Source organism: Gemmatimonadaceae bacterium, from assembly GCA_020852815.1.
Taxonomy (GTDB): Bacteria; Gemmatimonadota; Gemmatimonadetes; order Gemmatimonadales; family Gemmatimonadaceae; genus SCN-70-22.
In genome coordinates this window covers 230685-288355 of the sequence record JADZAN010000002.1, presented here as the reverse complement: position 1 = coordinate 288355, position 57671 = coordinate 230685, and the positions used below count along the sequence as shown (strand labels likewise).

Genomic DNA, 57671 nt, shown 5'->3' with positions numbered 1-57671 from the left:
GAACGTCGCCCTGTGTCGCCATGAGAACCTCCCCTCGCGAGATGGTGCGGCTCGGTGAGAGATGCGCCGCGACACCCGTCGCCGCAACTACGACGGCACGGGTACGTGCTCGTTGATCCACCGGGCCGACGCGTCGAGCACGACGTCGCGCGCGTCGCGATGCGGCGTATGGCCAACGGTTGGGATCATCAGCGCGCGAACGGGCCCCGAGACTCCCTCGACAATTGCTCGGACCTGTGCTGGGGTGCCGTACTCGTCGCCTTCGCCCTGCACGGCGAGTAGGGACGCGACGACCTGCGGGAGCTCGCGGAGCATGTTCCAGTCGCGAAAGCCGGGATCGAGCCAGGTGTCGATCCACGCCGACGTGACACCATCGACCTTGTCGCCATGGTAGCGGACCAGACGCTCGCGGAGGTCGGTCGTGCGCAGCGCCTCGCGCGCCGCGCGAATACCGTCGAGCGAGAGTTCCTCCACGATGACGTGCGCTGCTTCGCTCACGATCGCCCGGATGCGCCCAGGGGCCTGCGCCGCCGCGTACAGCGCGATCGTCCCTCCGTCGCTGTGCCCGAAGAGGACGGCCGATTGAACGTCGAGCGCGTCGAGCAGGCGCAACAAGACGGTCCCTTCCTGCGCCAGGTAGTGCGGCGTGCGCGCTTCGCTGGGGAACGGTGCCGACTTGCCGTAGCCGCGCCGGTCATAGACGATGGCGTCGAGCCCGGTGCGGCGCGCCAATTCGGCGGGAAAGTCGCGCCATGTCTCCACGCACCCTAACGAGTCGTGCAGGAAGACCAGCACCGGTGCCCTCAGGTTCCCGGCCCCCCCGGGCGCCACGATCCCGTGCACGCGCAACGCCACGCCCTCGACGTCCACCGAGCGATCCCACCGCAGCCATTCGCCCGCGCCCTCCCGTTCCGCCGACTCCATCCGCTCGTCACTCACTCGTCCCCAGCCTTCGCTGGGGCAGGCTTCTCGTCCCCAGCCTTCGCTGGGGCAGGCCTCTCGTCCTCTCGTCCTCTCGTCCTCTTCCATCACGAGGTGCCCGCCCCACTCCGCCGGATCGACGTCCGCCACAGTCTGCGACAGCGTCCACGAATGGCCGAAGGGGTCCTTGAGCACTGCCTGGCGCTCGCCATACGGGTGTGTGGCGGGGGGCGTCACCCCGGCGGCGCCGAGTGCGATGGCGCGCGCGTAGGTGGCGTCGACATCGGCGACGCGCACCATCAGGGTGGCCGGCGGCCGTCCCGCGGACGGGTTCGACGACGCGTCCCAGGCGACGGCCACCACGGCCCCGTTCCCGATCGTCAGCTGCACACGGTGGCCGGGAATGCGCAAGCGCTCGCGACAGCCCAGGGCATCTCGCATCCAGGTCACCGCCCCGTCGACGTCGGGGTAGCTGCGCACGGGGATAAGCGTTGCCTCGGGAATGGAACGATTGGACGGGAGCGTCGGTGACGGCGCGCGAGAGTTTGCACCTGCCGACTCCAGCGTCCGCGCGAGATGGTCGAGGACCATTGGCCAGGCCTGCGCGTGCCGGTCGCGCGACTCGGCGCTGGCGAATCGATCGTGCGTGAGCGTGACGGTCGTCGATGGCGCTCCCGGCGCGGTCGACACGTCCCCAGGGTGGAGCCGGATCGTCACGACCGTCTCGGCACCTCCAGTACCGGCGCTCCCGGTGACCCAGGTGAGCGAGACCAGTGCATCCGGGATGAGTTGGAGGAAACGGCCGTAGTGCGGATGGCGCTGTCGCACGGTGCCGTCCTCGGCGCGTTGCGCGACCTCGAAGAAGAACGGGGCCCCAACGATGGCATGTATGCGCGCCGTGTCGGCCTCGCCGAACCAGTCGCTCCAACCGGTGGTGAAGGCGCGATAGAGCGTGGGGGCGTCGACTGTGAAGTCGCGCGTCACGGTCAGCGAGGGGTACTCGGCCATGCGTGGTGGGGTGAGCGGGACGGGGGAACGACACCGCCGGCGTCGAGGTCACGCGTGCGGATCGCGGCGATGAGCTGGCGCCTCGTCACGCGTCTCATGTCGACAAGCGGCGGCGGCGCGAGCGCCTTGCGTGGAGCGGCCATGGGTCAGAGTTCGCGGGTCATGATGGCATACGGCGCGCGCAGGAAGCCGTTGCGCGCATAGGCCTGCAGGGCGCGGGCATTCCCTTCGTGCGCGTACAGGCGCAGGTCGCGCGTCCCTGCGGCGCGCGCGGCGTCGGCCAGCGTGTCGAGCAGAAGCCCGACCAATCCGGTCCCGCGATGCGCCGGCTCGATGTAGAGGCTCTGCACCCACCAGTAGTCTGCCCCGTGAAAGTCGCTCCATTCGGTGACGATCGAGCTGTGCGCGACGACCGCCCCGTCGAGCGACTCGGCGACCCAGTACAGGGCACGCGCTGGTTCGGCGAAAGCCGCGGCGACGCCGCGCGCGATCGTCGAGCGATCGGGTGCGATCCCTTCCGATTCGCGCGCCTCGTCGGCCGTGAAGGCAACGATCGTCTCGACGTCGTCCGCGACCGCACGACGCACGCGATAGGGAACGCTCATGGAGGTCGCTAGTTCCGCGTCCCGCGCTTGACGTCGAAGATCACCGAGCGGTGGCACGACGGGCAGATGAACCACTCCCGCTTGCGGGCGTAGCCCAGCCCGAACGACCCGCCGCCGATGGAGCGCTGCGTCATCGTCACGGCACAGCGCGGGCACGTCGCCGTCCCGCCAGCCGCAACCGCAGCCCGCAGCGCCTTTTCCTCCTCGAGCGAAAACTTCGCTGCCTCAGTCACCGTTCGCCCGTCCCTTCTCGTCCCCAGCTTTCGCCGGGGCAGGCTTCTCGTCCCCAGCCTTCGCTGGGGCATGCTTCTCGTCCCCAGCTTTCGCTGGGCAGGCTTCTCGTCCCCAGCCTTCGCTGGGGCATGCTTCTCGTCTTCTCGAAGCAAGCAACGCGCATCAGATCTCGAGCACGACCTTCCCGAACTGCGCCCCCGACCCCAGGCGCTCGTACGCCGCCCGGCCATCGGCCAGCGCGTGCACCGAGTCGACGACGGCGCGGATCTTCCCCTCGGCGAACCATGCCGTCGCCGCGGCGAACTCCTCCTCGTTCCCCATGGTCGAACCCATGATCGTCCACTGGTTCCAGAAGAGGCGGCGCACGTCCATCTCCAGCCTGGGCCCCGAGGTGCCGCCGCAGGTCACGAGGCGCCCACGCTTGCCTAACGCGCCCAGCGACTGCGCCCACGTCTTCTCCCCCACGCTGTCGACCACCACGTCGACGCCGCGCTTGCCCGTGCGTGCGCGGATCTCCTTGCCCACGTCGCCCCGGGCATGGTTGATCACCTCGTCCGCGCCTAACGCCTTGGCACGCGCCAGCTTCTCGTCGCTCCCCGACGTGACCCAGGTGATGGCGCCGATCGACTTGGCTATCTGCAGCGCCTGCAGCGCCACGCCGCCACCGATGCCCCAGATGAGCACATGCTCGCCGGGTTCGAGGCGAGCACGGCTCACCAGCATGCGCCACGCGGTGAGCGTTGCCAGCGGAAAGGCGGCCGCCTCCGCGAACGGGATCCGGGGCGGGATAGGGGCCACGTACCACTCGGGGACGACGAGCTGTTCGCACAACGTCCCGGGGAAGTGTTCCCCCGCGATCCCGTAGTGAAGGCAGAGCGGCGAGTCGCCCGAGGTGCAGTACTCGCAGTGGCGGCAACTGCGCCCGGGATTGAGGACGACGTGATCGCCGACGCGGACCGAGGTGACCCCCGCCCCCACCGCCTCGACCACGCCTGCGCCGTCGGACCCGACCACCCAGGGCGGGGTGATCGTGATCCCGGGGAGCCCGCCCAGCATGAACATGTCCAGCCGATTGAGCGCCGCGGCCTTCATTCGCACCAGGACGTCGGTGGGTGAGGCGATGGTTGGCGCCGGCAGGTCGTCCCGGTACTGGAGCTGCTCGAGCCCCCCGTGGGCGGAGATGGTCAGGGCGCGCACTGGCTGCTCGTGGCTAGGCGTGAGGAGTGATGGATGATGGGTGTCGCGCGCACGGGATCACGCGGGAGAGCCGAACGCATCTGGGCGCAACCTGTGGTCGCTGGAATGGCTGTGGATATAGATTCCGGAACATCGTCGGCAGGGTATTGCCCGAGCGCGGAGCACGGCGTCCGCAGCCCGAACCAACCCGCCATCGTCGTCGCACCTCGTCCCAGTCCGGAAACTCTGTCCATGCTCTCGATCAAAGTCCCGGTCCTCGGTGAATCCATCGTCGAAGCCACCATTTCACGGTGGCTCAAGAAGGAGGGAGACCGGGTGAACGCGGGCGAGACCCTGGTCGAACTGGAGACGGACAAGGTAACGGTCGAGGTTCCGGCGCTGAAAGCCGGGGTCGTGACGCGAGTGCTCAAGCGGGAAGGGGATGTGGTGAAGGTGGACGAGATCCTGTGCGAGATCGACGAGGGGGGCGGTGCGGGTGCGGCCGCTGCGGCAAGCACGGCAGCGACCGCGCCGGTGAGTGCGCCGGCGGCCGCGCCGGTTGCCGCGCCGGTTGCCGCGCCGGCTACGTCGGCGGCGCCGGTTCCTGCCGCGCCGGCGGCTGAGTCGACGTCGGAGCGGGCCTCGCCCGCGGCGCGCCGTGTGGCCGCAGAGGAGGGCGTCGACCTGTCACAGGTGAGTGGCACCGGACGGGGCGGCGTCGTGAGCAAGCCGGACGTGATCGAGCACCTGGCTGCGTCGAGCGCGGCACCGGCGCCCTCGTCAGCCGCAACGCAGCGCGCGGCGGCAAACACGGCGCCGGCAACGGCGCCGGTAGCGGCCCCTGCTGCCGCACCCGCTCCCGCCGACGCACCGCAGCCCGTCGCCGCGCCGATGCGCCCCCCCGTGCTCGGCGCCCCGCGCGAATCGCGCGAAAAGATGACCACGCGCCGCAAGCGCATGGCCGAGCACTTGCTGGAGTCGCACCAGTCGACAGCGCCGCTCACGACGTTCAACGAGATCGACATGACCACCGTCGAGGCGTTGCGCGCCAGGATCAAGGACAAGATCGAGAAAGAGCACGGCGTCCGCCTCTCGTTCATGCCCTTCTTCGTGAAGGCGGTGTGCATGGCGCTCAAGCAGCACCCGGTGGTGAACGCCAAGGTGGATGGCGATCACATCCAGTATCACCACTACGTGAACATGGGGATCGCGGTGGCGGCCGATGCCGGGCTCGTCGTCCCGAACCTGAAGGATGCCGACCGCATGTCGATCCTCGACATCGCGCGCGCTATCGTCGCCGTGGCCAAGAAGGCGCGCGATGGAAAGCTCACGATGGATGACCTCACGGGCGGGACATTCACCATCACCAACGGTGGCGTCTTCGGTTCGCTCATCTCGACCCCCATCATCAACTTCCCGCAGGTGGGGATCCTGGGGCTGCACAAGGTGCAGGAGCGCGCGATGGTGGTGAACGGCGCGATCGCGATTCGCCCCATGATGTACGTCGCCCTCTCCTACGACCATCGCATCATCGACGGGCAGCAGGCGGTGCTGTTCCTCGTGCGGGTGAAGGAGTTGATGGAGGATCCGGCGCTGATGGTGGTGGAGTAGGGGGGACGGGGGACGGGAGACGGGAGTGCAACGCGGCGCCGCTTGGCGCCGCGTTGCGTTTCAGGGGGGGATGCATTGGCTGAGCGTGGCGCCGTCGCAGCGGGTCGTTTGGCGTCTCGGGGGATGCCTCGCGGGATGCCTCGCGGGATGACTCGCGGTAAACCTTTGGGCCCTTCGCGGCATCCAATCCGTTGGATGGATCGGACGTGAGGCAGCGCTGAAACTCCTGCGGACGCGCCCCGTACGACAGCACAACACGAGGAACCGACCATGAGCTACGCCTTCACGCCACTCCCCCCTTCGCGACGCGATGCGCGCACGGGTGCTCCGCTCGGAGCCCTCGTCGGGAACTGGCGCGGGGAGCTGACGCTCGATGGCACCGAGGAACGCGTACCGTTCACGCTTCTCAGGGACCATTCGCACAACGCGTCGGTGGCCGGGCGCTTCCTCTTCTTCGCGACGAAGGACGTGGCGCCCACCGGGATGAAGTTGCTCGAGGCTGCCAACGCCACCTTTGTCGCACTCGTGGGGCCGTACTACTGCCCTCGCGAGAACGCCGACGTCCTCACGGTCTTCGAGGGGACGCGACGCGGTGAGACAATCGAAGGGACCTTCTACACCCGCGTGCAGAACTGGCGCAACACGCTGCGCAGCGGGCGTTTCACGGCCACGCGCGCCGACAGCAGCACCCGCGCGGCGTAGTTCGGTCCGCGGGTCCACAATTCGAGCTGGGGCACCGCAGGAGATCGCGGTGTGGGGGCGGGTGTGGTCGCGATCAGCGGCCACACCCGCTTAGCTTTCGACCGTCCCTCTCCCCTTACCTGGCTCCAGATGGCGAACGAACTCCTCGCCGCCGACGTGGTGGTGATCGGTGGCGGTCCCGGCGGCTATGTCGCATCCATTCGCGCGGCCCAGCTCGGCCTTTCCACGGTCTGCGTCGAGATGGACAAGACGCTCGGCGGCACGTGCGTCAACGTGGGATGCATCCCGTCCAAGGCGCTGCTCCAATCGTCGGAGCACTACGAGTTCGCCAAGCTGCACGCACACGAGCACGGCCTTGCCTTCGACGGACTCCGCTTCGACCTCGCGGCGATGATGAAGCGCAAGGACGACGTCGTGGGGGCCAACACGCGCGGCGTGGAGTTCCTCCTCAAGAAGAACAAGGTCACGTGGGCGCGAGGGCGCGGGACGCTCAAGCCCGGCAACATCGTCGACGTGACCGCCAACGACGGCACCGTCACGACGTACCAGGCCAGGCACGTCATCATCGCCACCGGCTCGGTCCCGTCGGAACTTCCCTTCCTCAAGTTCGACGAGCGGCGCGTCCTCTCGAACGTCGGCGCGCTCTCGATAGCCGAGGTGCCGCGCCATCTCGTCGTGATCGGCGGCGGGGTGATCGGGCTCGAGCTTGGCTCCGTCTGGCGACGTTTAGGGGCCAAGGTGACAGTGGTCGAGTTCATGCCGACCATCCTCCCCGGCAACGACGACGACATCACGCGCGAGGCCGACCGCATCTTCCGCAAGCAGGGGCTCGACCTCCGCACCGGGACCAAGGTGACGGGGGCGATCGTCGAAGCGAACCGCGTCCTCGTGACCATCGACAAGGACGGTGCCACGGAGACGCTCGACGCGGACTACGTCCTGGTCTCCGTTGGCCGCCGGCCGTCGTTGCACGGGATCGACGCCGCGGCACTGGGGCTCAAGACGCTCGCGCGCGGCGAAGTGATGGTCGACGACCAGATGCGCACGAACCTCCCCAACGTCTTCGCGATTGGCGATGTGGTGGGCGGGAAGCTCCTGGCGCACAAGGCGGAGGAGGAGGGGGTGGTGGCCGCCGAGGTGATTGCGGGAAAGCCCGTGCACATGCACTACCACTCCATGCCAGGCGTGGTGTACACCTGGCCAGAGATTGCAACCGTGGGGCTCACGGAGCAGGAGGTCAAGGCGAGCGCTCGCGCATACAAGGTGGGGAAGTTCCCCTTCTCGGCCAACGGGCGCGCGCGCACGATGGGCGAGACCAACGGCTTCGTGAAGATGATCGCCGACGCGCAGACGGACGAGTTGTTAGGCTGCCACATGATTGGCGCCAACGTCTCCGACCTGCTGGCGGAGGTCGTGCTGGCGTTCGAGTATCGCGGGTCGAGCGAGGACATCGGGATCACGGTGCACTCGCACCCCACGCTGAGCGAGGTGACGAAGGAAGCGGCGTTGGCGGTGCTGGGGCGCGCAATTCATATCTAGGGGATGCAGAAGACGGGAAGACGAGAAGACGGGAAGACGAGGGCGACGGGATCGACGCCAACCGGAACGGGCGCGTAGTGTTCCGCACCGTCTTCTTCGACTGCGACACGACCCTCTCGGCCATGGAGGGGATCGACGAGTTGGCGCGTGAGTACCGCGACCAGATCGTTCCGCTCACCGAGGCGGCGATGCGGGGCGAGGTTGCGCTGGAGTCGGTGTACGCACGGCGACTCGCAATCATCCGGCCGTCGCGCGCGGAACTGGAGCGCGTGGGACGGCTGTACGTCGAGCGGCTCGTGCCTGGCGCGCGCGAGGTGGTGGCCGCGTTGCAGCAGGCGGACGCCGAGGTGCACATCATCTCTGGCGGGTTGCGCCCGGCGGTGCTCCACGTGGCCGACGCACTCGGCGTCCCGCACGACCGGGTGCACGCGGTCGACATCCGGTTCGACGAGGCGGGACAGTACGCCGGCTTCGACGAGTCGTCGCCACTCACGCGCGATGGCGGGAAGCCAGTCGTCATCACATCGTTAGGGCCGCTGCCGCGCCCCATGATGCTCGTGGGCGACGGCAACACCGACCTCGAGGCCAAGGGTGTGGTCGACTGCTTCGTCGGCTTTGCCGGCGTCGTGGCGCGGCCACGCGTCGTGGCCGAGGCGCACGTGGTGGTGCACGAGCGCTCGCTGTTCCCGGTACTCGCGCTGGCCCTCGACGGGCCGGCGACCGCTGCATCTCACGCGCCGGAACTCCCGGCGTCTCCTGTTCCTCCGCCCAAGGGTTCCCCATGAGCAGCACTGTCGTTCCCGCACCGTCCACGCTTCCTCCGGGCGCCAGCGTCAAGGCGCCGCCCTTCGGCCGCTTCTTCCTTCCCGGCCCGACCGAGGTTCGTCACGACGTGCTGTATGCCATGACCGCGCAGATGATCGGGCATCGCGGCGCCGACGTGGAGGCGCTGATGGCGCGCGTGGGTCCCAAGCTGCAGCAGGTGTTTCGCACGTCGCGCCCCGTCTATTCGGTGACGTCGTCGGCGACAGGGTTGATGGAGGCGGGGGTACGCAACGCCTCGCACAAACGCGTCCTATGCCTCATCAACGGCTCCTTCTCGGAGCGCTTCCACAAGGCATCGGTGAACTCGGGCATCGCGGCCGACAAGCTCGAGGTTCCCTTCGGCGATTATCATGCTCCCGAGCTGCTTGCCGACGCGCTGAAGAAGAAGGAGTACGACGTCGTCACGATCGTGCACTCGGAGACGTCGACGGGGGTGCTCAACCCGATTCGCGAACTGGCGCAGGTTGCACACCAGGCGGGTGACATTGCCGTGGTGATCGACACCGTGTCGTCGCTGGCCGCCGGCGCCGTGGAGTGCGATGCGTGGGAGCTGGACTACGTCCTCACGGGATCGCAGAAGGCGCTGGCGCTCCCGCCGGGATTGGCGTTCTGCACCGCCAACGAGCGTGTTTTTGCGCGCGCGCGCCAGAGCCATCGCCGCGGGCTGTACTTCGACCTGCTCGAGTTCGACGAGTACTACCGGAAGCACCAGACGCCCAACACGCCGGCCGTGTCGCTGCTCTACGCGCTGGACGTGCAGCTGGACTACATCCTTGCCGAGGGCGTGGAGGCGCGGTGGGCGCGCCATGGCGAGATGGCGCAGTACACGTGGGCGTGGGCCGAGTCGCGCGGGCTCCGCATCTTTGCACCTGTCGGCTACCGTTCGCCGGGCGTGAGCTGCATCCTCATGCCGGAGGGGGTCAAGGGGGGCGAGGTGGCGGCGGCGATGAAGGCGAGGGGCTTCGTGCTCGCGCCGGGCTACGGTTCGCGCAAGGACGACATGGTGCGCATTGGCCACATGGGCGAGCACTCGTTAGGTGAGGTGCAGGAAGTGCTGGCGGCGCTGGGGGAGGTGCTGGGGCGGTAACGAACGACAACACCCCTGGCCGCTTTCGCTGCCAGGGGTGTGTCGTATGTGGCGCTCCCCCCAGAGACGCACACATCCGTACTGCACTACCAGTATCGTCGCCTAACGGTCGAGGCGCACCTGCCAGCGCTCCTTCCGCGCGGATTTCGCACGATTTTCACACGGCAGGCTGCACCGCCATGCCGCATGGGCTCGCACTCATCCGGAACAGGGGAGGCATCCCCTTCCACGAGCATGAGACGTCACTCGTGCGTTCGTGTTAAGGGACACACGGCGGCGCATCACTCCCCTACAACGCGGCGCAATTCGCGGCATCAGGAGGACGCAAAGACGAGGTCGAGCGCGACGAATCCATCGGCATCACCACCCTGTGACGGGAACTCGACAGTCAATTCGACCGATCTGTCGTGACCTGGCTCACGCATGCGCAGCGGCATCATCACCTGCTGCGCGGGTAGGACCGTGACCGATGCCGGTGCCGCGCCGTTGGGTGTACGCACGCGGAGTGTGTAGCGAGCACCGGCTCGCCCCTCGAGTCGCACGGCGTAGCGTCCGCCGTCGATGCGTTCGCGCACGACACGCAGCGCCGACGACCGGTCACCAATACGAGGCGCCTGCCGTGGCGGGATGATCTCCCACCCGCCGCTCCACGTCACCGCGAGTTGCACCTGGTCGCCCAGCGACGCGGAATCGAGCGCCACCACCGCGCCCGGATATGTCTGCGCGCGCAGCGACTCGCCGGTGGCGCGGGACACGGCGGTCGCTCCGAGTGGGAGCGCCGGGGCAAACTCCACCACGATAGGACGCCCCTTCTCGATCCCCTCGCGCGTCACGTGCAACGCGAGCTGCCGATCGCGACGCACGAGCTGCAATGACAGCTTGGCCTCGCCCACCGCCAGGTGCTCGACGCGCACCGAATCCCAATCGGGGGGAAGGTGCGGCGCCACGCGCAGGCGCCCCGCCGGCGCGTCGACCTCGAGCCCCAGCAGCCCGCGCACCAGCGGCGTGAGGACCATCGACGTGGCAAAGAACTGGTGCGGCACCGCGGTGTCGAGCGGCTTGTAGACGCGTCCCGAGATCACTTCCGGGTTGCGCCCCATCGACTCGTCGAAACCGGTGCGGGCAATGGCGTCGAGAGCAAAGCGCCCCGCGTGCGCGTTGTGGTAGCGGTACTGCGCCAGCGACACCCATCCGGTTACGAAGGGCCACACGGCGCCGTTGTTGTAGTGCAGCGGGTCGAAGAGCGTCGAGCGCGCCGAGAGCGGGCGCGCCCCCCAGTCGGTCATGATCTCGTTGCTGGCCAGGCGCGCAACCATCTCCGCACCGCGCGTGGCGTCGAACACGTCGAACGAAAGTGCGGTGGCGGGCCACGAGGTCAGGTTCTCGTTGACCTTCTTCCCTTCGAGGATGGCAAAGGCGTACTGCCCCTGCTGCGGCATCCAGAGTGTCCGCTCGAGGGTCGCCAGCGCCCTGGCCCGCGTCGCGCGCGCCTCGCTGGCCAGCGCGGGTTCCTTCATCGCCTCGGCCATGCGCGCCAAGCGCTCCAGCGCGGCGATCCAGACACCGCTCAGGTACACGTCGGAGACGATCCCTTCCTGCAGGTCACCGACTTCCAGCGCGCCGGCGCCGGCAATGGTGTTCTCCATCAGGCCATCGCCGTCGCTGTCGGCCTTGCGCGACCATTCGTACGCTTTCCTGATGTTGGGCCACAGCTCGCGCACCAGCGCGGTGTCGGCGCTCTGCTTCCAGTACTCGCCGAAGGCCAGCACCCAGAACGGTGTCGTGTCGCCGTGATAGAAGGCGTATGGATACTGGCCGAACCAGTCCACCTTGCCGGCGCCCTGCGAGATCTCGTGCGTGATCTTCCCGTCGGCGCGCTGGTACTTGGCGAAGAATCGGAAGACACCATCGCGCACCAGGTCGCGCTGCCCCACGCCGCTCATCCCGAACGAGTTGATGGCCGCATCGCCCCCGAAGAACCAGCCAAAGCCTGGGCGATCGCTCGCCGCACCGGAGAGTCCGTACCCTGCCACGAGCCCGCACCCCAGGTGCGGATTGCAGACCATGGCCTCGTCGAGGTTGACCTTGGCCCACTCGAAGGCGCGGTTGAGCGCGGTGTCGGGCGTCACGACGTGCGCCGTCTGCGTGCGGAGCGAGTCGTAGTGCGCCACGCGCTTGCGCCATTCGCGTTCCGCTGCCCCCGGTTGGAGCAATCGTTCATACAGCGCACGCGCCGAGTCGCGCGGCATCTCGCCCCCCGCCATCACGATGGGGATGAAGCCGTCGTGGATGTTGACGTTCCCGCCCGGGGGCTCGCCCATGCGTGGCTCGGTGTAGCGCTCGCTGGCGCTCCCCACGCCGATGACAAACTGCGGAAGCGCTGCCGAGAGCATGTGCGCGGGAACGTCCGATGCCTGCGTCACGCCGGGCGATCCGAGGAAGGCATTCACCTGCCGCCGCGACTCGGTGAAGACGAAGGCCCTGGCCTGTGCGTTCCAGGCGATGTACTGCCCGCCTAACGACGCCGGCCACGCGAGGTGGATGTCGGGCTGGAAGGTGGCGATGACCTCCATGGGACGGATGGCGTCGACCTCGAGGAGCATGATCGTGGCCGGCTGGTCGAGCACGGCGAAGACATGCTGCTTGACCGTGAACGTCTCGTAGGCGTACTCGATCGTGACGCCCTCGGGGCGCACGGTGACCCAGCGCGCGACCTCCCGGCCGGCAATGGGCGTGGTGTACTTTGGGACGCGGAAGGAGAGCTGGAAGTCGTGCAGCCACTTGTAGGGCCACGACCAGAGCTCGATGCGGCCATCCTCGGTCCCCATCGCGATCGCCTTGCGCCCGACGCTGGCCAGGTAGGTGTTGGGGCGCGCCGGGCCGCGCAGCTCGAGCGGCGAGCGAGCGAGGTCGAAGACCGCATTGCGCGGCGGCTGCGCGGCGCCAGCGCTCGCGGAACTCGCGCCCCCCTGCGCCTGCGCCGCGAGCGGGAAGCCGACGACCGGGAAGGCGACGGCGACGGACAAGGCGCGCCCTGCAGCGCGAAGCGCGAAATGACGGACGAGTGTCATGGCATGGGGAGGAGAGGCACCGGGGAATGTGAGGGAAGGCGCCGAGGCTGTCGAGCGCGCCGGCAACGGGCGAGATTCCCGGCATGCCGCCGAGCGCATTCTCCCTGGTCCTTGCCTCCGCGGTGCTGCACGCGACGTGGAACTACCTGCTCAAGCGCGCCGGGGGGACGCAGCAGGTGGTGGCGCTCAGCAAGGTGGCCGAGGCGGTGCTCCTGGCGCCGGTCTTCGCGTGGGGGTTCGCCGCCGCGCTCCCCGACACGCCGACGGTGCTGTGGTACACCGGCATCGCGGCGACCGGTGTGGGGCTCAACTACGTCTTCCTGGCGCACGCCTACCGTCACGGCGACCTCTCCGTCGTCTACCCCATCTCGCGCGGCGCCATCCTTGCTTTCCTCCCCATCGCCGGGTGGTTCGCGTTAGGCGAGCGGGTGGCGCCGGCGGGGGTGGCCGGGCTCGCCGCCATCATCGCGGGGATCCTCGTCCTCAACCTGCCGGCCTTCTCCGCCGGGGCCATGCGCACGCTGGGGCAGTCGCTGCGCTCGCGCGCCACGGTGTACTCCGTTGCGGCCGGCTTCGTGGCGGCCGGATACACCGTGTGGGACAAGCGCGCCATTCGCCACCTGGCGCCCTTTGCCTACATCTATTTGTACACCGTGCTGGTGGCGGGGGGATATGCGGCGTGGCTGGCCTGGCGCGTTGCGCCTGGCGACGTGCGTCGCACGTGGATGTCGCATCGCTTGGCGATCGTGGCCATCGGGCTCCTCAACACCTGTTCGTACCTCCTGATCCTGCTCTCGCTGCGCACCGGCGTGACGAGCTACGTGCTGGGGATGCGCCAACTCAGCATTGCCGTTGGCGTCTTCCTGGGGTGGTGGCTGCTGGGCGAGCGGATCACGCGCCCGCGCCTGTGCGGCGTGGGGCTCATCGTCGCCGGCTGTCTGGTGGTGACGATGGTCGCGTGACGAGGAAGGTTGCCTGGGCGCGAGCGTGGCGGCGCCGGCGCCTAACGACTGTCTCGACCCCTTACCGTGCCACGCGCGGCCCCGCCAGGCGCGCGGCCCCACCCTGCCAGGCAAACGACGTGGGCGTACAGGCGGTCAGGCCGTTGCCCGGCAACACGTCAACGGACGCGAACTGGCGCTGCGTGAGTGAGTAGCGCTTGAACACGCAGCCATAGTAGTGCGCGTCGTTCTGCACCGGCGCGGTGTACCACAGTTCCGATCCATCTTCTGCCACGGTGAGGCCGAAGAAGGGCGCCGGCCCGGCGTAGGCGCTCGGATACTGGGGCGCCCAGTCGAGGACGTCGGTGAAGAGCAGCGAATCGGAGCCGCTGGGAAGGTCGACCTTGGAGAAACGGTACTGTCCGGGGGCCGCTCCATCGGTGACCACCGTGACGGCAAAGCGCCCCGTGGGGGAGAGCGTCCCCGCGAAGCCGACGCCACCAGTGTTCGCCCCGCCACCGCCTGCGGGCGTCCACCGGTCGGGAAGATTGGCCCGCGTGGCGAGTGTCGCGCCGAGCAACCCGGCGGACCAGAGATTGTACGAGACGTTGGCGGTGAGGAAACCAGGGTTCATCGTCTTGGTGACGTACAACGCCGTATCGCCATCGTGCGACCAACCGCGCGACGACCACGTAACACCCGAGACGCTGGAGTCGGTGGCGATCGGCCACGGGGCACTGAGCGTCTGCCACCCGGTGGCGGTATACTGGGCTACGCGATGCAATCCGAGCCCATCGCCAAGATCGACGAGGATCTGCTTGCCTCCATGTGGCAGGTACACGGGGGCGCCGTTGATGCCTGGCACCGTGAAGGTGCTCAGCGATTCGAAGTCGCCGGCGCCCGGCGACCGTTTCGCGTACACCGTGATGGTGGACGTCTGTTGAATCGTGTCGAGCTGCGCGGAGAACGCGACCGGGTTGCCGCAGAGGGGGGCGCCGGGGCGGCGGGCGGCGGTGCGGAGTGCACCGTATGCACTAAGCAGAGGGCGCCGATAGCCACTCACACTCACGGAGTCATTGGCGCCAGCAAGCACCAACGATCGTAGCTCCATCGTCGTGAGATTCGGAATGAATGACAGCAGAAGGCCTGCACTACCCGCAACAATGGGCGCGGCGAAAGAGGTACCCGAGGCCACCGTGTCCTTCTCGGCTCTGGTGATGGCCCCGACGTCTTCTCCCGGTGCGTATACGTCGACCGCTGGTCCATGGTTTGAAACCGGCCACGGTGCACCATCCGCACGCACAGCGCCGACCACCACGACCTGGTTTGGGTACTTGGCGCGGGCTCCGACGTATCCCGCGAGCCTCGCGTCGATGCCGTCATTTCCGGCGCTCAACACAACGAGAGGAGTCCGGCCCTCCTGCTGAAGTCGGAGGATGGCTGACTGCATGATCGAAGCGCCCGCTCTACCTAGCTGCAGCAGATTCTCCTCAATCGCCGTCCACCATGGCACAGGCGCGATTCTGGTGGAGTCTCGAGCGTCGACCAACTTGTTTCGCAGAAGAAGCGACGCACTCCACATGACTCCGGACATTCCACGGGAGTTGTTTCCTACAGCCGCGACGATGGACGCCATCATCGTCCCGTGATCGCCCAGTACTACCGGATCAACAACATCCACGATGTTCGGCGCCAGATCAGCCGGTCGCCCGAATCCTGCATCCACCGTGCCGAGACGGACAGTAGTGCTGCCAGTCTCGCACCCCCACGCGAGTGGCGCTCCAACTCGCTCCATCGCCTGATTGATGCCGGACGCCAATACGGGAACGACCGCCCATGACGAACGCTGCCAGAGCGGGCCGTCGTGCGGCTTCATCCAGGACTCGTCCCGCGGAGTGCTGGTCGAGTACTCGCCTGCCACTTCAACCGATGGATCCGACATCAGCGCATCGAGGACGGAGAGAACGCTGTCCACGGTCGTTGCGGTCGGCACACGCACGATGTACCAACCGTCCCCTTGAATTGTCCTCCGCCCGCCCACGACGAAACCGCCGATCCCATTTATCGCTCTCGCGCGATCGACAACCGTCGCTTCGCGATGAAACAATACAACGACCAGCTGCGCCTTCAGCGTCTCTCCATCGGGCGCTGTCAGATTCGGTAAGGTCCCCAACAGAGTCACCGGTATCGAGTCCGGCGCGATCGCCGGCACGCTTCCGACGAGCGTCGCCATGGTCGCCAACTTGAGCCGGACCCACTGTGCGAGACTGCTTCCCGCAAACACGAGCCATTTGCGCCGTGTGGTTGCCCCCGGCGCGAGGACCTGCGGCGGCGCACCCGCGGCCAGCAGGGTGTCATAGCGCCACGAGCCGGCGCGGCCACCCGCCAGCGTCGTGTCCAGGTTCGTGGCGACGATGTCCGGCGTCCCGGGGAGGATCTGTCCTTGCGACCCGAGAAACTGCGAGCTGTCGGCGTTGAAGAAGATGCGCGTGGGCGCCACGACGGCCGTGCTGCCGACATTCCTGATCACCACCGGCACGCGGAGCGTGCCGGAACTCGCGTCGTAGACCGGCGCGGTGTCCGCGAGCAGTTGCAGCTGTCCCGTGCGGCACAGGGAGGTGTTGTAGAGGACCTCCAAGCGCGCCACGCCATCGCGCACGCGCACGGCGAAGCGTGTACACCCCTCGCATGCCTGCTGATTGGTCGACGCCGTCGGCTGCGGGAGGAGCGGAGGCGTGGGCGCGTGCGCCTCTGCCTGACAGCCGCTGCACCACGCCCCAATGGCGACCAACAGACCGAGTGTCATATGACGCGTCACCCCGGCGCGACGCTCGCGCCCTGCGAGTTCGGTTGGCATCCCCTCCCCCTCCTGTCAGACGATCGAGAATGGCAGCTGTTCCACTGGGCCATCCGCGGTCGCCAGGACGAACGCTGAGACACAATGGGACTCGACCGCTAGAACACGTTCGTCTCACTCCGCAACTCGCGTGACGCAAAGCGCGCGATCCGCAGCTCATCGATGTCGATGGTGTGGGCGCGCCCATCGAGCACCTCCTCGGCCATCAGCAACCCCGTCGCCGGCGAGTGCATCACGCCGTGCCCGCTGAAGCCGCTCGCGTCGACGTAGTTCGCCAGGTCGGGGTGTCGCCCCAGGATCGGCATGTGGTCTGGCGTGACCTCGTACAACCCGGACCAGCAGCGATCGTGCGCGAGCCGTGCCTCCCCTAACAGCGGGAAGCGTCGCACGCCTGCTTCGAGCACGGTGTCCATCCACTCCCAATCGACGTCGAGACGCTCGCTGGAGGGCTCATGCGGATTGGTGAGGCCGAAGAGGAGCGCCTGCCCCTCCTTGCGGATATAGAAGCCGCTGGAGACGTCGAAGGTGAAGGGCATCCCGTCCGGGAGCCCGTCGAATGCATCACTCATGTAGATCGTGCGGCGATACGGGTGCACCGGGATGTCGAGCCCGGCGAGCGCCCCGACACGTCCGGCCCACGCGCCGGCCGCGTTGACGAACACGTCGCAGCCAGCCTCGCCATGGGGGGTCCGCAGCGCCACGACGCGCTCACCCTTGCGCCGGACTTCGGTCACGGGTGTGTCGCACCGTACGCGCGCGCCTAACGCGCGGGCGCGCGCGAGGTATCCCATCGCAATGCCATACGGATCGCAATAGCCGTCCCAAGGGCAGAACGAGGCGCCCAGCACGTCGTCGACCCGCGTCCCCGGTACGAGGCGCGCCGACTCCTCGGCGCTCAACAACTCTGCCGGGACACCGAGCGAGCGTTGCAGCTGTGCCTGTCGCTGGTAGCGCTCCCACGAGGCAGGCTCGGTATGCAGGAAGAGGTAGCCCACCTGCCGCAGCGAGGCGTGTCCCCCAATCTCCTCCGTGAAGGCGCTGAGCCGTGCGATGGAATACAGCGAGAGCCGCACATTGACCGCAGAGCCGAACTGATGCCGAACACCTCCAGCGGAACGCCCGGTGCTCCCGCTGGCCGGCGACTCCGATCGCTCGAGAAGAAGGATGTCGCGGCAGCCGCGCGCCGCGAGGTGGTACGCGATCGACGAGCCGACAATGCCGGCGCCCGCGATGATGACCGACGCGCCCGTCACCTCAGCCTCGCGGACCCAGGAGATCCCATCGGTTCCCTTCGCAGTCGAGAAAGATCGCCACCTGGCCGTACGGCTCGTCTCGTGGCGGTGCGACGATGGACACTCCCGCCGCCTGCAACCGCGCCAGTGTCGCAGCAAAGTCCTCAACCCGCAGGAAGAGTCCGACGCGCCCGGCAAACTGCCGGCCCGCGCACTCCTCTTGCGCGCCCCCGTCCGCGCGCGCCAGGAGTAGCCCGCTCCCTCCGGGGGACGGACGCACGACGACCCAGCGCTTGGGGCGTCCATCATTCGTCAGGGACGGGCTATCTTCAGCAAGCACGAAGCCGAGGACTTCGGTGAAGAACGCGATCGCCCGATCGTAGTCGCGCACGATGAGCGTCACCAGGTCGAGGAATGCCATGGCGGGATGGTACGACATTGAGGAGCGCGCCGCGAGCGCCTCGCGCGCGTGCACTTTCGCGGGGGCGCTGGCGTGGTCGCTGCTGGCCGCCGGCGTCACGGCGTGCAAGCCCGCCGATGGACAGCCGACGGGCGGCGCCCCCTCGCTCGGAACACGCAGCTACCGACTCGGCTTCGCCAACGTCCCGCCGTCCGACGACCTCCCGCTCGCCGTACGATCGTTGCAGCTGTGGGCCGAGCGCGCCGACGCGGCGATCATCCATGCCGAGCCGCCCTGGACGTCGATCCTCGCCGGTGAATCGATGACGAACATCCTCGAGCGCGACTGGGACGGCGTCGTGCAGTTCTGGCGCGGGAAGGGGATGGAGCTCGTCATCGTTGTCGATCCGTCCAACGGGATCCAGCGGGAGAGCGACTCGGACAACCTGCGGAAGGCGGGACGGAGCATGACCGACCCAGCCATCCAGGCGCTGTACCGTCTATGGGTGCGGGCGCTCGTGACGCGCTATCACCCGGCCGGGATCGGATTGGCCGTCGAGACCAACCTGATTCGCGACGCCGCGCCGCCGGCGTTGTACAGTGCGATCGTCACGGCGGCCAATGCGGCCGCCGCCGATGTACGGGGGATCGACGCGACGATCCCGCGCTTTATCACCGTGCAGGTGGAGCACGCATGGGGGCGGTTGGGCGGGACCAACCGATACGTCGGCGTCGAGCAGGACTTCCGCGACTTTCCCTTCGTCGAGTGGCTGGGGCTCTCGTCGTACCCATACCTGGGAGGGTTCACCGAGCCTTCCGAGGTGCCGGACGACTGGTACACGCGCCCGTTAGGCGGGCGCCACCTTCCCACGCTCGTGACGGAAGGCGGGTGGAGTTCGGCGACCACGGCGACGTTCCAGAGTTCGCCCCAACGGCAGGCGCGGTGGATTCACCGGCAGGGAGAGCTGGCGGCGCTGCTCGCGCCGCGCTACGTCTTCCAGCTCACCTTCACGGATCTCTCGTCGCGCATATTTGGCAGCGACGCGCGGCTCCTCCCGTTCCTGCGGCTCGGGATGGTGGACACGGCGCTGGCTCCCAAGCCAGCGTTGGCGGCGTGGGATTCGTTGTACAGAAAGACGTGGAAGGCGCCCTGAACGCCCGTCAGGCCGGTAGCCCATTCCGAGGTACGCACGCATGATCCGATCGCTCGTCCGCGCGACTGCGCTGGTGTTCGTCAGTGGTCTCCTCCTCGTGCCGCGCGATGGTGTGGCGCAGGGCGTTGCAGACTCCACGGCACGTCGCATCGACGCCCTCTTCGCTCGTTTCGACAGCACCACGCCGGGGTGCCTGGTGGGGGTGGGGCGCAACGGCACGCCCGTCTTCAAGCGCGGCTACGGGATGGCCAACCTCGAGTACGGCGTCCCGCTCACGGCCAACTCGATCTCCGAGTCCGGGTCGGTGGCCAAGCAGTTCACCGCCGCGGCGGTGGCATTGTTGCAGCTGGAAGGGAAGCTCTCGCTGGACGACGAGGTGCGGAAGTACATCCCCGAGCTCCCCGACTTCGGCCAGCGGATCACCATCCGCCACATCCTCACGATGACGAGCGGGCTCCGCGACCAGTGGGCGCTGCTCGGGCTCATGGGGCGCGAGCCGGGGTCCCAGGTGCACACGAACACGATGATCCTCGACCTCGTCGCTCGGCAGCGCGAGCTGAACTTCGCGCCGGGGAGCGAGTACCTGTACAGCAACACCGGCTACGTGCTGGCGGCGACGATCGTGTCGCGGGTGAGCGGGATGCCGTTTGCCCAGTTCGAGCAGGAGCGGCTGTTCAAGCCGTTAGGCATGACGCACACGCAGTGGCGCGACGACTACCGGCGCGTGGTCCCCGCTCGCGCCACCGCCTACGCCTTCGAGCGCGGGAAGTGGGTGCAGGACATGCCGTTCACGATGGTGCACGGCAACGGGGGGCTCCTCTCGTCGCTCGACGACCTCCTGGCCTGGAACGAGTCGCTGTCGAACGGTCTCCTTGGGCGGCCGGAGCTGACGCAGCTCCTCGAGACGCGCATGCGCCTCAACGACGGGCGCACGCTCACCTACGCGTTAGGCTTGCAGGTGAACCCCTGGCGCGATGGCGTGCGCGAGGTCTCGCACTCGGGCTCGACCGCCGGCTATCGCACCTTCCTCGCGCGCTATCCCGAGGCGCGCACCTCGGTCGCGGTGTGGTGCAACGCGGCGAATGCCAATGCAGTGCAGCTGGGGCGCGCGGTGGCCGAGCTGTTCGTTCCCCGCGCGACGGCGACGCGCGTCGCCGCCACGCCGATCGCCGTGGCGGAGCGCGACCGGATCGTGGGGATGTACCGCGCGCCGCGCACCGACGACGGACTCGCGATCGCCACCGTCGGCGAGTTCGCACGCGTCATGGGCCCGTCGAACGACTCGCTGTCGGGCACAGGTTCACCGGGCACATACGCCACCCCCTCGGGGATGACGCTTCGCTTCACGCCGGCCGACGGCAAGGCCACCGCGCTCCGCGTCACCGCACCAGATGGCGAGGTGACCGAGCTCGTCGCGGCGACGCCGCCGACCACCGCCTCGTTGTCGTTAGGCGACTATGCCGGGAGCTATCGATCGCCGGAGCTGGACGCGCGACTCGTGGTGCGGCTCGATGGCGCTCGCCTCCTGGCACGCATCTCGCCCGACGACGAACTCCCGCTGGTACCGTACTACGCCGACGGCTTTCGGATGGGGCCGGCGACGCTGCGATTCGTGCGCGACGCGAGCGGGAACATCACGGGACTCCGCGCCTTTGCCGGGCGCGCCCGCAACGTGCGCTACGATCGCGAGCGCGAGGCGCCACCGCGCTCACGCTGATTGCGCCTGGCGGCGCCACGCCGCACGCCGCTACGGGCTCGTCTCCAGCACCACGATCGTGTCGATTTCGTCGCGCCGCGCCGCGGAAATGCCGCGCAGCACGATGCCGCCGGGCGCCGGCGCCACGCGCACCACGGCGTCGCTGCCGAGGACGCGCGCACCGCGCACCGTGCCCGTGAGCGGGATCGACAGCTCGTCGTCGCGCCAGTCGAGGATGTGGACGTACACACGATTCCCCTTCTGCGTGGTAACGCCCCACGGACGCGCGGCGATGGGCCCGCCGCGCGTGCCGTAGATGGACTCGCCGTTGACCCTGAGCCAGGCGCCGACCTCCTGCAGGCGCCCCACGAACTCCGGCTGGATGGCCCCGTTAGGCATGGGCCCCACGTTGAGGAGGAAGTTCGCATTGGCCCCTGCCGCCCGTACGAGGTAGCGCACCAGGTCGCGCGTGCTCTTGACGTTCTGGTCGGTCAGGTCGAACCCCCACGATCCGTTCATCGTCTCGCAGGTCTCGAGCGGGAGCGCGCCCAGGGCCGCGGTGTTCCACCCTGCACTGTTCTGCCCCGGGAGATCCTTCTCGATCATCTGGAAGTCCTCGCCGGGAAAGGGGGTCATGTGGTGGTTGGAGCCGATGAGCGCTGCGGGTTGCAGCTGGTGGATGAGGTCATACGTCTCTCGCAGCCGCCAGTTGGCCTCGGGACGGTCCCACATCCCGTCGAGCCAGATCCCGCCAATCGGGCCGTAGCCGGTGAGCAGCTCCCGGAGCTGCGCGTTCATGTAGTCCAGGTAGCGATCGAAGTTGCCGCCGGCGGGACGGCCGCTGGCTCGCCCCGTCTGCCCCACCGGGAAGTAGTCCGGGCTGTGCCAGTCGAGCTGCGAGTAGTAGAAGAAGACCTTGAGGCCCTCGCGGTTGGCGACGGCGACGAGCTCCTTGATGGGGTCGCGACCGAACGGCGTGCGCCGAGTCACGGTGTAGTCACTCACCTTCGAGTCGAACATCGCGAAGCCGTCGTGATGCTTGCTCGTGACGGTGATGTACTTCATCCCTGCCGCCTTGGCGAGCGCGACCCATGCCTCGGCGTCGAACTGCGTCGGGTTGAAGAAGGTCGACAGCCGCTCGTACTGCGCCGCCGGGATCCCGCGGTTGTTCATCACCCACTCGCCGGCGCCAAGCTCCGCGTAGATCCCCCAGTGAACGAAGAGCCCGAAGCGCGCGTCCTGGAACCACTGGCGCGACGCCATATTCGCCGCGCTCGGCACGTACGCGCCTTGCGCCAAACCCGTCGCAGCGGGCGCGGTGCACAGCAACATCGTCGTCGCAAGGAGTTGGCGAGTGATCACACGCCGCATGGCAGTTCTCCCGGATAGTGTAGGCTACCGTATTCCGCCGATGGCCGTGGCCAGCACGGTCTCCGGCGTCCACTCCTCGATGGGGCGCACCTCGATGAGCCGCCCCCGTGACATCACGGCCAGGCGATCGCACATCCCGAACAGCTCGGGGAGGTCCGAACTCACGAGCACAACGGCGCACCCGCGCGCTGCCTGACGAGCGATGATCTCATAGACTTCGGCCTTGGCCCCGATGTCGATACCGCGCGTGGGCTCGTCGAGCAGGAGGACGCGCGCCTCGCCGTGCAACAGGCGGGCGATGGCCACCTTCTGCTGGTTCCCGCCGGAGAGCGCGCTCACGCGCTGCCATGGCGAGCGCGCCTTCACGTGCAGCTCGCGCATCCAGTGCCGGCTGCGCTCGGCCATGCGCGAGAGATCGAGGATGCCGAGTCCCGGAACACGGCGCTCGGGGTGCGTGGCGCAGATGTTGTCGGCGATTGGGCGCGTGACCGACAGCCCCTCGCCCTTTCGATCCTCGCTCACGTACCCGACGCCAGCGCGCACGCGCGCGGCGGTCGAGGCGCGCGCGAGTGCGGTGCCGGCACCTGCGGCGGGGCCCGCCATCGCCTCGATCGTCCCCGTCGCGCACCGGTCGAGCCCATATAGCGTGCGCAGCAGCTCGGTGCGTCCAGAGCCTAACAATCCGGCGACGCCGAGTATCTCGCCCGCCCGCAGATCGAACGACGCCTCGACCAGCTTGGGTGGCGATGACAGCCCCGCCACCCGCAACACCACGTCGCCCGCGGAGCGCGACCGCACCGGATAGAGCCCGCGCGCCGGCCGCCCGACCATCGCGGCAATCATCGCCTCGTCCGTGGTGTCGGCGATGGCCCCACTCGCCACGCTGCGTCCATCACGCAACACGGTGTAGCGGTCCGCGATGCGCCGCACTTCTTCGAGAAAGTGCGAGATGTAGAGAATCGCCACGCCGCGCTCCTTGAGGCGGCGGATGAGGGCGAAGAGATGCTCGACGTCGCCCCCCTGGAGCGCGCTCGTGGGCTCGTCCATCAGGAGTACGCGCGCATCGGATGCCAATGCGCGGCAGATCTCGACGATCTGTCGCGCCGGAAGGCTCAGCTCGCGCAGGAGGCGATCGGGACGGATCTCGGGATGCGGGAGTTCATCGAGCAATGCGCGCGCGCGTGCCAGGCTCGCCGAGCGATCGATCCATCCCCAGCGCGCACGCTCCACGCCTAACAAGACGTTCTCGGCGACGGTGAGGTGCGGGCAGAGCGAGAGTTCCTGGTGGATGAGGGCAATGCCGCGCCGGCGGGCGTCGTGCGGTGTGACTGGTGCGTAGGCGCTGCCAGCGAGGGAGAGCGATCCGGCATCGGGGCGCAGCGCGCCGGCAATGATCCCCATGAGCGTGCTCTTCCCCGCGCCGTTCTCGCCAATGAGCGCGTGCACCTGGCCCGGCGCGATCACCAGGTCCACGCCGTCGAGCGCGAGCGTGGCGCCGAAGCGCTTGACGATCCCCGTCACGCGCATCGCCTCGCCGCCGCTGGCTCGCACCTGGTCGCTCCCCACGCCGCTCATTGCCCTAACGGTTCTCAGCTCCCCTTGAGGTACTTGTCGACCGGCGGGCGGATGATCTCCTGCACCTCCGGCCGCTCCATCGTCTCCGGGGTCACCATCGTGACGCCGGTGTCGACCTTCTTCTCGAACGGCTGGTTGCGCAAGTGGGCGAACATCGTCTTCACGCCCAGGTATCCCATGCGCATCGGGTTCTGCACCGCGATGCCGTCGAGCTGGCCGCCCTTCATCGCATCGAGCAGCGTCTGCGTCGCGTCGAAGCCGACGAAGCGGATCTTCCCCGCCTTGCCGATGTCCTGCAGCGCGAGGAGCATCCCGGTCGACGACGATTCGTTAGGGGTGAAGATCCCTTGCAGCTCAGCACCGAAGCGGTTGAGGAGGTTCTCGGCGGCCTGCTTGGCCGTTTCACGCGTGGCGCCGGCGTACTGGTTGGACGAGACGACGGTGATCCCGGGATACTTCGCCTTGAGGCGCGCGAGGAATCCCTCCTCGCGTGCCGTGGTGCTGGCGGAGCCTTCCTGCAGGCGGAGCACCAGCACGTTCCCCTTCCCGCCTAACAACTCGCCCAACCGGTCGGCGGCGAGTTCGCCTCCCTTGGTGTTGTCGGTCGCGACGTAGGAGAGATAGGCATCGGTTTCGAGCCCCGAGTCGATGATGACGGTCGGCACACCGGCCGCCTTGGCTTCCTCCACCGGCCGCGCCAGCGCGCGCACATCGAGCGGGGCGAGGACGATCCCGTCGACCTTCTGCGCGATGAAACCCTCGACGACTTGCACCTGCTGCTCGCGATCGTCCTCGCGCAGCGGTCCCTTCCAGATGAGGTTGACCGTGTCGCCCTGGGCGGCGAGTTCCTGGGCGGCCTGTTCGGCGCCGGCGTGGATCGCCTTCCAGAACTCGTGCGTCGTCCCCTTGGGGATGACGGCAATGGTGGGGATGGACTTTCCGGCGGCGGCGCCCTTGTCCCCGCCGGCGCCGGTGCAGGCGATGAGCGCGCCGGCAGCAGCAACGACAGCGATGGTGGGCGTGAGCAGGCGCATGGTGGAGCGATTCATAGGGTCAGGACTCCCTTCACGAAGTCTGGGCGCTTGTACGCGCCCGCGAAGACATCTGGCAGCGCCTCGAGCGAGGCGTAGCGATGGGACACGATGGGGGCGACGTCGATCACCCCGTCTTCCAGCAGCTGCAATGCGCGGGCATACGTGAGCGGGCGCCCGTCAGCCGCATGCCCTCCCGAGGCGCCCACCGGCGACACCAGCGTGGGTTCGAGGAACTGCACCTGGTTCATGACGCTGAGGTCGACGCCGGCATGGCCGTGCCCGTACAACAGCACGGTGGCCTGCTTGCGCACGAGCCCCGGGATCATCGCGAAGACAGGGCCCGCGCCCGACGCCTCGATGAGCAGCTCGGCCCGTCGGCCGGCGGTGCGGTTGGCCACCTCGGACACGAGATCGGACGTCGTCGGGTCGATCGCCTCGGCGCCAAAGCGTTCCACGAGCGCCCGCCGCAGCGCGCTCGGCTCGCTCACGAGCACTTGCCCGTCAAAACCGGCCACGCGGCGCAGGTACTGCACGAAGAGGATCCCCGCCGGGCCGCCACCACAGATGATAATGGTGCGGACCCGATGGTCGCCGCGGGCGCCGAGTGCATAACGAGCGCTGGCGCGCGCCATGAGATCGGCGGCGTGGATGACGCAACCGAGTGGCTCCGTGAGCGCCGCCTGGTCCGCGGGGAGCGCGGTGCGCAGCCGCACGGCGTTGACGGCGGGAACGGTGACGAAGTCGGCGAAGCCGCCCAGGAGGCCAGTGATGCCGTGCTCGCGGTACCACTCGCACTGGTGGGAGTCACCGCTGGCGCAGTACTCGCAGCGCGGCGTGCGCCACTCGCTCACGCAACTTCGCCCCTGGTCGACGATGACGCGGTCGCCAGGCGCAAGGTCGCGCACCGCGCTCCCACACTCGGCCACCACGCCGGCAATCTCGTGACCGAGGACCTGCGGTGACTCGCGCAGCGAGCGCAGCCGCCCCCGCTCGTCGGCGTTGTAGTTGGCGTGCCCCTCGACGATATGGACGTCGGTGCCGCACAGCCCCACCGCCTCCACCTTCACCAGGACTTCATGGGGCGACGGGTCGATGCGCGGCACGTCGCGCACCTCGAGTCGGTTCACGTCGACGAGGACCGCGGCCCTCATCGTCGTCGCGCCGTGCGCGCTCATGCGTCACCGCCCGCCGCGAGGTTCGCCATCGCTGCACGGCGCTGGCTCCACACCGGTCCATCGGGGAAGGCGTATGCGTCGAGACTCTCCCGTTTCATCGTGATGCTGTATCCCGGCGCCTGCGGCGGGACGTAGCGCCCGTTCCGCATCACCACCGGGTCGACGAAGTGCTCGTGCAGGTGATCGACGTACTCGATGAGCCGGTCGTGGAGCGAGGCACTCACGCACAGGTAGTCGAAGATCGAGAGGTGCTGCACGTACTCGCACAGCCCCACGCCGCCGGCGTGCGGGCAGACAGGGATCCCGTGCTTTGCCGCCAGGAGCAACACCGCCAGCACTTCGTTCACGCCGCCAAGGCGGCAGGCATCCACCTGGCAGAAGCGGATGGCCCCCGCCTGCATCAGCTGCTTGAACACCACGCGGTTCTGGCAGTGCTCGCCGGTGGCGACGCCGATGGGGGCAACGGCGCGCGCGATGGCGGCGTGCCCCAGCACGTCGTCGGGCGACGTCGGCTCCTCGATCCACCACGGATCGAACGGCGCGAGCGCCTTCACCCACTCGATCGCCTCCCCCACGTCCCACACCTGGTTGGCGTCGACCATGAGCTTGCGGCCGGGGCCAATCACGTCGCGAATGATCGACGCGCGCCGGATGTCGTCCGCGAGGTCTCTCCCAACCTTGATCTTGAAGTGCGACCACCCCTCGGCGATGCCATCGCGACAGAGCTGGCGAATCTTCTCGTCCGAGTAGCCAAGCCATCCTGCAGACGTCGTGTAGGCCGGATAGCCGTCGCGCAGCAGCTCCGCCTCGCGCGCGGCGCGCGTGGGGCGATGGCGACGCAGGATCGCCAGCGCCTCATCCGGCGTGAGCGCATCGGTGATGTAGCGGAAGTCGATGCAGTGCACGACCTCCTCCGGCGTCATGTCGGCGAGGAGCCTCCAGAGCGGCTTTCCCTCGACCTTGGCCCACAGGTCCCACACGGCGTTCACCAGCGCCGCCGTGGCGAGATGGATGACGCCCTTCTCCGGGCCGACCCAGCGAAGCTGCGAGTCGGAAGTGATACCGCGCCAGAAGCTCCCCATGTCGGACGTGATGTCGGCCAGGTCGCGCCCGCGCACCAGCGGCGCGAGCGCCTCGATTGCCGCGACGCACAGCTCGTTGCCGCGCCCGATGGTGAAGGTGAGCCCGTGCCCCTCGATCCCGTCGCCCGCATCGGTGTGCAGGATGACGTAGGCCGCCGAGTAGTCGGGATCGGGGTTCATCGCGTCGGAACCATCGAGCGCCGCCGATGTGGGGAAGCGCACGTCTCGAGCCTCGACGCGTATGATGCGACGCGAGCGCTGGGCGGGCATGGTCAGCAGGAGGGCGTTAGGCGGTGGGGCATGCCGCTCACATCTTGAGCGAGACGAAACCGCCATCGATCGCGACGTTGGTCCCGGTGATGAAGGCGGCCGCGTCGGAACAGAGAAACGCGGCGAGTTCGGCAATCTCGCCGGGCGTCCCCATGCGCCCGATGGGCTGGGTGCGGGAGAGCGCCTCGAACATCTCCGCCTCGCGCCCGGGATAGGAGCGGGCGAGGAAGCTGTCGACAAAGGGCGTGTGGACGCGCGCTGGCGCAACGCAGTTGCATCGGATCTTCTCGTGGACGTAGTCGCGAGCCACCGAGTACGTCATGGTGAGCACCGCGCCCTTGCTCATCGAGTAGGCGAAGCGGTCCGCGAGCCCGATGGACGAGGCGACGGATGCGATATTCAGGATCACGCCGCCACGCTCCTTCATGGCCAGCACGCCGGAGCGGAGGCAGTTGTAGACCCCCTTCACGTTGACCGCGTAGACGCGATCGAGGTCGGCCTCAGTGGTCTGGACCACATTGCCGACGTGCGCGACGCCGGCACTGTTGACGAGGATGTCGAGCGCGCCGAGCCGGTCGGCCACCTCGCGAAAGGCGACTTCGACTCCCTGCTGGTTCGTGACGTCGCACGTCAGCTGCAACGCATGGGCGCCGGCGGCGATGATCGCATCCACTGTCTGGCCGGCGTCGGCGATGTCGAGGATGGCGACACGAGCCCCTCGCTCGGCCAGGAGGCGGGCAATGGCCTGCCCGATTCCCGAACTCCCGCCGGTGACGATGGCGACGCGATCGGTGAGGGCAAGCGATGACGGGAGTGGTGTGTGCGTCATGCGGGCGTCGTGATGGTGAGTCGATAGGCGCGAATCGCGGTTCCCCCGAAGATCTCGTCGCGCTCGTGGCGCGAGCAGAGTCCGCCGACCACGTCGCACACCAGCGCGTGCCACGCGTCGGCGCTCCCCGCCAGCGTGCACACCGGCCAATCGGAGGCATACATCACTCGGCGCGGCCCGAAGATCTCGACGACATGTCGCAGGTACGGGCGAATTGCGCGCTCGTCGCACGGGTCGGGCGCGCACTGCGTGAAGAGACCCGACAGCTTGCACGTCACCGTGTCGTGAGCCGCAATGGCGTCGATGTCCCGGCGCCAGGCGTCGAACGATCCGTGGCCGATGTCGGGCTTCCCGCAGTGATCGAGGATGAAGTGGACTTCCGGACAACGCTCGACGAGCGCGCGCACTTCTCCCAGTTGCGACGCCGTGGCGCAGAGGTCGAACGGATAGCCGGCGGCCGCGACGGCACGCACGCCGGCCACGAAGCGCGGCTGTGTCGAGAATCCTGCCGGATGGCCCTGGATGTTGTGGCGAACCCCAACCACACGCGGCATGCGCCGAAGCGCGGTGAAGGCGTGGTCGCGCCGAGGGTCATCGAGCATGTCCACGTAGGCAACGATGCCGGCAATGCGTGGATCCATCGCCGCCACCCAGTCGAGCCACGCGGCCTCGACCACGCCCGCACCATCGCGCACATTGCCCTCCACCGCCACCACCGCGTCCACCGGGCGGGCGCTGCCACCATTTAGGCTACCATAGTCCTCGGGGAGGAAGCGGCGCGCCAGCGACGCGTGCGCCTGCAGCCAGGGGTATGAGAGCACTTCGGGATCCCACAGGTGAATGTGCGCATCCACCCGTGGCAGGTGCGGCGTGGTCATGCCGCGCTCCGTTCCGCCCATGCCAGCCGCGCCCGGTCGAGCGCCACCGCGAGGACGATGATCACGCCGATAATGATCTCCTGGATGTAATTGGGCCATCCCATCTGCTGGCAGCCGTTGCGCAAGAAGGCCATGATCAGCGCGCCAATCAACGAGCCGGCAATGCTCCCCTCGCCGCCGCTCAGCGAACCGCCGCCAATGACCACCGCGGCAATGATGTCCAGCTCCGCGCCATTGGCCACCGTGGGGTCGCCCTGGCGCAGGCGGGAGACCTGCATCACCCCGGTGAGCCCGAAGAGGCACCCGGCGCAGCCATAGATGGCCAGCTTGAGGCGCGTGGTGTCGATGCCACAGGCACGCGCCGCCGCCTCGTTGGAGCCTAACGCGAAGATCCGCCGCCCGAAGACGGTGTTGCGCAGTACCAGCGCCACAATGACCGCGAGGGCGATGACGATCCACACGCCAACCGGAAGGATGAGCCAGGCGGGCTTGGGCATCGTCACGACGAGGTCGTTGATCCAGGTCGCGGGGACGTTCACGGTCTGCTCGCCGGCGAGCCACTTCGCCGTCCCGCGCGCCGTCCCCAGCATCCCCAGCGTGACGATGAAGGGGACCACGCGCAGCGCGGTGATCACCGCCCCGTTCAGCAGCCCGATGATACCGCCAGCCGCAACCGCCGCCGCCACCGCCATCGGCGGCGACCAGCCGTCGCGCAACCCCGTCGCCGCCAGCACCCCGGTCAACGCGATCGACGCCCCCACCGAGAGGTCGATCCCGCCCCCCACCACGATCATCGTCATCCCGATCGCGCCCAGCGCGGTGATCACCGTCTGTGACAGGACGACGCGCAGGTTGAACGCCGAGAGGAAGCGCCCGGGTTCGTCGGAGAGGAGCGTGAAGATGAGCACCACCGCCACGAGCCCGAGCACGGGGGAGAACCGCGCCACGAGGGCGCGGGCGGTGCTCGGTGTTGGTGCGTCAGGCGCCGGGCGCAGCGCGCCTGCCGCGGGTGTGGGACTGGCCTGGGACAACGGGAACGGGATGGAGGGAGGGCGTGTGCCCAGACTATACCGCCGCGCCCAGCAACTCCGCCAATCCCGCATCGCTCAAGACGATGGGACTCCCCTTCCCGCGGCGCGCCCGCTCCCTCCCTGCATAACGAGGGCGCGCCGCCCGACGCCCTGCACATTCGCCGCGCACCCGGCGAGACGCCCCGCGCCGATCACGAGGCGCGTGGGGGCGGCGAAGACGAAGGCGAGGCTCACCCCGGGTACTCCCACCAGGCGGCGTGGGGGGCGAGGGCGTGGTACTTCGTGCTGCGGCGTGGCTCGGCCATCATCGGCTCGACGGCGTTGCGCCACGTGGCGTAGTGCGCCGTGGCCTTGTGGCGCGCGGGATCCTCGGGGGTGCGGTAGATCTCCACGAGCACGAAGCGTGTGGGATCGTCCTCCTGTTGAATCAGGTCGAAGCGGACGACGCCGGGCTCCTGCACGCTCTGCCGCGCGTTCTCGCGCGAGGCGGCGATGAAGGGATCGACTTGATCGGGAAGGACGTGGACGTACACGTGGACGATGAGCATGAGCGGCTGGGCGCGGGGTTGTGTTGCGCCGCGAGGTGAAGGCATGGGTGCGATGCCGGCACATCCAATCTAGGGGGTGACGGGGGATTGGCAGCGCTCGCGCGCATCCGCTCTTGCCGATCGCACCTGTCGGGGTAGCGCCATGGCTCGCGGGAGCACAACGTTGTGGTCCTCCAGGCAGACGTCCCTCCCGCACCGCCCCCCCGTGCTGCACGACCTGCAATCCGCACTTGGCGCGAGCTATCGCGTCGAGCGAGAGCTTGGAGGGGGCGGCATGAGCCGGGTCTTCCTCGCCACCGAGCGCGCGCTCGGACGGCGCGTCGTCATCAAGGTCCTCGCCCCCGAGGTCGCGACCACGCTGACGGCGACGCGCTTCCAGCGCGAAGCCGAGGTCACGGCGCGCCTGCAGCATCCGCACCTCCTCCCTGTCCTCTCGGCGGGAGTGGCCGGGGAGTTCCTCTACTACGTCACTCCCTACGTCGAGGGCGAGACGTTGCGGCACCGGCTCGATCGCGAGGGGGCGCTCCCGGTCGCCGATGCCCGCCGCATCCTCCGGGAGCCGTCATCGGCTCTGGCCTATGCGCACGGCCAGGGGATCGTCCATCGCGACATAAAGCCGGAGAACATCCTGCTCTCGAACGGGCTGGCGGTGCTGGCCGATTTCGGCATTTCGTCGTTGGCCCCTGACCAGGCGGCAGGCAATGCCACGCGGCTCACGCAGGTCGGGATGTCGATCGGGACGCCGGGCTACATGTCGCCGGAGCAAGCGGCCGGGGAGCGCGACCTCGACGGCCGCAGCGATCTCTACTCCCTCGGCGTCGTGGGCTACGAGATGCTGGCCGGGCGTCCGCCGTTCAGCGGGAGTTCGTCGGCGGACCTGATTCGGCAGCACATGGTCGCGCCACCGCCCTCGCTTGCCGACGCGCGCGACGACGTCCCGCCGGAGCTCGCCGCGATCATCGCACAGTTGCTGGCCAAGGAGCCTAACGAACGGTTCGCGAGTGCCGGCGCGCTGCAGGATGCCCTCTGGCAATCCGGCACCGTCTCCGGCAAGAAGAAGGTCGGGAACGATGCCGTTGGCGAAGATCCCTCACGTTCGATGATCGGAGGGCGCCGGGCGCGTATCGTCGCGGCGGTGGTCGCCGTGCTGCTCCTGGCTGTCGCCGCCGTGCGTTGGCTGCCCCGGAGCGCTCCCCCCGATCGACGGCACGCGCCGGACGCTGCAGACATCCTCGTCATCGCCCCCTTCGACGTGATCGGCGCACACGACGAGTACCGCGAAGGACTCGTCGACCTCCTCGCGACCGCGCTCGACGGGGCCGGGGCGCTGCGCACGGTTGCTCCCTCCACCACGCTGCGCGCCTGGCCCGCACGTGCGCGCGGCGACCGCGAGACCGCCCTCGCGCTCGCCCGGCAGGTGCATGCCACGCTGGCGTTGCACGGATCGGTGGTCGCCGCCGGAAAGGACTCCGTGCGCCTGCGCGCCACCATCCTCGACGCCGAGCGCAACGTACCGGTCGGCACCGACATCGACCTGATGGGCGAGACGTCACGCATCGATCGACTCGCCGATACGCTGTCGCTCGCCGTACTCGCACAGCTGCGTGGGACGACCAACGCTGGCGACGCACGGCGTGGCACCATGGGCTCGTCGTCGCTCCCCGCGATCAAGGCCTACCTGCGGGGCGAGCAGTTCTACCGACGCGCGCAATGGGACACGGCGGCGGCGATGTATCGCGTGGCGATTGGCGCCGACAGCACTTTCGCACTCGCCTTTCGTCGACTTGGCAATTCACTGGGATGGAAGCTTCAACCCGACGCCCGCGTGAACGAGGAGGGATATCACTTCCTGGTGCGCGCGGGAGCGATGAACCACCGCCTCGCGCCGCGGGATAGCGTGCTCGTTGCCACCGACTCGCTGTTTGGTGCTGCGATGCTCGCCCAGTCGGACTACACCGTCCTTGCGCCGTACGCGCAAGTTGTGCGCATGACGCGCGTCCTGGAGGACGCGACCTCCCGCTTTGGCGATGATCCCGAGGTCTGGTTCAAGCTGGGCGATGCGCGCTTTCACTTCACCGAGCGCATCGCGCCGAGTCTTTCCGGCGCCCGAGGGGCACGCGATGCCTTTCAGCAGGCGTTGTCGTTGGACTCGACGTTCGTGCCGGCAGCGTTGCACCTGACGACTGTTGCCGCCAGCGACCAGGACGAGCCAGCCATGCGCCGCGCCATAGCGCTGTTCATCGGCGCTGCGCCGGACGGTGACGTGAGTACAGCGTTGCGGTTGGTGCGCGACCTGCTCGACCGCACCCCGGACGCCGTCGCGCGCATCGAAGCGGTCGGCCGCTCGCGCGACTTCGCGTTGCAGTCCAACCTTGCCCAGGTTGCCAGCCCGCTTCTCGATTCCACCGAAGGGGCGGTGCACCTGTTTCGGGCGGGACTGCAGTCCGCGCAGAGGGGCGGCCTCCCCGAGCCAATCATGGACGGGCTCCGCTGGCGATTCGGCAACCTGCTCCTCCTGCGCGGGCACATGGCGGAAGCGCGGACATTTCTCACGCGATCGCAGGCGCCCCTGCTTGCGCAGGTCGCGCTGGCGGGCGCGATGCCAATCGATAGCGCCGACCAGATGATGCGCGGATGGGGAATGGACCCGGCCGACCTCGCCGTCTCCGTCGGGCAGGCGATGTGGTGGAGCGCACGTGAAGATACCGTGCAGCTGCAACGACTCGTGTCGGAAGTCGCCGCCAGGAGGGAGCGCGCGCATCCGACGCTGCGCGTGCTGCTCCCGGGGCTCGTGGCGCTGGCCCGGCGCGACACCGCGGCGGCGCTCTCGGCGCTCGACCGGCCCGACTCCGTCTGTCAGGTTGGCTGCGGCGCACTCCACCTGCTGCGCGCCAGAATCCTGTCGGCCAAGCGTCAGGACAACGCCGCGGCGGCAATTCTGGCGCGCCCGTACTCCGCCAACGACGCCACGCGCGTGCTATGGATGCTCGAGCGCGCCCGCGTCCAGGAGCGCCTGGGCAACCGCCCGGCCGCCATCGACAGCTACCTCTACGTCGAGCGCGCCTGGAGCGGTGGCGACCAGGTCCTGCAGCCGACGGTACGAGAGGCGCGCGAGGCGCTGCGGCGCCTCTCCACCGACGCGCCACGGGCCAGACGGACGTCGTAGTCGCACGGCCGAGGACGCCGAAGCGCGACACTGGGACGGAACGTGCCCCGTAGTCGAGGGGCGGAGGTGGATCGCCGAGTACATTCGGTGTGTACCTCCAGTATCCCGCGACCTCCGTCACCTGCAACTCGTCGTTCTCCCGTGCCCATCTGCACGTTTCCAATCCGGCCACGCCCCGGCCGTGTGATGCACACCGCGCGACGCGCGTGCGCGGCAGCGGTCCTGCTGCTCGCCGCCCCCGCCGTGCCAGCGCGCCTCGCGCGCTCGGCCGGGCTCCTCACCGCCCAGGGAACCGCCCCGCTCCGCATCTCCGGCACGTTGCGCAGCGCCGAGTCGCGTGAAGTTGTGCGCCACGCACGCGTGGTGGCCGACCGCAGCATATCGGTCGAAAGCAACGAGGAAGGGGTGTACTTCCTCGCGCTCGCCGCGGGCCGTCATCGCGTGGAGGTTCGTGCCATCGGCTTCGCCCCGTTTGACACGACCATCTCGCTCACCGCATCGCAGACGCTCGACGTCATGCTGGTGCGCAGCCAGGTGACGCTGGCGACCGTCGCGGTGACCGCTACCAACGAGCAGGCCGACATCGACCCCAAGTCGCCGGAGATGAGCATCGCGCGTCTCGATGTGCAAACGTTGCGTCAGGTTCCTGCGGCGCTGGGCGAGGTGGATCCCATCCGATCGCTCACGCTGCTCCCCGGTGTGTCGTCCTCCAGCGACTTCACCACGGCGATCAACGTGCGCGGCGGCGGGTCGGACCAGAACCTGATCCTCCTCGACGAGGCGACGATCTACAACCCGTCGCACATTCTTGGCTTCCTCTCGGTGTTCAACTCGGACGCCGTCGATGATGCGACGCTGTACAAGGGAGCGATCCCGCCGCGCTTCGGCGGGCGCCTGTCGTCGGTGGTGGACCTGCGGCAGCGCGAGGGGAACGCGAACGAGTTTGCCGCGTCGGCGACGCTGGGGCTGCTCGCATCGCGCTTGGCCGTCGAAGGGCCGCTCAAGGGAAAGGGGTCGTGGCTGGTCGCGGCGCGCCGCTCCTATGCCGATGTCTTCACCAAGGCCTCGAGCGATCCCGACATCCGTAACTCCGTCGCCTACTTCTACGACCTCAATGCCAAGGTGACAAAGCCGTTAGGCGAGCATGGGATGCTGGTGGCCTCCGGTTTCTTCGGGCGCGACCGCTTTGGCGTCGGCGACCAGTTCGGCGCCGGGTGGGGGAACAAGTCGGGAACGTTGCGCTGGAACGAGATCGTGCGCGACCGGCTGTACTCCAAGGTCACGCTGGCGGCGAGCAACTACGACTATCGCCTCACCTTCCCGATCGGGAACGACTCCACGCAGTGGACGGCGCGCGTGAAGAGCCTCGACCTCAAGATTGATGAGTCGTTGCATCTGTCACCCGGGCATCGGCTGGAGTTCGGTGTGCAGGGGACGTTGCACGGCTTCTCGCCCGGCGAGGTGAAGCCGCTGGGCGAGTCGAACCTCGCCCGCAAGAAGGTGCCGGAGCGCAGCGCGATGGCCGGTGCACTGTACCTGGGCGAGGAGCGCGAGTTTGGCGAACGCTGGGCGATTCGCTACGGTGCGCGCCTCTCCGGCTTCGTGCGCACAGGGACGGCGACGGTCTTTCGCTACGCCAACGACCAGCCGCTGGTATACGACTCATTGCTCGGGCGCTACGAGCCGGGGGCGGTGGTGGACAGCACGCGGTACGGCGCGGGAGAGAAGGTGCAGGCGTACGGCGCGCTGGAGCCGCGCGCCTCGCTGCGCTTCTCGCTCGACAAGGGGACCTCGCTCAAGGCGAGCTACGCGCGCACGGTGCAGTACCTCCACCTCGCCTCCAAGACAAACTCTCCGACGCCGCTCGATGTGTGGGAACCGGCCGGCCCATACCTCAGGCCGCAGCGCGCCGACCAGGTGGCGCTCGGGATGCAGCGCATCACCCCCGGTCAGGCGTGGGACCTTTCGGCGGAGGTCTTCGTGAAGCGTTCGCGCGACGTTGTCGACTTCGTCGACGGAGCAGACGTCATCCTCAACGAGAAGCTGGAGACGCTGATCCTGCAGGGACGCGGGCGGGCCTGGGGGCTCGAGCTGTTCGCACGCCGGCAGGTGGGGAAGACGACCGGGTGGGTGAGCTACACGCTCAGCCGCTCGGAGCAGCGCTTCGGCTCGGGCGCCGCCTCGGCGACGACCAGCGCGCCGGGAATCAACAACGGCGAGTGGTACGTGTCGCCGTACGACAAGACGCACGACCTTTCAGTGGTCGCCATGCGTCCGCTCAGCCGCAATTGGACGATGGGGACGACCTTCACCCTCGCCAGCGGGCTCCCCGCCACGTTCCCCGAGTCGCGCTACGTGGTCGATGGGTTGATCCTGGCCGAGTACGGACCACGCAACGCCGCGCGCCTCCCGGCCTATCACCGGCTGGACCTTGCCTTCACGCGCAAGATGCGACGCGGCGAGTTGCAGCTGGGAGTCTTCAACGCCTACAACCGCTTCAACGCGCAGTCGATGTCGTTCCGCCAGACCAAGGACAACCCGCTCGCCTCCGAGGCGGTGCAGCTGTCGGTGTTCGGGATCGTCCCGAGCATTTCCTACACGCGTCACTTCTAGGGAGCGAGCGAGATGTCCATCACCAAGCGCGCGCGCCTCACGACGCTGCTCGTGCTCCCGTTGCTTGCGTTCGCCGGCGGCTGCGAGCGCGTGGTCGATGTCGACCTGGCCACCGGGGAGCGACTCCTCGTGGTCGAGGGACGCATGGAGCGCATCATCGGGGAGGGAGCCATTCCCCAGCAGATCCGCGTGACGACCACCGACCGCTACTTCAGCAACACGGCCGCACCGGCCGCGACGGGGGCCACCGTGCGCGTCACCGACGAGGCGGGACACTCGCTTTCCTTCGCGCCGTCGCCGAACGACGCGTCGCTCCACGTGTCGCCGCCGTTCGCCGCGGAAGTCGGGCACCGGTACACACTGCACGTCACCTGGCAGGGAGAGCAGTACGAAGGGAGCGATCTCCTCACCTCGGTCGCGCCGATCGACTCGATGTACTTCATGGAGCGCAACAACGTCATCGGCCCGCGTGACGGGCTGCGGGCAACGATCGACACGCGCGATCCGGGCGGGGAGCGCAACTACTACGTCTGGGACCAGCTCGTGAACGGCGTGCGCCTCATCTCGGCCGACAGCACCTTCAAGGCGCGCATGTTCGCCAACGACGACCTGGTGGACGGGAAGTCCGTGACGCAGTTCCAGCCCTATGGCGGGATGGTCGTCAAGCCCGGCGACCGCGTCGAGGTGCGCCAGATCTCGCTGAGTGAGGAAGGCTATCGGTACTACGTCGCGCTCACCGACCAGGTCACCAACGACGGCTCACCGTTCGCCGTCTCGACGGCGAGCGTGCGCGGCAACGTCGCCAACCTGACGCACCCGGCTCGGCGCGCGTTAGGCTACTTCATGGCGGGCGAGGTCTCGTCGGCGAGGAAGGCGGTGCCGCTCACGCCGTGACTCCAGCTGCAAGCCGAGCACCCGGATGGTGCGGGCGCGCGAGGATGATGGTATCAGCTCATCGGGTGATTTCTCCCGCTCCTCCCCCTTCGGAAGTCGTCGATCGATATCGACGAGCACCCGGATGGTGGGATCGAACGGAAGCTGGCTCTCGCGCACACGCCGACCTGCTCCGATCTTCTTCCGCGTGACCCACCTCCGTCGCTTCGTCGTCGCAGCTGCCCTCGCGGTCGCTGCCCTCCAGTCCGCACCCGCCCAGTCGCCATCCGCCCCTGGGCCGGCAGTCGTGACGCTCAACGCGGGGGCGCTCCGCCTCTCGTTCGACGCGCGCGGCACTCTCACCGAGTTGCGCGACACGACGCGCGCGGCCGGATTACTCGCCGTCGATACCATCTCATCGCTCCTCACCGTGGTGAGCGATGGACGGCGCCATTCACCAACGTCACTCGCGGCACGGCGAACGCGTGACGGGAGCGAACTCACGCTGCGCTACGCGGACATCGGCGCGCGCCTTTCCGTTCGCGCGCGCGCACGCGCGACGCACCTCACGCTCGACATCACCAGCGCCACGCCCGCCGGCCGCATCGACGCTATCATCTGGGGACCGTACGCCACGTCCATCGCCCGGACTGTAGGCGAGGTGATCGGCGTCGTGCGCGATGATGCGGGCGCGCTCGGGCTGCAGGTCCTCAACGCGAAGACGCTGGGCGGTGCGTATCCCAACCGGGAGGGAAGCACCTGGGCTCGCGGCATCGCCGCCACGGCGCGCCCGTGGGGGAGCAGCCTACAGGCGTACAGCATCAACCGGTCGAAGCCTCGCACGGTGGACGCGTGGGGCGGCAACCACCGCGACATGCCGGTGGCGCCGATCGCGGGCGAGACGGTGGTGGGAAGCGCCATCGCGCTCTTCGTGGCGAGCGAGCCACGCGTGCTCGATGTGCTCGAGCGCATCGAACTCGACGAGGGGCTCCCGCACCCCACCTTCGATGGCGTGTGGTGGAAGCGCTCCCCCCTCTTCGGGCGTTCGTACCTCATTTCGTCGTTTGGCGAGGACGAGGTCGACGAGATGCTCGCGCACACCAGCCGCGCCGGCTTCATCTCGCTCTATCACGAGGGTCCGTTCAAGAGCTGGGGACACTTCATTCTCGACAGCGCGCAGTTTCCGCGCGGCCGCACCGGTCTCAAGGAGGCGGTCGGCAAGGCGCACGCGATGGGACTGAGGCTCGGCGTCCACACGCTCACCAACTTCATCAACACCAACGACCCGTACGTCACGCCGATCCCCGATGCGCGCCTGAGCGTCACGGGGACGTCCACGCTCGTGGCAGCCGTTGACGCCGCGCAGCGCACCTTGGAGGTGCGTGCCCCCACCTTCTTCAACGACACCGCCAACAACTCGCTGCACACCGTGCGCATCGGCACTGAACTCATCCAGTACCGCGCCGTGTCGACGACGGCGCCGTTCCAGCTCCTCGACTGTCAGCGAGGCGCGTTCGGCACCCGCGCCGCGGCGCACGCGGCCGGCGATACGGTGGGAAAGCTGTTCGACCACCCATACAACGTCTTCTTCCCCAACTTCGCCATGCAGCGCGAGGTGGCGCGCAACCTTGCCGACTTCCTCAACGAGACCGGTGTCGACCACATCGACTTCGATGGTCATGAGGGGGCGCTGGCCAGCGGGCAGGGCGACTATGCGCTGGAAGTCTTCACGAACGACGTGCGCTCGCAGGTCACGCACGACATGATCTTCGGCACCAGCGTCAGCAAGACGTTCTACTGGCACACCGGGTCGTACTACAACTGGGGGGAGCCGTGGAACGGCGGCTTCACCGAGAGCATGCAGCAGTACCGCATCGACAACCAGGCGCTGTTCGATCGCAACTACATGCCGCACATGCTCGGCTGGTACCTCCTCACCGAGCGCACCACGCTGGCCGAGATGGAGTGGATGCTGGCGCGCGCGGCTGGGTTCGATGCCGGCTTCGCGATGGTGGCGCGCCCGAAGGCGCTGCGCGCCAACCCGCTTACGCCGCAGCTGCTGGATGCGATTCGCGAGTGGGAGGCGGCGCGGGCCGCCGGCGCGTTCACCAACGCCCAGCGCGCACGGCTCCGGGACGCGCATAACGAGTTCCATCTCGCACCGACGGGCGCCAGCGTGTGGACGCTGACGCCGGTCGTCGAGTCGCCGCCCTTCACGCACTCGCCCGTCGAGCGACAGCCCGGGGAACCGACGCAGAGCACGTTCACGTTCCAGCAGCCATGGTCGGCGCAGCCACTGCAGTTCCGGTTGGCGGCGACTGGAGGCGCGGGGACGGTGGACCGCGTCGTTGTGCGCATCGACGGCTTCCTCACCATCGAGCTCCCGGTATCGCTCGCGAGTGGCGAGCGCCTGGCGAGCGACAGCACGGGGGGCGTGCAGTTGTACGATACGAGCGGAAAGCCCAAGGCACGCATCGCGCTCGCCGCTCCACTGCCGGTGCTCGCGCCCGGGCGGCACACCGTCTCGCTCGACGCACGGTTTGGCGGCACCTCACCCCCAACATTGACGCTGCAGCTCCGAGGCAATGGCGATGCGGAAGACGTTCGTGCAGCTCGATAGGCGGCCGCGCCGCACGTCGCGGCCCGTCTTGTTCCTGACGATTGCCAGTGCGCTCGTGGCGACGCCACCGGCGGACGCGCTCGCGCAAGTCGGCGGGCGGGCGGCGAAGGAGCGCGCGCGCACCGCCCCGAGGTCGCAGGTCGCGGGGAGCGATACGCTCCGCCTCTACTACGTCGGCTACCCGGTCGGTCACGAACGCTGGACGCTCTCGGCGGGGGGCGACGGCACTCGCCGTTTCACGACGGAGCTCGACTACGTCGACCGCGGGCGACGGACGCACCTGCGCACAGAAGCAACGCTTGCTCCCGACTGGACGCCGCGCACGCTCTCGACCACGCGACTGACCGATACCACAAGCACGGTCGAGTCGCGCGTGGTGCTCGCCGGCAGCCGCGCCATCGTCGACTACCGGTCGCGCCACGACACCGTGGTTGTCCAGGGGCGCCCGTTTGCCATCACCGGCGCAACGCCGGTCGCGCAGCACTTCCCGCTCGTCAGGCACTGGCTGGCCAAGGGGAGGCCTGCCGTGGTGAAGGTGATCCCCGGCGCCCCTACCAATGACGTGCAGGTCGCCTGGCGTGGGCGCGACACCGTGCAGGTGCTCGCGCGCACGACCATCCTCGATCGGTACGCCGTGAACGGCGTCGTCTGGGGACAGGAGTCGGTCTGGCTCGATGGCAATGGCCTCCTGGCGGCGTTCAGCACCGCCGGCGGCGGCGGGCTCACGATGGAAGCGGTGCGCCTGTCGCTGGACGAGGCACTGCCGCAGTTGCGCCGCAGCGCCACGCGCGACCGCATGCGCGAGTTGGTCGCGCTCTCGCGCACGGTGCACCCGGTCGCGCGCGGCACGATTGCCCTCATCGGTGCGACGCTCATCGATGGCACCGGTCGCGACGCCATTCCGCACGCCGTCGTCGTGGTCAGCGACGGACGCATTGCGGCGGTTGGGGCGCATGACCAGGTGACGATTCCGCCAAACGCGAAACGCATCGACCTCACCGGGCGCACGATCATGCCCGGCCTGTGGGACATGCACACGCACCTCATGCAGATGGAGTGGGGGCCGGTCTACCTCGCGGCGGGGGTGACGTCGGCGCGCGACATGGGGAACGTCGTCGACTTCATTGTTCCCTTTCGCGCCACCGTCGACTCGGGGCTGGCGCTCGGCCCACGCATGCCGCTTGCCGGGCTCGTGGATGGCGGCGGCCCCAACGCCTTTGGCGCCGAGAACGCGACCACGCCGGAGGAGGGCCGCGCGGTGGTGCGAAAGTACAGGGCGTTAGGCTTCGAACAGGTCAAGCTGTACTCGCTCCTCACACCCGCCGTGGTGCGCGCCATCGCCGATGAGGCGCACCGTCTCGGGATGACCGTCACCGGGCACGTTCCCACGGCGCTCACGGTGGCGGCGGCGGTCGACTCGGGAATGGACCACATCGCCCATCTCCCCATCCGCGGAGACGCGTCGAGTGACAGCGTGCAACGCCTCATCGCCCACCTGCGCGAGCGCGGCACCGTCATCGATCCCACCGCATCGTGGGGCGAGCTGCTGCAGCACTCCACCGCCGAGCCGCTGGCGAACTTCCAGCCGGGGATCGCGAAGCTCCCGCCGGTCCTCGCGCAGCGCATCGCCGCCATGGGAATCGCCACGGTCGACAGCGCGACGGCGCATGCGCGCCTCGCGCGCACGCTGTCCATCATTGGCGCGTTGCACGCGGCGGGGGTGCCAGTCATCGCCGGGACCGACGAAGGGGTGCCGGGCTTCAGCGTGTATCGCGAGATCGAACTCTACGTGGCCGCCGGCTTCACGCCGATGGAGGCGCTGCGGGCGGCGACCGCCGTGAGCGCGAAGGCGATGGGGATGGAGGATCGCCTCGGGACGCTGGAAACCGGGAAACTCGCCGACCTGGTCGTGCTTGACGCCAACCCGCTGGAACGCATCGCCAATGTGCGTCGTGTCTCGCTGGTCATGAAGGGCGGCACGTTGTGGCGCAGCGCCGACATCTGGCGCGCGGTGGGTTTCCGGTGAGGCGTTAGGCGCACTGGCGAGCCTCGGCGCAATCACCGGCCGGCGGCGCGCGCCGCCGACGGCGTCACGACGCGCCGCGCGACAGCCGCGAGACGTCGCTCACCCCACTACCTGTCGCAGCACCCGCACCATGTTGCCGCCGGCGATCTTCGCCACTTCGTCGGCGCTGAAACCCTTGGCGCGCAGTGCCGATGTCCACGCCGGGAACTGCGTGTAGTCGGCCAGCACCGGGCGCAGGTTGCCGTCCATGTCGGTCCCGAGCCCCACATGCTCGACCCCCACGACGTCGGCGAGCCGCCTGGTGTTGTCGACAAACTCGTCGAAGCTGGCGTTGGTCGCACTGGGCCAGGCGCCGATCACCCCACCGGTCGACGCGACGAGCCGTGCGTGCTCCGGCGTGATGGCGCGCACGTTCAGCACGCGGGAGTCATCGATCTTGAGGATGGAATGCGACAGGATGATCGGCCCCTTCGCCAGCGCCACGACGTCCTTCACCGTGTCATGGGCCGCGTGCGCCACGTCGATCACCATGCGCTTGTCGTTCATTCGCTTCACGACCGCCTTGCCAAACGCCGAGAGCCCGCCGTGCTGCGCCGGTTGCGTCTGCAGGTCGCCGGCTGCATTGGGGACGTAGTGCACCAGCTGGATCGAGCGTACGCCATCGGCGTGGATCACGTCGACGCGCCCCGGATCGCCGTCCAGGATCTCGCTTCCCTCGCAGGAGAGCCACGCCCCCACCATGCCATCGGCGCGCGCCCGTTCCCACTCGCCAACCGTCGTCACGATGCGCGCCTTCCCCCTGGGGAGGAGGTCGCGCAGCACCGTCAGCTGCCGCTGGTACTCGGCCACCGCCTCGCCCGCGCCATAGGCGCCGCGCACCGTCACCCCCGTTGCGCCGATCTGGATGAGCGGGCCGTCGGAGACGATCGAGACGAAGCCGCCGTTCATGCCGCCGGTGTGCATGTCGCCCAGCGTCTTCATCACCGCCTGGTCGCCGGCGTACTGCGCGCTCCCCTTCCCGAAGAAGGCGCCGGGGTGCAGGTGCAAGTCGAACGTGAGCACGTCGGCACCGGCCAAGCCGCGTGCGCCTGGCGATGCCCCGCGCGGCTGCGAGTGGGTCAGCGCCTGACGAGATGTGGGCGAGAAGAGGGCGAAGCCGGCGGCGACCGAGAGCGAATCGCGAACGAACGTGCGGCGCGAGGTCATGGGCGTGGCGGGTGTGGGTCGACGATCGCACAACCTACGACCGACGCCACGATCCGTCGACCCACCGGCGGCGCGCGTCGGGCCATGCGATCAGTCGACCGACCCCCGTGCACGCGGTGTCGTCGTCGGCAGCGTACCGGGTGTGGGCGCCGCGGGGAGCGACTGGTCGCCCTTGGAGCGCGTGGCGATCATCACCGCCACCGTCCACGTCGGCGCCATGTCGACGAAGGGGATCAGCTCCGCCGCAAAGCTGGGGATGAAGACCCAGTGCCACCCCACGAGCCACACCATCGCCGCGCCCACCGCCACATCCAGCACGTCGTTGACCGGCGACGTGGCTCCACCGACGAACAACGGCCAGATGCCGAGCTGAATGGCGTCGGCCGTGACGGCAAGGATGCGAGCGGCGAGGATGCGATTGCGAGTCATGATCGGAGTGCGACGGTGAACCAGCTTGTACACCGGCGCCGGCCGCGCGTTGCGTGTTAGGGGGGCGTGTGGGATCGTCCGGGTGGCGGGGGCGGACACCTACTGGCCGCCCCGCACGATGTGGTAGACAACCACGCTCTCAACATCATCCTCGTCACGTATGACGCCAGCCACATAGTCTGAGCCCGCTTCCAGCAATCGGAAGCGCTCCGGCAGTTCGACATCAGCCAACCACGCGCCGTCGCGTCCGAGGATACTCCAGATCGTCGCGCGATCCGGCACCGTGAAGCCGGGTTGCCCCAGCTGCAACTCCTCCGCGATCACCCACTCCCCGATCCAGAGTTCACCACTTCGCGAAAGCTCGATTCGGCTAATCGCAGGGCGATTGCGCGCGAACTGGAAGGCGCGCACGATGGCCTCGCGCCGGTCGGGAGGCGTCGCGCGATTGCCTTGCCGGAAGTTCTCGCGAAACGCCTCCTTGTCGGAGTCGGCAAGCGAGCCCAGGGGCACGTTGCGCGTCGTTCGCCACCGCGCCTTCCCGTTCGCATCGTAGCACGTGACCAGCCACTCCTTGCTCCAGGCGACGCACACGTCATTCGCATTGATCGCCATCCGCGCCGCAGGCCCAAGATAGACCGGCATCTGCCGTCCGTTCACGTTCGCCACCTCGAAAGCAGGAATCGAGGCAATGGTGCGACTCGAACCCACGCTATCGCGCACCACGAGCGGAACAGTCAGGATCTCATCACCCGTCCACGACTGAAACATCTCGGGAGCTCCGACGAAGACATCGACGCGACCCCCGAGTTGGCCCATCCAGACAGGTGTCGTGAGCGAGGCAACCGGCATCCTGCCACGTGACTGGCGAAGCGTGCCATCAGGCGTCCAGGCATGCACACGCCCCTGGAAGTCGCTCACCACGATCGTGTCACCGACGCGTGTCACCTGCGACATGCCGTCCAGTTCTCCCGGGCCGGTGCCGCGGCGTCCGAACGCGCGCAAGAATCGCCCACGTGCATCGAAGACGCGTAGTTCAAGCGCGCCACCATCGGCGACAATGACCTGTCCATCCTTCAACCGCACAACCCCACGCACTCCCGAGAAGTCGGACTTCGTATCGCCCGCCCCGCCGATGCGCAGAATTGGCGTGCGCCCGAGCCGCCAGCGAGTTGGCGCAGCGGCAGTGCGTGCGTAGTGTCGGACGGCGACCCCCGCACTGTCACGCGCAAGCACGCCCTGACTCCACGCCGGCAATGCATGCCCCGCCAGGCACCAAGTGACGATTGCCGCCGAATGCACCGCTCGCATGGCTTTCTCTTCCTGTCCGGTGTTGCCACACCGTGCATCGTGCCACCACGGCGCCGCAAGCGAATGCTCTGAGAGTTAACCGTATCATCATCTCGAGCGTGTGCGAGCCCCGCGCCCTTCCCGCCGCCCGTCGCCGACGCGAGAATCGTCCGCTGCACTCATCGCACACCGCCGACGCTGGAGTGCCCACATGCCCAACCGCTCCCTGCCAATGCTGACGCCGATCTCGGTGCTGATGATGACGCTGGGTGCGCCCTTCGCCCAGATCACCGCGCAATCCATGCAGTATCGCTCCGCCGCCGGCGTCGCGCAGTCCGGCGCCCGTCAGGCGAGAGGGGCATGCAGGAGTACGAGGCATGCAAGCCGCGCTGATTGCGTCCGCACAACGATCTCCTTCGAGGGCAGCTACGGCTCCCGCCCCAACGCTATGGCGACCGACATGCTCCCCGCGAAGACGCTTCGCGTCACGCCGCCTCGTTGCAGCTCGCTTGCTTCACCGTAGCGGCCGCCAGCGGCGCCGCGTCCCCTACTTCACCCGCTTCGCCACCATCGCTCCGCCCGCCTGCCGAAGCACGAGCTGCGTCGCCTTCCCATCTTCGCCAAGCACGAAGCTCACTTCCGCCGGCACCTCGGGGATGAAGAAGTCCTTCTCCGCATAGGCGCGCGCCCGGTACTTGGGCTGGTCGGTGGGGAGGATCATCAGCGAGCCGTTCTCCACTGTCACCGTCAGCTGCAGCTTGGGCGTGAGTTCATACGTCCCCTCGTAGCGCGAAAGAAGCGCGGCATCGACCGCGATCTCCGTGCGCTGCACCGGCGGTTTGGTGAGCGGGAAGGTCGGATCGATCATGTGGAAGCCGATGTCGTCGACCGAGATCGCCGAGTTGGAGAGGACCACGACGCCCACGCGCTTGACCGGGTCGAAGCCGGTGAAGGTGCGATAGCCGCCGGTCCCGCCGTTGTGCCAGACGATGCTCCCCCCCGCGAGCTTGAGGATGTGCCACCCCATCCCCATCGTCATCGCCGGACTCGTCGTGGGGCGACGCGAGGTGTGCGTCATCGCCAGCGTGGGGCCGAGTGGCTTGCTGGTGGAGTCGAGGTTGGCGGCGAGATACTTGAGCATGTCGCGCACCGTCGAACGCAACGCGCCGGCGCCGGCCAGGGTCGGGATGTCCCAGTTGGGGACGATGTTGCCAGCCGCGTTGTGGCCCGAAGCGAGGCGGCGCTGCATGTCCGCCGTCAGCTCGATGCGCGTGTCCTTCATCCCCAGCGGCTTGAGTACGCGCTCGGTGACGAGATCGGCATACGGCTTCCCCGCCTTGAGCGCCAGCGCGTGACCTAACAACCCCATGCCGAGGTTCGAGTACTCGTAGCGCGACCCGATGTCGCGCGTGAGCGTGTAGCCGCTGAGGAACTCGTACATCTGGTCGACCGTGTAGTCGAGATACGGATTCCCCGGGTTCTTCGGCGTGAAGTTGCTCGGCATACCGGGAAGTCCGGACGACGCCGTCGCCAAGTCGAGGAGCGTGATTTCCTTCCCGTTGCGCGTGGGGACCTTGACGGTGGCGGGGAGGAACTTCTGCACCGGGTCGTCGAGACTCACCTCGCCCTTGCGCACCATGTCGGCAAGGATCGCGTTGGTGAACGTCTTGGTGATCGACCCGATCTCGAAAACCACGTCGCCGTCGAGTGCAAGGCTCCCGTTGTCCGCCTTCCCGGCGCTCAGGATCCGCGTCTTCCCGTCGGCCTCCATCAACCCGATCACCACGCCGGCGGTGCGCTTTGGTCCCACCTGCTCGGCGAGGATCGTCCGCACCGTGTCGTCGGGGGGGAGTCGGTACTGCGCGGAGGTGCGCGTCGCCGTGAGCGTAGCCAGGGCAACCGAGACGACGAGGAGCGAGCGGGTCATGACGAGGTGAGTGAGGGAACCGGCGCCCGTGGTGGCGTACACCGCCACGTGACGCCGGAGAATGTCGCTGCGCCGGACTGCAGGAGCAATCAGGTCAGATGCACATGACGACCGGCGTCCGGCCAGCGTAGCGAACGGTGGGACGAACGGTCGTTGCGCGCGCGGCATTCGGCAGCGCGAACTCAACCGCCACGCGCCCCGCCTTGAAGGCGGTGACGATCGAGTCGCGCAGCGCCCCCTTGGGCACGGCCTGTCGCACGTACCACGACCCCTGGTACGCCGGGGTGGCGGTGAGGTCGAGGAAGATGCGCCCGTCGTCTGCCAACACGCGCACGCGCGGCGGGGCGTCGGCGAACGACTCGTTAGGTGGCGGAAAGGTCCAGACGATGAGCGCCGTCTCGTCGAGCGTGCGATTCGGCTCGGACTCGATGAAGCCGATCGTGGCGTTGCCGCGGGCGCCGATCCCCGTGTCGGGGAGCACGGCCTTCGCATCCACCATGAGGATTCCGCCGCACGGCTCGCCCGGGCCTACGTCGGAGCAGGCGCCGAGTACCAGCGCCGCCGCCAGGGCGACGAGAGGGAGGCAACGGGTCGCGCGGCGCGAGGCCACGAGCGAGTGCGAAGCGTTCGGTGGGTGCATCATGGGAATCGCGGAATGCGCGCGCCGTGTCGCCCGCGGGCAGACGACGGATCCTGTAGATCGACCCCGGCGATGGCCGAATCGGTCACCGGCGGCAGGGTTAGCGTTGGGGTGAGAGCTGGGGTCAGACACCTGCGCCCCGTTCGCCGAGCATCCACCCTTGCGCAATCACAACTGCCTCCGTATCATACAACCACATGGTTGTACGTTTTCCACTCCCCGATGCCGATATCGATCGGCTCTTTCGCGCCCTGGCCGATGCCACTCGTCGCGACATCGTCGCTCGCCTGCTCTCGGACCGGCCGGCCTCGGTCTCGGCGCTCGCCGCGCATTACGACATGTCGTTCGCCGCGGTGCAGAAGCACATCGCCGTACTCGAGGAGGCGGGACTCGTGACCAAGCATCCGAACGGCCGCGAACGCATCGTCCGCGGGAATCCCGAGCGCCTCGCCCAGGCGCGCGCCCTCCTCTCCCAGCTCGAGCAGCTCTGGGCCTCTCGGTTCGCCCAGCTCGACGCCATCCTCGCCCAACCGCGCCCCTCCACGGAGTAACCCCCTCATGCCGATCACCGACGTCTCCTCCAACCCGCACGACCTCACCCTCACGGTCGTCGCCGATTACCCCGTCCCGGTCGAGCGCCTCTGGGATGCCTACGCCGACCCGCGCCAGTTGGAGCGCTTCTGGGGGCCGGAGCAGTGGCCCGCCACCTTCCTGCAGCACGACATGGCGGTCGGCGGGCGCTCGCACTACTACATGACCGGACCCGACGGGGCAATCTCGCGCGGCTGGTTCCGATTCCTCGCCGTCGAACCGCAGCGGCGCTTCGAGGTGGAGGACGGCTTCTCGGACAGCGCCGGCGAGCCTAACTCGGCGATGCCGACCATGCGCATGGTCTTCAACTTCGAGTCCACTCCCACCGGCTCGCGCTTCCGCAGCGTCACCACCTTCCCCAGCATCGAGGCCATGGAACAACTGGTGAAGATGGGGATGATGGAAGGGATGCGTTCGGCGATGGGACAGATCGACGCCGTCCTCGCCGACCTCGCCTCGTTTGCCGCCTCGCGTGGCACCGAGGCGCAACTCCTGAGCGACACGCAGGTGCGCGTGAGTCGCGTGATTCGCGGCAACGCTGCCCAGGTCTGGCGCGCCCACCAGGAACCGGCGCTCATGAGGCGCTGGCTCCTGGGCCCCGACGGCTGGACGATGCCCGTGTGTGAAGTCGCCACCAAGGTCGGGGAGCGCTATCGCTACGAATGGGAGAAGGAGGATGGGACGCAGCGCTTCGGCTTCGAGGGCGAGCTGCTGGAGATTCACCCGCCGTATCGCGCCGTCACCACCGAGTCGATGATCGGAATGCCGGGGCCCGCGACGCGCAACGAGCTCACGCTCACTCCAGTACAGGGTGGGACGCTGGTGAGTATCATCATCACCTACCCAAGCAAGGAGCTGCGCGACATGATCCTCGGCACAGGGATGACCAAGGGAATGGAGACGAGCTACGCGCGACTCGAGCGGGAGGTGCTTGCGGCGGCGTGACGGCTGCAACACATCCGCTCCGCATCAGGCGTCGTGAGTGTGTCCTGCATGCTCACGGCGCCGGCGGGTGCACCCTCCCCTACATCACCACAGCGAAGTTGAACTCCCCTTCGCGCACCGCGTGTTCGCGCGCGAAGGCGATCACCTCATCCAACTCGGCCAACACCTGCGCCTGCTGGTTGCGCAACAGGCCGAAGCGCACGTTCTTCGCGACGATGTGCCCGCGCAGCGCCTCCAGCATCGCCAGCGCCCCGGCCAGCGGCATCCAGCTCCCCTCGGCCGCCATTAGCTCGTTGGTGGACGTCATGCCAGGCGGCAGCTCGTGCCCCTCCACGTTGTAGCGCTGGTCGGTCGTGTCGCAGATCTCGAGGAATGGCTTCAGCTGCAACTCCCGCGTGATCGCATCCAGCCGCTCGGCATGCTGATAGAGCGCCAGGTGATCGCTTTCATCGGACGTCACGGCGCCATCCACCAGCACGTTGGCCCACAGGACTGTGCTCACCGATTCCTCCCGCGTTCGACGCGGTTCGAGTTACCCTCCGTGCAACGCGCCTCATAGCTGCTCACGACGCGCACCCGCGTGTCACCTAATCTGCAAAGCCACGCGCCCTCAGCGCCTCCACCACACTCGGCCGCGCCATGCCTTCGGGAGACTCGTTCCATCGATTGAACGACTCGGCGCGCGTCGCCCCGGCGTCGAGTAGAAGGTGCACGATCGCCGGGTAGTCCTCGTCATTCCCGCGTTCGCAGTAGCGCGAGCCGTGCGCGCACCAGGCGATGGGCGAGCTGCCGTACCGCGTGTCGCGCACGTTCACGCTCGCGCCCGCCGCCAGGAGGAGTCGTACCATCTCCACCTGGCCATTCCACGCCGCCCAGTGGAGCGGCGTCCCGCCCCACTCTCCCTCCTGCGTGAGCGGCCAGCCGAGTGCGACCATCAGGCGCACCGTGTCGAAGTTGCCACGCGCAAGCGCGAGCCCCAGCGCATCGCGCTCGCTGGGGCCGAGTGTCGAGAGAATACCCGGATGTTCCTCGACGTCCCGCCGCGCGGCAGCCGTGTCACCGATGGCGCAGGCGCCTAACAACTGATCCACCGCGCGCAACGTGGTATCGGCACCAACCGAGGCGAGGTATGTCGCGCCTTCAACATTGCCGGCGCGCACGGCGAGTTGGTACGCGGTGGCACCGTCGTCGCGCGGCACGTCGAGGCGCGCGCCGTGCTCCACGAGCGCACGCAGGACCTCTTCCCCGTGCCCGACAGCCGCCGCGCGCAGCAACGGCGTCTCCCCCGCTTGCGGCTGGTTGGCCCTCCCGGCATGGCTCGGCACGTTGGGGTCGGCGCCGTGCTCGAGGAGCCAGCGCAGCCCGCGCATCGCACTGGGGGTGACCTGGTTGTCCGGTGTGTGCGCAGCAAGGAAGTGCAGCGGGGTGTTGCCGTACGGCGTGGGGCCGCGACTCACGTCGGCGCCAAACTCCACCAGGAGTTCGAGGCAGGCGCGGTGATCGTGCTGGGCCGCGTGGTAGAGGCTCTCGCCATCCGTGGGCCTGGCGCCGCGCTCGAGCAGCAGGCGCGCCACCGCCACGTTGCCGCGCACGCATGGGAAGTAGAGCGCGGGAATGGTGTCTGACACATCGGGGAGCGGCGCCGCCGCATTGGGGTCGGCTCCGGCATCGAGAAGCGCGCGCACCGCCGCCAGCCGCGCCGCGGTCCCAACGCCTAACGCTTCCTTGATGTCCTGGGACACGGCATACAGCAGCGGCTCGATGTCGTCGCCAGGGATGCGTTGCGTTGCCAGCGAACGGTCGGCGTCGAGAAACTCCTGCACTATCGCCGTATCGCCGACGGCGGCCGCCGCGTGGATGCTGGTACGCACGAGTGCAGGCGTCGCCTGGAGCAGCGCCAGCGCTCCAGCCGTGTCGTCATGACGCAGCGCATGGAGAAAGCGCGCGCCCTCGTGGCGCAGCGCTTCGAGTGCGTTCTGCTTGCCGCCGTCGGGCGGCGCGTCGTGTTCGGTCATTCCAACCTCTCCGCGTTCCGTCAGCGTCTCGTGACGCGGAATCGAAGGATCTCCGGCGCACCGTCCGGCGACTCGACTCGCACATAGATCGCCCCCGGGGCAAAGGCGACGCCCCCCACGCGGGCAGCGGTGCCGGCAACGTGGCACGCCCAACGAACTCACCATGCGGACCAAACACTTCAAAGACGGTCTGCCGGTCGCTGCCGCCCAGCAGTCGCCGCACCCAGGTATTCCCTTCCGCATCCACCAACAGCCGCGTGAACGCGGGCTCCAGCAGCGGCACATCTTCGAGGCGCACCACGCGCCGCGCATTGGCGACGCCGATCATCGGCGTCAGCTGGGCGATGGCCGAATCCACACGCGAGCGACGCAGCTCGTCGGGAATGCGTCGCGGCGTCCAGCGTCGCGTGACATACGCGCTCCCAGAACGCCCGCCTCCAACACGCATGATGCGATACTCGCCTGACCACCCCGTAACAGCTCCGCCCTGCGGGTGAAGCGCGAACAGCTGCGCGGGCGTGAACGGAATCACGATCGACGTCGCACCGTCAGCCGGCTTCTGCGGAAGGTCAGCTCGCGAGACAGTCCAGAGGCGCTCGTCACCCCCCGCCTCGATGGCGAGCGTATCGATCGGCTCTCCCTCGATCGAGAATCGCACATAGAGAATCCGGCGGATCGCGCCACCTTGACTCGCGCCTCGCGACGGCGCCGGCACAACGACACGGTATGCGGAATCGACCTGGATCTCGTTGTGATGGCAACAGGCACTGCTCCAGCTACGCAGCAGGCGCCCCGAGGTATCGAACACCGTGGTGCGCGACTGACCGGCATCGTGCACCGCCAGGTAGCGCCCGCGAATCGCGATCCAGGCACCTCGATACTCGCCCGGGCCACTCCCCTGCTGTCCAATCGTCCGCAGCAGCTTTCCATCGGGGGTGAACACCTTGATTGCGACTGGACGCGCATCGACCACGTAGAGCCGCCCCTGCGCATCGACCGCCAGGCTGGTGGGCTCCGCCAGCTCCGCCCCCGCGCGCGCTCCGTAGCGCTGTTCGAGCGTGAACGTCCACGCGCGCGTGGAATCCACCTGGGCTTGCGCCGTCGCGGTCGCGATGACCATCCAGGCGACCCACGCCGCACAGCGCACGCGAGTCATGCTGCGCTCGAGTTCAGTTCTTCCCCAGCAGCCGCAGGTCGGGAAGCGAGTCGCCCCACAGGTAGTGATTGAACCAGGCCAGGTTGTGCTGCATGACGGCGCGCATGCTCTTCGGCTTTGTGATCCCGTGGCCGTATCCCTTGTAGACGATCATCTCGACCGGGACGCCGCGATCCTCGAGCCCCTGTCGCAGCTCGTACGCATTGGCGATCGGGACGCGCCGATCGAGTTCGCCGTGCTGGATGAGCGTCGGGGTGCGCGCCTGCTTGATGTAGTGCATAGGCGAGGTCTTGTCGTAGATCGCCGGGTCTGCCGCGGGATCGTCGCCCAGGTAGTTGATCGTGAACGGCGTGATGTCGGTGTTGTAGTAGTACGTGGCCCAGTTGGAGATTCCCGCACCCACGGAGATCGCCGCAAAGCGCGTCGACGTCGTCGTGAGGAAGGCGCTGATGTACCCACCCTGGCTCCACCCCATCGACGCCACCCTGGCGGGATCGACCCAGCCCTTGGCGATGAGGAAGTCGACGCCGCTCAACACATCCCATGCATCACCGACCCCCAGGTTGCGCACGTTGAGCGTGCGGAATGCCTGCCCGTATCCTGCGCTCCCCCGATAGTTGACCTTGAGAACGAGCGCGCCGCGCGCCGCCCAGATGTCGACCGGGTAGTAGCGATTGTCGGGGAGCGCTGGGCGATCGGTCCCGGTCGGCCCGCCGTGGATGACGCAAAGGAGCGGGTGTTTCCGCGCCGGGTCGAAGTTGGCGGGCTTGATGAGGATCCCCTCGATCGTCGCGCCATCGCGCGACCTCCACGAGATCACCTCGCGCGACGCCACTTGCAGCGATTGCAGCTGACGCGTGGCGTCCGTCACCACGCGCGGCGCCCACGCGGCCACCGGGCTCACCGCAATCTCGGGGAGCGCCGTCGGTGAGCTGAGCGTGAAGGCAGCGCTCGACGCATCGGCGCTGAGCGACACGCCGCCGATCATCGCCCCGTCGGGACCGGAGACGCGCGTGATGCGCCTGGTGGACGGATCGAGCTTGAACAGGTGACTCGCGGTGCGCTGCGCCCCGGCAAACCAGATGGCGCCGGCGCGCCAGTCGATCAGGTTCGGGTTCTCATCGAAGGCATCGGTGAGCGACGTCGGCGTCCCACCCGCGGCCGGCACCACGGCAATGCGGCTGTTCGACGCGAAGTACCGCTCGCTCCCCATGGTGCTCGAGAAGGCGATCTGCGTCCCATCCGGCGACCAGACGGGAGAGTTGTCGGGCCCCGGCTGCGTCACCAGCGGTCGCACCGCGTCGCCTCCGGCAGCCGCACCGCCGAGCGTCACAATGTAGAGGTTCGCCGTCTTCCCCTGGATGAGGTCGGGATTGAGCGTCGCCGAGAAGGCAATCCGCGTCTCGTCGGGCGACCAGGCGAACGACTGCACCGTGTAGTTGGTCCCCGAGGTGCGAGCGCGCCCGGGTTGCGGCGACGAGAGCGCGGCATTGACGTCGATGGTGTAGAGGTGCGAAAACGCGTAGTCGCGACGGACCACCTCGAAGGCGCCGTACTGCTCCAGCCGTTCCTTGGCCCCCTTCGCCTCGTCGCCACTCGAGGTGAAGGCGATCGTGCGCCCACTCGGCGACCATCGATAGTTGCCCACCCCGCGCTCGCTGCTCGTCAGGCGCAAAGGCTCGCCCCCATCCAGCCGCAAGGCGAAGAGCTGACTCTTTCCTTCCTCGCGCGCACTGAGGAAGCTGAGCCAGGCACCGTCGGGCGACCACTGGACTCCGCTCACCCCCTTGGGGTCGCGCGTGAGCTGACGCCGCGCCCCGCTCGATGCGTCGGCGACCCACAGCTGCGAGACGAAGGTGTCCCCCTTCCAGTCGGTGGAGGTCACCGTGAACGCGACCCAGCGCCCGTCGGGCGAAAGTTGCGCGCCGCCCACCGACTCCAGGTTGAGGAGGTCGTCCACCGTCGGCGCACGCCGCTGCGCATGCAGCGGTCGAAGGCCAAGCACGCAGAGCGAGGCGACGAGGAGGCAACGGGCGAGTGAGCGATCGAGGCGAATCGGGCGCATGGACGTGGTGAAAAGGGAGTGCTACCGCTCCTGGGGCGCTACACCCGCAGCACGCCGCGAAAGCCCCGCGCCGCGTAGTACGACTGCGCCCCGTTGTGGTAGAGGAAGACCTGATCGTAGCGACGGTCGCAGAAGACAGCGCCGCCGAGCTTGCGAATCGCCGGCGGCGTCGCCACCCAGCTCGACGTCTTGCGATCGAACGTGCCTAACGTCTGCAACGTGCGGTACTCCGCCTCGGTGAGCAGCGCGATCCCCATCTTCGCCGCCATCTCCACCGCCGCGCCGGTCGGCTTGGCCTCCTTGCGCGCGTCGAGCGCCGCACGATCGTAGCACAGCGACCGGCGCCCCTCGGGACTCTCGTCCGAACAGTCCATGAAGACGATGGCGCCCGTCGTGTCATCGACCCCCACGACGTCGGGCTCACCGCCGCTCTCCTCCATCGCCGCCAGTGCGGCGAGTTTCTCCGGCGACGCGTCGAGCCGCTTGCGCACCTGCGACCACGCGACCCCCGCGTGACGAGCCGGGTGACGCGTGAAGCGCTCCTCGAGCGCGGCAAGAAGCGACTGGTATGCCGAACGCGCCATGATGCCACCTCACGCTGCAGGACGAAGACCGACCGGGACACGGCCGAAATCTGCGCCGGGACGCGACACTCGCGCAATGAACGCGCGAGCGCAATGAACGCGCGAGCGCTACGAACGCGTGAGCGCAGCGCTACGCTGTGCTACGCTGCGGAGCTTCGACGCGGCGCTACGGCACCTTCACCGACATCACGTTGTCGCTGGGATCGCGGTCGATGAGCTTGTTGTACGGATCGACCCCAACCATCCGCGGCGCCTCGCGCACCACCACATGCACCGTGGTGTCGCCCGCACTGAGGCGATGCTTGGCCATGTACAACGGCTTCCCCAGCACCGCCGTCGAATCCACGGCCCCAAACACGCCAATGTCCACGTAGTCCGACATCTCGGCGGGACGCTCGTTCCCCAGAGAATCGGCACGGACCTTCCCCGCGCGCAGGCGGATGGCCACGTCGTACCCTCCGTCGGCGCGCCTCGTCACGCTTCCGTCCTCGACCTCGTTGTCCCACAGCGTGATGGTGCGGAACAGGTCATCGAGCACATAGCGCAACGAGTCCGGCGTCTCGCGCTCGAAGTAGGCCACCAACTCGCGACTCGTGGGAAACGGTGCTCCCTTGAACTTCTTGTCGGCCACGAAGCGCGACAGGGCGCGATTCATCGCCGCATCGCCAATCAGGTCGCGCAGCGCGTACAACGCCAGCGACCCCTTGTTGTAGTGGATGTACATCTGGTTCTCGACGCGCATCAGCGGGCGCTCGGCCTTGGCCTCGCGCCCTCGCCCAACCAGATAGCCATCGAGCTGCTGGCGCAGGAACTTGCGGATATTGTCGGCGCCGAACGTCTTCTCCATCACCAGGATCGCCGAGTAGTTGGCGAGCGACTCGGAGAGCATCGTGGCCCCCTGCACATTCGCCCCCACCACCTGGTGGAACCACCACTGGTGCGCAATCTCGTGCGACGTCACGTAGAACGGCGTGTCGATGCCGTCGGCGGTCGCCGCCGCGCGCAGGATGAAGCCGATGTTCTCCGAGAACGGAATCGTCGCCGGAAAGGCCTGCGCAAACTGTGAATAGCGGGGGAACTCGACGATGCGGAACTGCCGGAACTGGAACGGCGAGTAGCGCGTCGAGAAGTCCTGGAGCGACGCGTGCATCGACGCGACCATCCGGTCGAGGTTGAACTCGTGCCCCTTGTGATAGTAGATGTCGAGCGGGATCCCGTTCCACTGGTCGTGCCTGACTTCATAGCGCGCCGACAGAAACGAGTAGAACGCGAGCATCTTGTCGGGCGAACGATACTCGAACACGCGGCGCCCGTTCTCCATGTACTCCCGCACCAGCTCTCCCGGTGCAACGGCGATCTGGTCTGGCGCGGTGCTCACGGTGGCCCGGAAGTCGATCCAGTCGGCGTTGATCCCGAGGTAGGTCCGGTCGCGCGCCGCCTCGTCCTCGAGCAGCGCAGCACGCACCCGTGGTGCCAACCCTTCCTTGCGCCGCGCATTGTCCGACTCCAGCTCTCGCCACGAGAGGTAGCCGAGGAACGGGAAGTACTCGAAGTTGAGGAACGTCCCGTTGGTCGCGATCGCGTTGCGGGTGTTGATCGTCGCCGTCGAGGTATCGGGCCCACCGGACGGAAAGCCGCGCCAGTCGTAGTGCGCCCGGTACCGCAGCCTGAGCGTGTCGTTAGGCGCGAGCGGAGTCCCCAGGCGATACAGGCGCACGTTCTGCGACGCGTCGTCCACCAGCGTCGTGGCCGGCCGCCCCCATGCGAGCGAGTCCACCTGCACGTCGCGATTGAGCACCACCACGAGCAGCGACTCGATGGGGGCAGGGTGATGGTTCACGAAGGTGTACGTCCCGCTCACGCCGAAGGAGAGGCGCTCGGGTACGAGGTCGGCGCGCACGTCGGCCGCGATGAGTCGCGGTTGCGCCAGGCGCTCCAGCGGCTTGTACTGCGTCTCATAAGCGGCCTTCTCGTGCCGGATCGTGGTGCTGCTCTTCCAGTGCGTGACGCGATTGGCGTTGTTGAACAGGACGCCGAAGGCGACCACGCCCACGCTCACCGAGCCCAGCGCCACGCCGCGCGTCGCGCCGCGCCATCGCTGCCACGCCACGCGCTTGCGCACCGGCCAGGTTGGCTCGGTCCCGCGCACCCAGAACAGGTACGCCAGCACGCCGAAGAGCGCGGCCACGGCGGTCCAGTACAGCGCCGTCCACACCAGGCCTGGCACATATGGTCCGTAGCCGTTCATGTCGGAGTAGCGGAGCGGCGCCGTCTCGGCGAAGCGCAGCAGCGGATGCTCGAACCCCATCGTCGGCGCGAGCTTGCGCAGGATGAAAGCGAAGATCACCAGCGCGTGCCCCAGGTACTTCTGGTTGGCGACGACATGGATCAGGACCGCCAGAACCGTCAGCTGCACAAGCCCGGGGAGCACGGTCCCGAACAGGTAGCTCAGGTAGAGCAGCGGCTCCAGGTGCCGGTAGCCAACGGCGAGCTGGTACAGCATCCCCGCCATCATGAGGAGGGCGAGCAGCGCCGCCTCCACCAGCACGAGCCCCACCACCTTCCCCAGCATGGTGGCGCTCGTCTGCCCGGGAAGCGCATCGACCATCTGGTCGGCGTTCAGTTCGCGTTCGCGCCAGACCAGTTCCCCGGCAAAGAGCGCGATGAGCACCATGAA

At 68.3% G+C, this 57671-nt stretch carries 45 protein-coding genes (2 of these 45 cut by a window edge); 16 read left to right on the top strand and 29 right to left on the bottom strand.

The genetic code is table 11. The features are described 5' to 3' along the window. From IT359_02275 to IT359_02255, 5 genes are all read right to left on the bottom strand, one after another. Window positions 1-22, bottom strand: the 5' portion of a protein-coding gene (locus IT359_02275) for a hypothetical protein (protein MCC6927794.1). It extends 410 nt beyond the left edge of the window; only the first 22 of its 432 coding nucleotides appear in the window; it begins with the start codon at window positions 20-22; its stop codon lies off the left edge, out of view. Window positions 23-87: 65 nt separating this feature from the next. Next, complete coding sequence (locus IT359_02270; GenBank protein ID MCC6927793.1) at window positions 88-1929, bottom strand: alpha/beta fold hydrolase; 1842 nt, start codon at window positions 1927-1929, stop codon at window positions 88-90. 146 nt (window positions 1930-2075) lie between these two features. Continuing rightward, window positions 2076-2534 carry a GNAT family N-acetyltransferase gene (locus IT359_02265; protein MCC6927792.1) on the bottom strand — a complete coding sequence of 153 codons (459 nt, stop codon included), beginning with the start codon at window positions 2532-2534 and terminating at the stop codon, window positions 2076-2078. Between the two features lie 8 nt (window positions 2535-2542). Then, window positions 2543-2767 carry a hypothetical protein gene (locus IT359_02260; GenBank protein ID MCC6927791.1) on the bottom strand — a complete coding sequence of 75 codons (225 nt, stop codon included), beginning with the start codon at window positions 2765-2767 and terminating at the stop codon, window positions 2543-2545. A gap of 163 nt (window positions 2768-2930) precedes the next feature. Next, on the bottom strand, window positions 2931-3965 hold the full coding sequence (locus tag IT359_02255; GenBank protein ID MCC6927790.1) for a zinc-binding dehydrogenase: 1035 nt from the start codon (window positions 3963-3965) through the stop codon (window positions 2931-2933). Window positions 3966-4196: 231 nt separating this feature from the next. On the opposite strand from IT359_02255, the gene odhB reads away from it, so the two are divergent. The 5 genes from odhB (at window position 4197) to IT359_02230 (ending at window position 9708) form a co-directional block, all read left to right on the top strand. Next, complete coding sequence (gene odhB / locus IT359_02250) at window positions 4197-5555, top strand: 2-oxoglutarate dehydrogenase complex dihydrolipoyllysine-residue succinyltransferase (protein MCC6927789.1); 1359 nt, start codon at window positions 4197-4199, stop codon at window positions 5553-5555. Window positions 5556-5825: 270 nt separating this feature from the next. Further along, window positions 5826-6257: a hypothetical protein gene (locus IT359_02245; protein ID MCC6927788.1), complete on the top strand. Its 432-nt coding sequence runs from the start codon at window positions 5826-5828 to the stop codon at window positions 6255-6257. Window positions 6258-6386: 129 nt separating this feature from the next. Beyond that, on the top strand, window positions 6387-7796 hold the full coding sequence (lpdA, locus tag IT359_02240) for a dihydrolipoyl dehydrogenase (GenBank protein ID MCC6927787.1): 1410 nt from the start codon (window positions 6387-6389) through the stop codon (window positions 7794-7796). A 77-nt stretch (window positions 7797-7873) separates the two neighbouring features. Then, complete coding sequence (locus IT359_02235) at window positions 7874-8581, top strand: HAD-IB family phosphatase (GenBank protein ID MCC6927786.1); 708 nt, start codon at window positions 7874-7876, stop codon at window positions 8579-8581. Continuing rightward, the gene (locus IT359_02230; protein ID MCC6927785.1) at window positions 8578-9708 is read left to right on the top strand and encodes an alanine--glyoxylate aminotransferase family protein; all 1131 of its coding nucleotides are present in this window, start codon (window positions 8578-8580) and stop codon (window positions 9706-9708) included. The genes IT359_02235 and IT359_02230 overlap by 4 nt, the downstream gene beginning before the upstream one ends. A 314-nt stretch (window positions 9709-10022) precedes the next feature. Here the strand turns inward: IT359_02230 and IT359_02225 are convergent, their stop codons facing one another. Next, on the bottom strand, window positions 10023-12779 hold the full coding sequence (locus IT359_02225) for a hypothetical protein (protein ID MCC6927784.1): 2757 nt from the start codon (window positions 12777-12779) through the stop codon (window positions 10023-10025). 83 nt (window positions 12780-12862) lie between these two features. On the opposite strand from IT359_02225, the gene IT359_02220 reads away from it, so the two are divergent. After that, window positions 12863-13741: an EamA family transporter gene (locus tag IT359_02220; protein MCC6927783.1), complete on the top strand. Its 879-nt coding sequence runs from the start codon at window positions 12863-12865 to the stop codon at window positions 13739-13741. Window positions 13742-13802: 61 nt separating this feature from the next. On the opposite strand, the gene IT359_02215 is transcribed toward IT359_02220, so the two are convergent. From IT359_02215 to IT359_02205, 3 genes are all read right to left on the bottom strand, one after another. Beyond that, entirely contained in the window at window positions 13803-16385 is a 2583-nt protein-coding gene (locus IT359_02215) for a S8 family serine peptidase (protein ID MCC6927782.1), read from the bottom strand. A 290-nt stretch (window positions 16386-16675) separates the two neighbouring features. Further along, window positions 16676-17830: an FAD-binding oxidoreductase gene (locus IT359_02210; protein MCC6927781.1), complete on the bottom strand. Its 1155-nt coding sequence runs from the start codon at window positions 17828-17830 to the stop codon at window positions 16676-16678. Between the two features lies 1 nt (window position 17831). Beyond that, window positions 17832-18230 carry a VOC family protein gene (locus IT359_02205; GenBank protein MCC6927780.1) on the bottom strand — a complete coding sequence of 133 codons (399 nt, stop codon included), beginning with the start codon at window positions 18228-18230 and terminating at the stop codon, window positions 17832-17834. On the opposite strand from IT359_02205, the gene IT359_02200 reads away from it, so the two are divergent. Both IT359_02200 and IT359_02195 read left to right on the top strand, forming a co-directional pair. Continuing rightward, window positions 18229-19362 (top strand): hypothetical protein, encoded by a 1134-nt coding sequence (locus IT359_02200; protein ID MCC6927779.1) that lies wholly within the window; start codon window positions 18229-18231, stop codon window positions 19360-19362. The genes IT359_02205 and IT359_02200 overlap by 2 nt on opposite strands. Before the next feature lie 40 nt (window positions 19363-19402). Then, window positions 19403-21079, top strand: a complete 1677-nt coding sequence (locus IT359_02195; GenBank protein MCC6927778.1) for a serine hydrolase — start codon at window positions 19403-19405, stop codon at window positions 21077-21079. A 30-nt stretch (window positions 21080-21109) separates the two neighbouring features. Here IT359_02195 and IT359_02190 read toward each other — a convergent pair whose 3' ends face one another. The 9 genes from IT359_02190 to IT359_02150 form a co-directional block, all read right to left on the bottom strand. Continuing rightward, window positions 21110-22429, bottom strand: a complete 1320-nt coding sequence (locus tag IT359_02190) for an alpha-L-fucosidase (protein MCC6927777.1) — start codon at window positions 22427-22429, stop codon at window positions 21110-21112. Between the two features lie 24 nt (window positions 22430-22453). Next, on the bottom strand, window positions 22454-24004 hold the full coding sequence (locus IT359_02185; protein MCC6927776.1) for a sugar ABC transporter ATP-binding protein: 1551 nt from the start codon (window positions 24002-24004) through the stop codon (window positions 22454-22456). A gap of 14 nt (window positions 24005-24018) precedes the next feature. After that, complete coding sequence (locus IT359_02180; GenBank protein MCC6927775.1) at window positions 24019-25053, bottom strand: substrate-binding domain-containing protein; 1035 nt, start codon at window positions 25051-25053, stop codon at window positions 24019-24021. Continuing rightward, the gene (locus tag IT359_02175) at window positions 25050-26213 is read right to left on the bottom strand and encodes an alcohol dehydrogenase catalytic domain-containing protein (protein MCC6927774.1); all 1164 of its coding nucleotides are present in this window, start codon (window positions 26211-26213) and stop codon (window positions 25050-25052) included. Before IT359_02175 ends, IT359_02180 begins: the two co-directional genes overlap by 4 nt. Continuing rightward, window positions 26210-27517: an L-fuconate dehydratase gene (locus tag IT359_02170; GenBank protein ID MCC6927773.1), complete on the bottom strand. Its 1308-nt coding sequence runs from the start codon at window positions 27515-27517 to the stop codon at window positions 26210-26212. The genes IT359_02175 and IT359_02170 overlap by 4 nt, the downstream gene beginning before the upstream one ends. Before the next feature lie 85 nt (window positions 27518-27602). Next, the gene (locus IT359_02165) at window positions 27603-28394 is read right to left on the bottom strand and encodes a glucose 1-dehydrogenase (protein MCC6927772.1); all 792 of its coding nucleotides are present in this window, start codon (window positions 28392-28394) and stop codon (window positions 27603-27605) included. Further along, window positions 28391-29272 carry an amidohydrolase family protein gene (locus IT359_02160; GenBank protein ID MCC6927771.1) on the bottom strand — a complete coding sequence of 294 codons (882 nt, stop codon included), beginning with the start codon at window positions 29270-29272 and terminating at the stop codon, window positions 28391-28393. Before IT359_02160 ends, IT359_02165 begins: the two co-directional genes overlap by 4 nt. Beyond that, window positions 29269-30303: an ABC transporter permease gene (locus IT359_02155; GenBank protein MCC6927770.1), complete on the bottom strand. Its 1035-nt coding sequence runs from the start codon at window positions 30301-30303 to the stop codon at window positions 29269-29271. Before IT359_02155 ends, IT359_02160 begins: the two co-directional genes overlap by 4 nt. Before the next feature lie 230 nt (window positions 30304-30533). After that, entirely contained in the window at window positions 30534-30851 is a 318-nt protein-coding gene (locus tag IT359_02150; GenBank protein MCC6927769.1) for an antibiotic biosynthesis monooxygenase, read from the bottom strand. A 205-nt stretch (window positions 30852-31056) separates the two neighbouring features. Here IT359_02150 and IT359_02145 point away from each other — a divergent pair, with 205 nt between their 5' ends. The 5 genes from IT359_02145 (at window position 31057) to IT359_02125 (ending at window position 42149) form a co-directional block, all read left to right on the top strand. Further along, window positions 31057-34017: a protein kinase gene (locus IT359_02145; protein ID MCC6927768.1), complete on the top strand. Its 2961-nt coding sequence runs from the start codon at window positions 31057-31059 to the stop codon at window positions 34015-34017. A 243-nt stretch (window positions 34018-34260) separates the two neighbouring features. After that, window positions 34261-36630, top strand: coding sequence for a TonB-dependent receptor (locus tag IT359_02140; GenBank protein MCC6927767.1), 2370 nt, complete (start codon window positions 34261-34263; stop codon window positions 36628-36630). Between the two features lie 12 nt (window positions 36631-36642). After that, complete coding sequence (locus tag IT359_02135) at window positions 36643-37524, top strand: DUF4249 domain-containing protein (GenBank protein MCC6927766.1); 882 nt, start codon at window positions 36643-36645, stop codon at window positions 37522-37524. A 187-nt stretch (window positions 37525-37711) separates the two neighbouring features. Then, window positions 37712-40123 (top strand): hypothetical protein, encoded by a 2412-nt coding sequence (locus tag IT359_02130; GenBank protein ID MCC6927765.1) that lies wholly within the window; start codon window positions 37712-37714, stop codon window positions 40121-40123. Next, window positions 40095-42149: an amidohydrolase family protein gene (locus tag IT359_02125; GenBank protein ID MCC6927764.1), complete on the top strand. Its 2055-nt coding sequence runs from the start codon at window positions 40095-40097 to the stop codon at window positions 42147-42149. Before IT359_02130 ends, IT359_02125 begins: the two co-directional genes overlap by 29 nt. A gap of 99 nt (window positions 42150-42248) precedes the next feature. On the opposite strand, the gene IT359_02120 is transcribed toward IT359_02125, so the two are convergent. From IT359_02120 to IT359_02110, 3 genes are all read right to left on the bottom strand, one after another. Then, the gene (locus IT359_02120) at window positions 42249-43355 is read right to left on the bottom strand and encodes a membrane dipeptidase (protein MCC6927763.1); all 1107 of its coding nucleotides are present in this window, start codon (window positions 43353-43355) and stop codon (window positions 42249-42251) included. A 90-nt stretch (window positions 43356-43445) separates the two neighbouring features. Then, window positions 43446-43784, bottom strand: coding sequence for a hypothetical protein (locus IT359_02115; GenBank protein ID MCC6927762.1), 339 nt, complete (start codon window positions 43782-43784; stop codon window positions 43446-43448). 99 nt (window positions 43785-43883) lie between these two features. Beyond that, window positions 43884-45092, bottom strand: coding sequence for a hypothetical protein (locus IT359_02110; protein ID MCC6927761.1), 1209 nt, complete (start codon window positions 45090-45092; stop codon window positions 43884-43886). 190 nt (window positions 45093-45282) lie between these two features. On the opposite strand from IT359_02110, the gene IT359_02105 reads away from it, so the two are divergent. Further along, complete coding sequence (locus tag IT359_02105; GenBank protein MCC6927760.1) at window positions 45283-45594, top strand: hypothetical protein; 312 nt, start codon at window positions 45283-45285, stop codon at window positions 45592-45594. Window positions 45595-45618: 24 nt separating this feature from the next. Here the strand turns inward: IT359_02105 and IT359_02100 are convergent, their stop codons facing one another. Both IT359_02100 and IT359_02095 read right to left on the bottom strand, forming a co-directional pair. Further along, entirely contained in the window at window positions 45619-46998 is a 1380-nt protein-coding gene (locus IT359_02100; GenBank protein ID MCC6927759.1) for a serine hydrolase, read from the bottom strand. A 94-nt stretch (window positions 46999-47092) separates the two neighbouring features. Beyond that, the gene (locus IT359_02095; protein ID MCC6927758.1) at window positions 47093-47641 is read right to left on the bottom strand and encodes a hypothetical protein; all 549 of its coding nucleotides are present in this window, start codon (window positions 47639-47641) and stop codon (window positions 47093-47095) included. Between the two features lie 194 nt (window positions 47642-47835). Here IT359_02095 and IT359_02090 point away from each other — a divergent pair, with 194 nt between their 5' ends. After that, window positions 47836-48189 (top strand): winged helix-turn-helix transcriptional regulator, encoded by a 354-nt coding sequence (locus IT359_02090; GenBank protein ID MCC6927757.1) that lies wholly within the window; start codon window positions 47836-47838, stop codon window positions 48187-48189. 7 nt (window positions 48190-48196) lie between these two features. After that, entirely contained in the window at window positions 48197-49174 is a 978-nt protein-coding gene (locus tag IT359_02085; protein ID MCC6927756.1) for an SRPBCC domain-containing protein, read from the top strand. Between the two features lie 79 nt (window positions 49175-49253). On the opposite strand, the gene IT359_02080 is transcribed toward IT359_02085, so the two are convergent. From IT359_02080 to IT359_02055, 6 genes are all read right to left on the bottom strand, one after another. Next, window positions 49254-49676: a hypothetical protein gene (locus IT359_02080; GenBank protein MCC6927755.1), complete on the bottom strand. Its 423-nt coding sequence runs from the start codon at window positions 49674-49676 to the stop codon at window positions 49254-49256. Between the two features lie 85 nt (window positions 49677-49761). Next, window positions 49762-51189 carry an ankyrin repeat domain-containing protein gene (locus tag IT359_02075; GenBank protein ID MCC6927754.1) on the bottom strand — a complete coding sequence of 476 codons (1428 nt, stop codon included), beginning with the start codon at window positions 51187-51189 and terminating at the stop codon, window positions 49762-49764. Further along, on the bottom strand, window positions 51092-52345 hold the full coding sequence (locus IT359_02070) for a 6-bladed beta-propeller (protein MCC6927753.1): 1254 nt from the start codon (window positions 52343-52345) through the stop codon (window positions 51092-51094). Before IT359_02070 ends, IT359_02075 begins: the two co-directional genes overlap by 98 nt. Window positions 52346-52358: 13 nt before the next feature. Beyond that, window positions 52359-54410, bottom strand: coding sequence for a S9 family peptidase (locus tag IT359_02065; protein ID MCC6927752.1), 2052 nt, complete (start codon window positions 54408-54410; stop codon window positions 52359-52361). Window positions 54411-54448: 38 nt separating this feature from the next. After that, window positions 54449-54994 carry a DUF4256 domain-containing protein gene (locus tag IT359_02060; protein MCC6927751.1) on the bottom strand — a complete coding sequence of 182 codons (546 nt, stop codon included), beginning with the start codon at window positions 54992-54994 and terminating at the stop codon, window positions 54449-54451. 166 nt (window positions 54995-55160) lie between these two features. After that, a protein-coding gene (locus IT359_02055) for a hypothetical protein (protein MCC6927750.1) crosses the window boundary here: on the bottom strand, window positions 55161-57671 show its 3' portion. Its footprint extends 1116 nt past the window's final position; the window shows 2511 of its 3627 coding nt (coding positions 1117-3627); its start codon lies beyond the right edge, outside the window — the gene reads right to left on this strand; it ends in the stop codon at window positions 55161-55163.

Bases quoted from the DNA above. Each gene is read 5' to 3' on its own strand.
- IT359_02270 (MCC6927793.1), bottom strand. From the start codon at position 1,929: ATGGCCGAGTACCCCTCGCTGACCGTGACGCGCGACTTCACAGTCGAC.
- IT359_02265 (MCC6927792.1), bottom strand. From the start codon at position 2,534: ATGAGCGTTCCCTATCGCGTGCGTCGTGCGGTCGCGGACGACGTCGAG.
- odhB (MCC6927789.1), top strand. From the start codon at position 4,197: ATGCTCTCGATCAAAGTCCCGGTCCTCGGTGAATCCATCGTCGAAGCC.
- IT359_02245 (MCC6927788.1), top strand. From the start codon at position 5,826: ATGAGCTACGCCTTCACGCCACTCCCCCCTTCGCGACGCGATGCGCGC.
- lpdA (MCC6927787.1), top strand. From the start codon at position 6,387: ATGGCGAACGAACTCCTCGCCGCCGACGTGGTGGTGATCGGTGGCGGT.
- IT359_02230 (MCC6927785.1), top strand. From the start codon at position 8,578: ATGAGCAGCACTGTCGTTCCCGCACCGTCCACGCTTCCTCCGGGCGCC.
- IT359_02225 (MCC6927784.1), bottom strand. From the start codon at position 12,779: ATGACACTCGTCCGTCATTTCGCGCTTCGCGCTGCAGGGCGCGCCTTG.
- IT359_02220 (MCC6927783.1), top strand. From the start codon at position 12,863: ATGCCGCCGAGCGCATTCTCCCTGGTCCTTGCCTCCGCGGTGCTGCAC.
- IT359_02200 (MCC6927779.1), top strand. From the start codon at position 18,229: ATGGCGGGATGGTACGACATTGAGGAGCGCGCCGCGAGCGCCTCGCGC.
- IT359_02205 (MCC6927780.1), bottom strand. From the start codon at position 18,230: ATGGCATTCCTCGACCTGGTGACGCTCATCGTGCGCGACTACGATCGG.
- IT359_02195 (MCC6927778.1), top strand. From the start codon at position 19,403: ATGATCCGATCGCTCGTCCGCGCGACTGCGCTGGTGTTCGTCAGTGGT.
- IT359_02190 (MCC6927777.1), bottom strand. From the start codon at position 22,429: ATGCGGCGTGTGATCACTCGCCAACTCCTTGCGACGACGATGTTGCTG.
- IT359_02185 (MCC6927776.1), bottom strand. From the start codon at position 24,004: ATGAGCGGCGTGGGGAGCGACCAGGTGCGAGCCAGCGGCGGCGAGGCG.
- IT359_02180 (MCC6927775.1), bottom strand. From the start codon at position 25,053: ATGAATCGCTCCACCATGCGCCTGCTCACGCCCACCATCGCTGTCGTT.
- IT359_02175 (MCC6927774.1), bottom strand. From the start codon at position 26,213: ATGAGCGCGCACGGCGCGACGACGATGAGGGCCGCGGTCCTCGTCGAC.
- IT359_02165 (MCC6927772.1), bottom strand. From the start codon at position 28,394: ATGACGCACACACCACTCCCGTCATCGCTTGCCCTCACCGATCGCGTC.
- IT359_02160 (MCC6927771.1), bottom strand. From the start codon at position 29,272: ATGACCACGCCGCACCTGCCACGGGTGGATGCGCACATTCACCTGTGG.
- IT359_02150 (MCC6927769.1), bottom strand. From the start codon at position 30,851: ATGCTCATCGTCCACGTGTACGTCCACGTCCTTCCCGATCAAGTCGAT.
- IT359_02135 (MCC6927766.1), top strand. From the start codon at position 36,643: ATGTCCATCACCAAGCGCGCGCGCCTCACGACGCTGCTCGTGCTCCCG.
- IT359_02125 (MCC6927764.1), top strand. From the start codon at position 40,095: ATGCGGAAGACGTTCGTGCAGCTCGATAGGCGGCCGCGCCGCACGTCG.
- IT359_02120 (MCC6927763.1), bottom strand. From the start codon at position 43,355: ATGACCTCGCGCCGCACGTTCGTTCGCGATTCGCTCTCGGTCGCCGCC.
- IT359_02115 (MCC6927762.1), bottom strand. From the start codon at position 43,784: ATGACTCGCAATCGCATCCTCGCCGCTCGCATCCTTGCCGTCACGGCC.
- IT359_02110 (MCC6927761.1), bottom strand. From the start codon at position 45,092: ATGCGAGCGGTGCATTCGGCGGCAATCGTCACTTGGTGCCTGGCGGGG.
- IT359_02105 (MCC6927760.1), top strand. From the start codon at position 45,283: ATGCCCAACCGCTCCCTGCCAATGCTGACGCCGATCTCGGTGCTGATG.
- IT359_02100 (MCC6927759.1), bottom strand. From the start codon at position 46,998: ATGACCCGCTCGCTCCTCGTCGTCTCGGTTGCCCTGGCTACGCTCACG.
- IT359_02095 (MCC6927758.1), bottom strand. From the start codon at position 47,641: ATGATGCACCCACCGAACGCTTCGCACTCGCTCGTGGCCTCGCGCCGC.
- IT359_02090 (MCC6927757.1), top strand. From the start codon at position 47,836: ATGGTTGTACGTTTTCCACTCCCCGATGCCGATATCGATCGGCTCTTT.
- IT359_02085 (MCC6927756.1), top strand. From the start codon at position 48,197: ATGCCGATCACCGACGTCTCCTCCAACCCGCACGACCTCACCCTCACG.
- IT359_02075 (MCC6927754.1), bottom strand. From the start codon at position 51,189: ATGACCGAACACGACGCGCCGCCCGACGGCGGCAAGCAGAACGCACTC.
- IT359_02070 (MCC6927753.1), bottom strand. From the start codon at position 52,345: ATGACTCGCGTGCGCTGTGCGGCGTGGGTCGCCTGGATGGTCATCGCG.
- IT359_02065 (MCC6927752.1), bottom strand. From the start codon at position 54,410: ATGCGCCCGATTCGCCTCGATCGCTCACTCGCCCGTTGCCTCCTCGTC.
- IT359_02060 (MCC6927751.1), bottom strand. From the start codon at position 54,994: ATGGCGCGTTCGGCATACCAGTCGCTTCTTGCCGCGCTCGAGGAGCGC.